Source organism: Vibrio sp. 10N.286.48.F5, from assembly GCF_041469785.1.
Classification (GTDB): Bacteria; Pseudomonadota; Gammaproteobacteria; order Enterobacterales; family Vibrionaceae; genus Vibrio; species Vibrio crassostreae_C.
This window is the reverse complement of the sequence record NZ_JBFRLG010000043.1, coordinates 1-57,671: the sequence shown is the minus strand read 5'-3', so window position 1 is coordinate 57,671 and position 57,671 is coordinate 1. Positions and strand designations below refer to the sequence as shown.

Sequence of the window (57,671 nt, the reverse complement as noted above, 5' to 3'; positions counted from 1 at the left end):
TGGCGACATGCATCAAAGCTATGGTGGAGACACATTAAACGCGGCAATCTACTTGAACCGCAGCGCTGCGGTTAGCAACCCCATGAACTGCAATAACACTGCGAATCCAGCGATGCGAACTAGCTATGTCTCGGCGCTTGGCTCTGACGCTATCAGCCAAGAGATGCTTAACCGATGGCAAGATGAAGGACTATCAACCGAATTCGTGCTTATTGACGAGCAGCGTTCACCCGGGCTCTATCTCATTCAACTCGACGATGTTGGTGAGCGCACCTTCCTATACTGGCGCAACGATTCGGCGGCTCGCTACATGGTACAGCACCCCGATTTCGATAAGATAGCCAACCAACTTCACGATGTTGATATGGTGTTTCTGAGTGGCATTTCCCTGGCGATACTGCCACACAGCGATCAGCTAAAGTTGCTCACTATCATTGAAGGCCTGCGTGAACGTGGCGTTACCATCGCCTTTGATAGTAACTACCGACCAAAACTATGGGAATCAGAAAGCGCGACCAAAGAGTGCTATCGACTGGGTTATCAAACCACTGATATCGCCTTGGTTACCTTTGATGATGAACAGCAACTATGGGGCGACCAAACACCTCAAGACACCATCGACCGACTACACAGGCTTGGCGTGCAGACCATCATTGTAAAACTCGGTGCTGAAGGCTGTTTGGTCAGTGAAACTCCAGCCCAAACACCAAGCCTAATTGAAACCACGCCAGTAGAAACAGTGGTTGATAGCACTTCAGCAGGCGATTCATTCAATGGCGGATTCTTGTCTTGAGATCTATCTGGCGGCTCTGTTCAGCAAGCCTGCCGCAAAGGCAATGCACTGGCGAGACTGGTCATTCAACATCACGGCGCAATCATCCCAAAACCCATCACCGACACTCTTTCAAACTGATATTAAGAAGTAAACCCATGTCTACAATTAACGAACAGCTAAAAGCACTTAAAGTTATCCCTGTTATCGCCATTGATAACGCAGAGGATATTATCCCTCTAGGCAAAGTATTGGCTGAGAATGGGCTTCCCGCCGCTGAAATTACGTTCCGTTCAGACGCCGCTGTTGAAGCTATCCGACTGCTTCGAGAAGCTCAGCCTGACATGCTGATCGGCGCGGGCACCATCTTGAACCGTGAGCAAGCACTCGCAGCAAAAGAAGCGGGCGCAACGTTTGTGGTTTCACCGGGCTTTAATCCGAACACAGTTAAAGCATGCCAAGAGATCGGCATCGATATCATTCCAGGTGTGAACAATCCAAGCACCGTTGAAGCGGCATTAGAGATGGGCCTAACAACCTTGAAGTTCTTCCCAGCAGAAGCATCTGGTGGGATCAGCATGGTTAAATCGCTCGTTGGCCCATACGGCGATATTCGACTCATGCCAACTGGCGGTATCACGCCATCAAACATCGATAACTACTTAGCAGTGCCTCAAGTATTAGCTTGCGGTGGTACATGGATGGTGGACAAGAAGCTGGTTATAAACGGGGAGTGGGACGAGATCGCACGCCTAACACGCGAGATTGTTGAGCAGGTGAATCACTAGTCTATGTCATTCAGGTAAACAGAGCCTGTTTAATTTCTAACAATAAAGCCACAGCACTTTGGTGAGGCTTAATTATATGAACCGCCTCACTCTCAAGCCCTTAAGCTTAGAGTCGGCTCTCAGAGTGAGGTGAACCAAATATCTTCTATCCATACTTTAGGTATCGACCTAGGTAAACATTGCTTCTATGCTATCGCACATAACCGTTGTGAGGTGGAGGCGCTTCGTCGCAACCGACTCTTAACCTTTCTAAGTGAAATAGAACCAGCAACTATTGCTTTTGAAGCCTATAGCGATACTAGTTTGATCTCACACAGAGTTTAACCTCAGCCAGCTGTCCAAAAAGGAGTCATAAAGCAACAGAACTAACACTCACAGAAAGAAGTGACGCTGAGTGGTTATCAAGGCTTACTTCTGCTCTACTGACCTTTATGAGCATTCAACCTTGGATGTCTTAACTGTTCAAAAAATACATTCACACAGACAAGTAATGGGACCCCTACTAGCATTCCCATAGAGCCCCATAGCCAACCCCAAAATACAAGCCATACAAATAAAATCAGCGGATTGAGACTAAACCTTTTCCCCAGTAATGTAGGAGTAACCAATTGGCTTTCTATCAAATTAATCGCCAGGAAGATCGCAGCGACCGTCAATGCGTAGCTAAACGACTCAAACTGTATAAAAGAGACTAAACCAAAGCACGTAACTGAAACCATCGGGCCAAGATAGGGGATAAAATTCATTAAGCCTGCAAAAGCACCCCAAAGGAAAGGGTCTTGCAATCCCATCATATAAAAAGCAAAGCCAACAGTGAGTCCTAAGCAAACATTAATGATGGTGATGGCGCCTATGTAACGAGACAAATCCTTTTGAACAACTTTAACCAATTCAACAGCCCTACGCTTATCTGAAAAGCATTCAAAAAGAGATAAGCTTTGAGAATAAATTTTTCGACCGTAATTCATCATGAAATACGCCATAAGAAACGCAACCAACAACTGAGTAACAATGGTTGGTGTTGTCGTAAGCACTGATTCTATAATGGAAAAAGCCGTGTTATTGGTAAGCCCATCATTGGTAACAGTACTACTCATGGAGAACCCGGTGGCGTCAGTTAAGCGACTGTTTTGAGTAACCTCACTCACTTCATTAGATACATTCTCAACCAACATTGGTAATTTTGACCACCATTGCTGAGCGGGCTCACTCAACATATTCAAACTAATCACAACAAAGCCAATAAAACCAATAAGTACAGCCATTACGTTAATGACTCGAGGGATACCGAAGCGAGTAAGGTAGTTAACTAGAGGGCTACATAGCAAAGAAATAAAAGCACCAAAGATGATTGGCAACAAAAATGGCTTGGCGATATGTAATGTAAAAATAGACATCATGAGAACAGCAAGGAGCATAAAACTAGTTTGCAACACACTTCGTTGTCTAAGAATACTGTATTTTTTTGATGTCATTTTATTCCTATGAGTAGAAGGTTTTGTTTTTGAGGCTTCGTCAATTTGAATCAGGCACTCGATACCGTCAGCCAACACTAACTTGAATCAAAATGATGGTTACTTAAGTAAATTAAGTATTAGCGATAGCTGTTTATAACCAAAAACAGACGATTTAAAACGATGAGTTCGATTCAAAATTACAACACCAAGGCCTGTGATGCCAAGAGCATACAAGGGGTACTTGTGAACAAACTCTTTTCCTTTGTGACGAATAAGTCCCATACAAAGTTCAACTTGACGAGCTCTACTTCTCCCCTCAAGTCTTTTCATTTGAATCTGTCTTTGTCGATTTTTGAGTGCTGACATGTAACCCCTCCTTCAATTGCTCTTTCGTACATTCAAAACCTATAAATTGCTTTAAGTAACTAGAACGAAGTACCAAGCATATTAGAATCAAACCGAGTGTGAATATAAACGCGCCGTAACCCGCTAACAGATTCAAAGTGAAGTAGTAGATCACTACTCCAGCACCGACGGCGATACTAAAAAGAAACAGCGGTAACAACGCAACAAAGAGGAGCTGAAACACAAGACGCTTTTTAAATGCATCAACACTATTGCGAAACTCCAATAAGAAAAGCTCTAAGGTCGATTGAGACCATTGCTGGGTATGTGTCTGTAATATAGCTAAGTCTTTCCACAATCCATTTAACTCAGAAGCAGAACGTTTAAGATCATCCACCTTACGATCGCTCGATTTATCATTGGCAGAGTTTACTGGATCATTTTGACTATTTACCTGCATAACGGTGCTCTCTCAATTGCGATGTTGATATATGGCTATTTGATTAACTTCGAGACAGCCCAACCAGCGAGAAACGCACAGCCAACACTCAATAATGGACGCTCTTTAATGATGTTTTCCGCTTTCTCAGACGTGTTCTTCACACTTTCAGAGCTGGCCTCGAGAGTTTCATGGACCGCCTCTTTCACATTTTCGATAACTTCTACTGCGGCCTCTTCAGCTTTTTCATAAGTTTCTTCAATTTGTTGTTTGGCTTCTGAATTTTTAGCGTTTGACTTTGGCATAAGTTTTCTCCTTATTTGATTATCATAAGCCAGAGAATAATATTAATACTATTAATCTCTAGCTACTTTAATAATCAATGCTAGCATCGTGCCAACTTTCACAAGTACCAGAATAATTGAAGATAAGCTCCCATATCATTAATAAATGGCATTAATCAATGTAATAATTTCACTAGAAAACATCTATTAATGTATTTTTTACAAAAACAAAGTAAAACCTTAGACGAAACAAGCTGAATATAGGGTTATTAATTGGCATAAAAAATGCAATAAACCAAATACAGCTTAGAACCAAATGAGGATTCATGAGAAACCAAAGTATATTATCTATTGTTAACCTGATAAAAAGTGGAAATATTATTTACGAAAAAGCGATATCCAACATAAGAAGTGAAAAGATGGCAAAAAATCTTTTTGATATCTACACGGTAAAGAAATGTGCAGAGTTAAAGTTACAATCTTTAACTTACTACTCAAAAATACATCAAGAACAGATACCCGCTAGTTATACGATAAATGCCAGAGAGCGCTGTATTGAAGCGGAAGATACAAAAGGTAAAAACAATCAAGAGCTCTATTTAAAGCACCTAGAAGGTGTCGAGACAAAGATCATTTCCGACATTGAATCACTGCTAGAAACTAACCCTGATTTAGAAGGGAGAAGAAGATTAAAAGTGGTAAAAAATGAAATGGAATCATGTCGAGACCAAATACACAACATGCGTCAGAATTAGTTATTAGCGAATGATGGTTGGAAATCAGAATCAAAGAAAAGGCTTATTTTAATTATTATAAATCAACTGAAATTATAAATACTACTGAGATAAAAAGGAGTAATGATATGTTGTTTAAAAAGGACAATGATCCCCTTGAGGTAATTCACTATAAAGGCATAGAAAAAATACTATGTACATTGAAAGATCACTACTTCTCATGTGTTGACCTAATTGAACAGAAAGCACATGGGAACATTGCAAGAGCTGCAAATCGATTTATAAAAGTTGAACGTTCATTAATAAACGAAGTAAACACCAAGTTCTGCATTAACAATGAAGTTAATGACAATGACATATTGAGTCAGCCCCCTGCGTTAATTGTTAGTTATAACGATATGTACCAGAGTAATTTAAGCCTAATTTCTTACCTCAAAAACACTATTAGAAAGTTTAACAATCAACATATGTCTGCTTTTTTCTCCTATTGGGTTGCGGCGTTGCAAGTTGAAAATGATGAGATAGCAAAGCATTTGTAACAGATATAACCCATCTAAAATAGATACGATTAATTAACTTGAGAAGAGAATCAAAGCCTACAACACAATCATTAAACAGTGGGAATAATCTAGGTTTAATTCTGATCTAATTCTGACATCACTCAAAATAAAAAGCGTCGAGGCATATTGCCTTGACGCTTTTTTACGAGAGGGACCGCTATGTTATTCTAGGAAGCGTCATCGACAGCCCCAGTCATCATTCTAGACAGACTTTTACCGCCTTTGGGATCAAAATCAAGTGTTCTAATCGGAAACGGTATTGTCATTCCAGCCTCTGATAATGACTCTTTAACCGCTATAATACCGTCGTGCTTTGCGTCCATATAACCAAAACCTCCTGGGTACTCAATCCAAAACCAAACCAATAAGTTAACGCTACTATCAGAAAAGCTTGAAGCGTAAACCGTCGTATCTTCTTTCCGACTAACATAAGACTTTTGGTTTATCGCTTTGGTTATCACCTCAGCGGCTCTTTTGGGACAGTCTGCGTAGGAAATCCCCACAGGGATCTCGACCCTTCTTCGTCCTTTTCGACTGTAGTTCGTCAAAATATTTCGGAAAACCATCTTATTGGGAATCATGACGTGTTGACCAGAGAACGTTTCAACCAGTGTATTTCGTAAGTTTATTTTGACTATGGTACCCATGACATCGTTGGAACCAACAACATCGCCAATTTTAAAAGGTTTACGAATACTCATTGTAATACCTGAAATGAGGTTCTCAGTCATATCTTGAAAAGCAAAACCGATAGCTAAACCTAGAATACCGGCACCGGCAAGCAACGATGTAACCGTACCTTGGAGCCCAACAAAATCTAACGCGACAAAAAATCCAATAGTAACAATGGTAACCTTAACAATAGAAGCCAGTAAGTTAATGACTTCTTGAGAGTCGACAACTCTATTGCTCAATCTTTTAAACAACTTGCCGCTTATGTTGGCAACAAAGATAAAAATAAGAAACGTAACAAAAGCAACAATCAGGTTAGGGATAAGTTTAATTGCTTCAACTAACCAATGCTCTAACTTACCCTCTATCAGATGCTGAAACTTCTCTAAGTTAAAAGAGAGATTCATTTCCATGGTGTCTCCTTCTTATTCAATATGCGGATTATTCAATACATTCATGGAATACAAACCGTTAAGGCTTGCTTATCAATACTTATCTCCAGTGAATCAGCCAAATACGTCTCTCCATCAATCACGTATGAAATAGGTCGGTCAGAATCAATTTTAACGAGCTGTGCCGAAGCATAAGTAAAGTAACTAGCTTGTTCTTTCGCTCCGAGACTCGATAACAACAGATCAGATAGAGCGATAGCTCGTTTACTAAGTGAATTTGTGTTTTCCAAATAGGTAATATGCAGCTTCCCATCATCCGGCCTAGGAGGCTGTCCCCCTTGAGCAAGCACAGTACTAAAAGGGGAAGAGTTCGCCACGACCAAACTTTGTAGTTTCATACTTTGTGATGGTTGGTCATCGATTGAAATTTGAAAGTGTTGATTATCGTCGGTGATTACTGCATTGAAGAACCCAGTCAAATACGCGAATTGCCCTTTTTCATTTTTTTGTTCTCGATGTGCGTAATCGATCATCTGTTCTTCAAACCCAATACCAAGAAGCAGTAATATTGGTTGTTGATTACAGAACGCCAGATCGATTCTTTTTGAGTTGCCAGATAAAATAGCCTCACACGCTTTTTCAACAGGCGATATTTTCGAGGTCAATCCATAAAGCATATGACATAGAGCGTTCGCGGTACCCAAAGGTATAATCCCGAGTTGTGTATCAGTCTTCCTAACTTGCCTTGCGACTTCACTAACCGTCCCATCGCCACCTGCAACGATAATATGCGCAGTATTCCGGTCTTTGGCCTGCTTAGCTAATATTTCTGCTGATACTTCTTGGCTAGTAAGAAAAATATCTAAACTATACTTTCTCGTAAGTTCACGAATAACCTGTTGTTCATTCGCCAACCATTTACCACCACCTGCAACAGGGTTGGCAATAAGGCAAGCTTTATGGCCAAGAGTGAGCAAACCTTTATCACTGATTGCTTGAAGTGTTTTTAGTTGTAGATGGTTCAATTGGGCTGTACTTCGCACGTCGTTAATACTTTTCAAGACCTGCTCTACAGTAAGTGACGGATTTTTTGCTAAAAGATAGGCAGCTACGACAAAGACAGAACGTCCTCGACCGAGAGCACAATGCACAACAACCGATCTAGATTGATGGATTTGGGTATCGATCCAATTTATAGCATGTTTAAGCTTATGCATTTTAGGGACTTTATGATCAAGAACCGGGGTGTTTAAATAGCGAAATTGATCACCGGTCATTGCACTTTCTAAACCAGAAAACTCAGCTGTAACATCTACAATACAATGGATGTTTTGAGATTCTAAGAACGATAAATCTGAAGGGAACAAACGACGAGATACATATAAACCTTTTCCAACCTTCTGTATTGGTTCAACTTTATCTCTTTTAATTGCCCATGCATTGTACAGTCGAACACCTAAGAAGAATGGAATGAAGATCCATCTAATCCACCACACTATTTTCCCATCGCTAGTCTTCCTAAATATTGACGGCATATCGAAGATGTAGGCAACACTAACGATGAACATCGACAAACTACACCAGGCAAAAACACCACGGATTATTAGCTGTGGTATAAGAGCAGCAGCAAAAAAACAAGCTATAGCAAGAAGCATATAATATTTAATAATAAACATGTTACGCCTTAATTTATCCGTGAATTTAAATATATTTATCCGTAAATTTATCTATCTCTAAATTAAATAAAAGAAGGGCTCAAGAATGAGCCCTTAGCTTGATAACAAAGCAGTTTTATACTTATTTAAAGAATTTGATTACTTCGTGATTCAAGCAACCTCTTTTTCATATTTACGAGCTAATGTTTCTTTTTGTTCAGTATCTAAGACTCGACCTGCGGTTTGAAAAAAACGCTGCTCTTCTTCTTCTAAATGATGTTCAACCTTATCTTTTAATGTTTTCATTAAAACAAGCCAAGCTGGTGAAGACATCTCTGTATCATCGAGTTGAGCGAGTATTTTGTCGATTCCATGATGTTCAGCGATTCCATGTCTAGTCATGTCAATGGATTGATCACTCTCGATCAAAGGTGCATAAAAATGGCGCTCTTCTGCAATCGCATGCTTGGTTAACTCATCCTTAAGGTTAACATAGAGTTCTTGCCTAGCTTGTGTGTCTCCCGAAGTTTGGAGTAACGCATCCATCAAAAGTCGTTGCTTTTCATGACTGTCTTTGAGCACATCAAATATATTTTTCATGTCTAATTCCTACTTCATTGGTTTATTTTTATGAGGATTTTGGCATCTCATTGCACTCTAGATGACAGTTCTAGCAATCTTCATCTTTCGCATCTAAATGCTCTTTAATATTTTCACAGCTATCTTCTATTGCGTTTTGAGTATCCTCTACAGCCTCATCTACATTTTCCCCGGCTTGTTCCATCGGACCTTCATCACTACATGCCGCAAGTGCAAATGTAATACCCACAATAGTTAAAAAACGGTAAGCGTTCGATTTGATGTTCATATAAACTCCTAATGTTTGTTTTTATTCAGCAACATAATTACCACTGAAACCAGTAGTGATATTGCAAATATATAAAATATGATCTTTGCTACTGTCGCAGCAGCCCCAGCGATACCACTAAATCCCAATAGGGCGGCAATAATTGCGACAATAAAAAATATTAGCGACCAGCGAATCATCGTTATTCCCCAATTTTTAATAAATTACCAATTGTAGAGAGGTTAAATAATATTTAATTTATCCACCACTCTCTCTACATTCGGGGTATTATTTGCTATAGATAAAGCTAAGTCGTGTTCACTGCTTGATGAAACTGAACCTTTCAAGATAACCACACTGTTTTCGGTTTCAACTTGAATATCGCTACCACTAACATTGGTATTCATTAATAAACGAGTGATTACCAGTGTCTTTATGTGAGCATCAGTCAAAGCTTGTACGGCTGCGGGTGTTTTTTCTTTGTCTTCATCAATCACTGTAAGTTCGTTTTTTACAGACTTAACGTCATCTAGGCTTAGCACTAACTCTTCTGCCAAATCTTTCTCTGTTTCATTTTTAACCGAGCCAGTTAAAGTAACCACTCGATTTTTAACGTAGGTGTTGATGTCAAATGAGTTTAAATTAGTATTCAGTAATAAAGTCGTTTCTGCTTTTCCATCAATCCACGCATCGAAAGTTTCTTTTTCCCACATGCTATTAGCAAAAACAGTTGATGAAGAAGTTGCAATCAAAGTAGCTAATAATATTTTACTTGCAGTATTTCTCATTAATTATCTCCTCTAGTTAACTGACACTTGTACAATTGCAACCAGCATGCCAACTTTTTAACTGACTGAAAATAAAGGATTTACACTTTAATTTTGAAAATTTACCATTGGTAAAATAATCGGAGGTGTATTAATTACACGAGTATTTTGTAAAAATTATCATCAATGGAGATCCTAGAATAATTAATATCAATACTGTTAATTAGCTACTTCTACTATCAGTAATATTGTAACTACATTTAAAAGGTGGCGTATAGTAAATGATAGATTCGTATTTGAAGGACATTATGTTATTATCAAGGTCGTTTTCTGTCGTACAAAAAGAGAGTTAAATCATGTCATTACCGACACTTTTTATAGAGTTAAAAGATGAATTATTGCGGTCTAAAATAAACTCTCTAGATGAATTATCAAGCTTTGAAATAATTCAAAGTACTATGGATGTTCATTGGATTGACAAGCTACAACAACTGCAACCAGATACTGCTATTGTTGAAGTCTCTCGATTTACTAACGATGATTTTAAGTCCTTATCGAGTGCAACAGGGTTGGACGAAATGGACTTGATTATTATCAGTACAGGTACGCCAAACAAAAATTTAGACATGATGATGAACCATGGCGCAATCTTCCATTATAGAAAGCCCGTCGACATGCAAATATTGGAAGATACCCTTGCAGACTTCAGTCAATACTTCCTCCAGAAGCAGGAAGAAGGGCGTAAAGTGTCCACCAGCGATTTAGACCAGTTCGGTATGTTAGTCGGTTCTTCTAAGCCCATGCATAAGCTGTATCGAACTTTAAGAAGAGTCGCGAAGACTGACACCAATGTTTTGATTGTCGGCGAAAGTGGGGCAGGTAAAGAATTAGTCGCACAAACGATTCACCTTGCCAGTGATCGTAAAAACCAACCTTTTATTGCGATCAACTGCGGTGCTATCAGCCCTGAGTTAGTTGATAGTGAATTATTTGGTCATGAAAAAGGCGCTTTTACAGGGGCGAATCGCACACACCAAGGGGTGTTTAGGCAAGCAGAAGGTGGCACATTGTTTCTCGACGAAATCACCGAAATGCCACTTGAACACCAGGTCAAATTACTACGAGTTTTAGAAACAGGTGAATATCGCCCTGTAGGCAGTAATGCAACGAGTATCGCTAATACTCGAGTCATTGCAGCGACAAACCGAGATCCACAAGTCGCTATTGAAGAACAGTTTTTGAGAGAGGATCTCTATTTCAGGTTGGCTCACTTCCCCATACATGTCCCTCCATTGCGTGAAAGAGGCGACGACATCGTCGGCTTAGCAAAACATTTTATTGCTCATCGCAACGCAAATGAAACCACTGCGAAGACCATTTTCACATCAGCGCTTCAAAAAATATCAGCCCATGCATGGCCAGGGAATGTCAGGGAATTAAAACACTGTATTGAAAGAGCTTTTATATTGGCAGATGAGACGATTAAAGATGAACACCTAATTTTTGATACTCCTCCTTTAGAAACAGGGACTACCGTTGAGGATATGGTTCCGGCGGGTGTTTCTCTTGAGAAGATTGAGAAAGCGGCGATTATCAATACGCTCGAAGAAAATGAAGGCAACAAAAAGGAAACAGCACAAGACTTGGGAATCAGCATCAAAACGCTTTATAACAAGCTCGATAAGTATCAAGAGTAGTAATACTCATATCTGATGTTGCTGTGTGATCAAAATAGATACAGGCGATCGTTAATTTGCAGTTGATGTTTTGCTTTTCCATGAAAATTTAACAGTGGAGGGTGAACCCTCCACTGTTAAATTTTATGCTGCATTCACCGATGTCTCGGTTCTTTTATCTTGGTCAAAGAATTCTTCATGCAACGCGCAAATCGCTTGTTGATACTTGTCATCACTCACAACAAATTGCACATTTACGTTTCTCATAGACGAATGTAATGCAATAGGCGTAACACTATGGTTCATCAAAGCCAATACACCATTAGCGAGCGTTTTATTGGTATCAATTTGAGAACCGATCGCTGAGATTATAGCGACCATTCGACCTGAAATAGATGCCTGAGGGTAACGTTTCTCAGCCTTATAAGACACCTTGTTTAAACTCTCGGTGCTACCACCTAGATAATAGGTAATAGAATTGGCGTTCATCTCTTTACCAATAAGGTTCACTCTAGCATCTGCGATAATCTCCATTAACTCATAACTAACATTGTCCGCCTTACCGACCATTCCCTGGTCAAAAACATGTAACGCATATACCTTCTGTTTTCCGGCAATGATCTCAATGTGATTAGTGTCTGGTCGGTAATCAGAAGAAATCAGTGTTCCCTCATGTTCTGGCTCGAAAGTGTTTTTGATTTGCAGTTCTATGCCACTTTCTCGTAACCCAGCAGCCGCATTAGAGTGAATAGCTTCCATACCAAGGTTAGCCAGTTGATCGGCAACATCATAATTGGTTGCCCCAATCGGTTTAACTGAACCTACACCAACGACTTTTGGGTCAGCCGAACTAAAATGATACTCCTTATGGATGATCGCCAATGATGCCTCAGTAATAGTAGCGATACGACTAAACGTCATCTCACTGTAACCACGATCATAAGTATGCATCAAACCTTCTTTGCAATATGCATAACCAGTTACTATGGGAAGCTCCTCAGTAACATCAATGTCAGAGAAAGCCTCTCTAATGGTATCGTCCAAACTTTGAGGGGTTTTGTTGTCCCAACCAGAAAGGTCAACAAAGGTCGAGTTTATACCAATGTTTTTTAATTTAAGAGCCGTGTTGTATGCACTATGAGACTCTCCAATTGAAGAAAGAAACTCTCTAATCTGTGGTAAATAATGTCTCAGTGAAAACTGTCCGTATTGACACGTTTCAAGAATGTTAGTGATACAGTTTTTAGCTTCTGAAATACGAGACCGGATGAACTTATCAGCTCTCATACGATTCATTGGATCCGCAAAAATATGCTCATTGGTCAATAGCATGCGGCGTTCAATATAAGATAGAGCATCCTTCCACGAATCGTCACGCATCGCTATCAATTGATAGATACCAGGCTTACCTGTTTTTTTACATTCCAACAATGCATCCGTCATACCGCTGTATGCGGACACAACAAAGATTCGGTTATACGGATTTTGAGGGCGGAGAATAATATTGTCGAGCACAGCATCAAATGCTGTCATTGATGTACCGCCGATTTTTTCTACGGTAAATGTCATAAAAGACCTTTTGTTCTTGAAGAGATTAAAGACGAAATAATAGGGAGCGGGGTGAGATATCACCCCTGAAGATATGGGTTAATCAACGAGTGGATAAACGCCGTTTTCATCGTGTACTTCAGCGCCAGTAATTGGTGGGTTAAACACACAAGCCATTGTCATTTCTTTGTTTTTATATGCGCGTAAATAATGCTCGTCATTCTTATCTAGGATGTACAGCGTACCGGGTTTGATTGGGTAAGTTTTACCACCAACGACTTCAATCTCTCCTTCACCACTCATACAAAACACAGACTCCAAGTGGTTTTGGTAATGGATATGTGTTTCTGTCGCTTCGTAAATTGTTGTGATATGAAAAGAAAATCCCATATTGTCATCTTTCAATAACATGCGAGTACTTTCCCAGTTATCCGATACAATACGTCTTTCACTATTACGACATTCATCAAGTGTTCTAACAATCATTTTACTCTCCCTATTACGATGCTTTCTTGAAATGCTTGGTTGCTACCACTTCAACTGAGTCTTCGAACATAGTTAAACCTTGCATCAATTCCGATTCTGAAATGGTTAATGGACAAAAGAACTTCAAGATTTCATCGTTTGGACCTGCGGTCTCAATTACCATGCCCTTGTCAAAACACACTTTTGCAATCTCATCAGCTGTGTTCCCATCTTTACATTCAATGCCAATCATCATTCCGCGTCCCTTGCGTTGAACAAATAGCTCAGGGAAACGCTTGAGATTGCGTTGAATGACATCATCGACCATGCTTGAGCTACGTTGAATATGATTTTCAAAATCATCATTTGACCAATACATTTCTAACGCTTTCGCAGCAGTAATGAACGCATGGTTGTTACCACGGAAGGTGCCGTTGTGTTCTCCCGGCTCCCACTTGTCTAGTTCAGGTTTTAATAAAACCACAGCCATCGGTAAGCCATAACCACTTATCGACTTAGATAGCGTAACGATATCTGGTTTTATACCTGAAGGTTCAAAGCTAAAAAACGTTCCTGTTCGACCACAACCGGCTTGAATATCATCCACAATAAGTAGGATATCGTGGGCTTTACAGATTTTGCTTAACTTCTGTAGCCACTCATTTGAAGCGACATTTAACCCACCTTCACCCTGAACCGTTTCCAATAAAACGGCAGCAGGTTTATCCATACCAGCGGAATTATCGGTTAACATCGTTTCAAATAATTTTAAACCATCGATTCCAGCGTAACCTTCAAATGGCAAACGCGTAACGTTGTTGAGATTTGAGCCCGCACCTTGCCTGTGGTGTTGGTTGCCTGTAGCAGCCAATGCACCCGCCGTACAACCATGAAAACCATTGGTAAATGCAACAATACTGCTTCGACTTTTTACTTTTTTCGCCAACTTAATCGCTGCCTCAACCGCATTTGTTCCTGTCGGGCCGGTAAATTGAACTTTGTAATCTAATGCTCGAGGTTCCAAAATAAAGCGACTAAGAGCTTCTAGGAATTCAGCTTTGGCTTCTGAATGCATATCCAAGCCATGTGTAATTCCATCCATTTCAATATACTCAAGTAAAGCTTGCTTAAGTATTGGATTGTTATGACCGTAATTGAGAGATCCTGCTCCAGCAAGAAAATCGAGGTAACGATCACCTTGTTTTGTTTCAAGCCAGCAGCCTTTTGATTTAGCAAAAGTGACTGGAAAACTATTCGAGTATGAACGTACGTTAGATTCCTGCTTTTTAAAAATATCCATGATAAGGCCGTTATTTGATTCCTATAAGTTAATGATTATTTAAGGGGTATTCGATACAAATACTCAGTATCGTGCAGCCCTTTAAAATGAACATTTTCATCTAAGAAAGTGGTCACTTTTCCAGTGCTACTATTTTTTGCGTCTAGCTTTTTAAAGAGTGCCCAAGACGCTTGATTTGACTTAGTAATGGTTGTTTCAATAGCTTCTATACTCTTCAGCCACTCTCGACGAAGTAAGCTGTTCAACATCTTGTAAGCTAAAGAGTGACCTCTAAATCGAGGGGCAACTGCAACTTGCCAAATAAAGAGAACATTAGGCTCACTCGGTTTTTGATAACTCGAGATAAAGCCCGCAAGCTCACCTTTGTTCTCAACCAAAATACAAGTTTTACTAAAGTGAGTGGATTGCAAAAAATTGCAATATGACGAGTTGGTGTCTAGTGGCGGACATTCTGAAATCAGTCGATAAATGTCGTTGCCATCTGAAGCTTTGGGCTCGCGAAAACTCCATTCTTCACTCGTTTTTTCTATCACTTCTGGACACAACACCCAAGGCGCTGATGTAATCATACCGAGAAATTCCTTTGAACTCTAATTAAATTCCTTTTTATTATGAGCATTTACCCCCTACTAAGATCAACACCTTAACTTTAAAAAACAAAAATTAGTGATCAGTATCACATTTAATAGCGGTCAGCATGAATTAAATAATACTTTGAGTTCTAATGTATTTGATCGGTGGAGATCTTAAGAAAATGTCTTTAACCGAATAAGCGTCAAAAGAAGGTTAGAGTCATTAGTAAATTATGTGCTCAGATTGCCAATCAAGCGGCATAAATCACCAACACTCTCAGTGTTGAACATTCTATCGAGTAGATAACAACGCTTCGAATGGCAGTGACTCGCTATCCACTATTAAAATATCGGCCTCAAAAACAAAAAAACCTAGCGAGAGCTCGCTAGGTTTCTTATCTAACATATCGATGAATAATGAACTCAGAGGAAACGAGTCCAGAAATATCAGCTTGGAAAAGGTTTACTTCAAGGGATCATTATCAGGCAAAGCGTTGTGTATCCATAACGCTAGGCGCTTCTTAATATTTGCACCATCCAACTTACTGTCTGGTAACGGAGTGATTTGATTTACTTCAACAAGAAATAGATAAACAGCCTTAACCTTGATTGGTTGAGATGAGTTCGGCAAATCGAAACCTTGCAACTTTGCCATTTTAAAACCGACTTCTAGAGCCTTCTTAACCAGCTTATCTTCATTCATGATCTTCGCGGTTTTCGACATATCATCTCCATCATCTTCGTAGATTGAACCTTGAGTATACCAAACTGAATCTAAGACAAGATTACCGCGCTCTCAATTCGAACACTCTCTTTGATAAATGACATTAAACGAATTTCAGCCCCTAAATAGATACCTGCCTAATTGACATGTACAGGGCGGAAATCAATACGCAAACGGTCTCTTAACAGAACACTCAATAAATGAGATCTTAAGTCAAAAAACAAAAAGTCGAATAATATTTGACTTAGTATTCCAAAGAATACGGAATATTATGATGTTCATTTTGAAAGTTAAAATTCAATAAAAGATCAATAAACTGCTGTTATTTAACTGGTTTAATACTAATTCGACTTAGATCATATTTACAACCAATTGTAACCAATTGTTATTTACAAAATACTCACTAAGAAAATAGAATAAAACCACTAATTTTATACTGGTGTTGAAAATGCGTTACCTCTGGGCTTCATTCTGTCATAAAAATCCAATTCCGGGTCGAATTGTTCATATCCTTGTTATGTTGATAGCGCTAGCTTCTATCACCATTCCATTGATTTCAAAAGACGCCACAACCATCTTAACTTCACTGTGTGCTGCTCTAGTCTGTTTCGTCGTTTTTGTCTTCTTTGCGCTCGCCGACAAAATGCGCTCAGGCATGCATTAATCAACCAATCAGTTCTCTATCACCAAGCATTCTCTTTTTAAAAATTCATTATAAAATGCTGGTTACCAAATACGGAAAAGCCCAAAGTTATTAGCTTTGGGCTTTTCTTCTATAGCGAATTCTTACATATTCCAAATAGCCTGTAGTTAGAAATTACAGCTATCAATCAGGCATTACCACAATACCCATGGTTTCAAGCAGTTGCTCTTGCTGCCAAGCAACGATTTTAATCCCCGATGTGTCTACCTTGCGAGGATCTAACCCTTCTAATTCAGCATGGCATAAATTAGCACCTTGCATACTAAATTGCCCCCATACATCTTCCGAGAACACGCCTCGGCTAAGATCGGACTCTTTTAGTGACGCTCCGCCAAGGTAAGTACCTATCCAGCGGTTTTCAAATAACTCACACTTCTCTAAACAAGCTTGCTCCAAGTTGGCGTATGACAGGTTACAGCCCGTAATATACGCGGAGCAAAAATACATTCTATTGCTTACCTGGTTGGCAAAGTTAGCACGAGTAAAGTTCGCCCCTTTCAGGTCACAATCACGTAACTCAATACCGTAGCAATTCGCGTTGCTAAAATTCGCCATCGCCAACTGACAGTTCTGAAAACTTGCATCACGCAAATCTGCAACATCGAAGTGGCATCCCTCAATATCGCCTTGCTCAATAAACTTACAGTTAATAAACGTTGCATCACGTAAGTTCGAACGTCTGAAATCACAACGGATAAACGTACAGGCTGTAAATGTAAGCTCTGATAAGTCTTGCTGAGCAAAACTGTGGTGATGATAAGTGCTGTTATTGGTGTCCATTTAGCCCCCTAAAGAAATTACGCTAAGACTACCATTGCGATCTCAAGAAAACACCAAATTAAAAACCAACAAAAACAGCAACTTAAAACACCCCGATTTGGTCATTTTAAGGCACCAAACAAGCTCTTTAAGGTTGTTATTTTCGTTTTATAGCATGCGCTTATCTTGAAAAAAGTTTTGTCGCTTAGAAGGGGTCATAGAGAAAAATCACTTTGACGAAACGAGTCAATTATTGACCGTGCCCTAACGCGCTAGACTGGACGGTTGGTATGTTGCTCGTTACACTATTCCTCATTCTCAGCATAAAGAGTAAGAACAATGAAAGACATGCGACAAGCTATGCTCGATGCAGGATTTAGCCTTATTAATGAACACGGGTTTGCTGGTGTTGGCCTGATGAAGATCATCAACCAAGCGGAAGGCACGAAGGGTTCTTTTTACCACTACTTTAAATCCAAAGAGCACTTTGGTGAGATCCTTCTTACTAACTACTTTGATGAGCATCTCGCTAAGCTGGATGACTTTTTAAGTGATGAATCGCTTTCTCGTCGTGATCGCGTTAAAGCCTATTTCGAGTTTTGGTGTGCATCGAAACTGACTGAAGACTTCAATATCCAATGTCTTGTCGTAAAACTGGCGGGAGAAGTAGCTGGATCTGAAAACCCGTTGCAATCGACCATGGCTGAAGGCGCGGAAAAGATCATCTTGCGTATGGCGAAGCTGTTTGAAGAAGGCAATGAGGCCGGTGATTTCACTATCGCAGAGCCAGAATCGCTATCTCGAACGCTTTATGGTTTATGGCTTGGCTCAACGCTCATGGCCGCCATGCAGCGTAACCGTTCGATTCTAAACAATGCCATGGAAGAGACTCTTCTCGCCATGAGCCCAGCCCAAGAATCGGCTGACTAGATACCCGTTACCAAATACCAAATACCAAATACCAAATACCAAAAGGCTCGCACAATTTAGCGAGCCTTTTATCTAACTTTAAATCTAGATTGAATCCATTCACGCTTACTCCGTTACCCCAGACGAGACGGGATATTATTGGCTTTGAATAAGTCCTTAATAACAGGGTCGATATGCTTGAAGAAGCTCAGCCAACCTTCACAGAGATAATTTAACCCCGCCTCACCATCTCGGCTTGTGATGATACGGTTTTTGGGGCATTCGCCATGACATGCAAATTTAAACTCACAGGCTTGGCATTGTTTCGGCAGAGACTTCTGTTTGGCGAACCCAAAACTCTGCTGCTTTGGCGAAAAGGCTAAAGTTGAAAGTGCTTGTTCCTGAATATTATCCAGCTGAAATTCAGGAAATACATAATGGTCACATGAGTACACATCGCCATTGGGCTCAACCGCTAACCCTTTGCCGCAGATCTCACTCAGCGTGCACATGGTGCTTTCTCTGCCCATCCATACACCGACAAAATTTTCAAAGTACGGCACTAACACTCGACCAAAATCGTGTTCAAACCACTCATCAAAAACGGTAGTGAGGAATTGTCCCCATTGCGCAGAGCCGACACTCCACGGTTCAACCTCGCCTGATACGGGAATGATCGCTTGTTGGTTGCTCAACCATTTATTGTTGGTGTGAGCTTCGCGCTTATCGACGACAGGAATAAACTGCAATTGCTTCGAACCCACTTCATCGCGTAGAAAGCGATAGACCTCTAATGGATACTTACCTGTCACATCATTCACGCAGCTTAGAGTCGCGAACTCGACGTTATGTTGTTTCAAGTAGCGAATGCCACGCATTGTTTGAGAAAAAGTGCCTTTGCCTGCACGGTTGGTCCGGTAGTGATTGTGTAAGTGCTCTGGGCCGTCAATGCTCACACCAATGATAAAGTCATTGTTCTTGAAGAACTCACACCACGTATCATTCAGTAACGTGCCGTTGGTTTGAAGGTCATTGCTGATCTTGCTGTAGCTAGGACAATATTTTTTCTGCAGCTCGACGACCTTTTTAAAGTACTCAAGCCCCAACAAGGTCGGCTCTCCACCATGCCAAGAAAAGATGATTTCAGGCGTATTCTGCCCTTCTATATATTGCTTGATATAACGCTCTAACAGGACTTCATCCATCGTATATTGAGAGCCTTTTGGATATTCAAGCAGCTGTTGTTTTTCTAAGTAATAACAGTAGGTGCAACTGATATTACACACCGCCCCAATCGGTTTTGCTAACGCTTGAAGCTTGCTGTGTGCTTTACCATTGAACTGCGGAACTGAACTCAAATTTGATAGCGATAATGTCGTCATGAAGAGTGCCTCGATGTAAAAGTTATTGTATTAGCCAAAACAATTCGTAATTCCTTTACACGGTGTTCATCGGCCAACCAAGCTTGATGGCATTAGGTTGGCCGAGTGGTTTTTCCTCTATTTCACGTTTTCAAACGGGTTCCACGCTTCGTCAACCGGGACGATATTTTGCGCTTTTTCGTATTCTTGATATTCAGCGACCATTTCAAGGAACAGATCTGGCATTTCATTTCTCAAGTCATGTTGCTCAGCTGGATCTTTCTTGGTGTTGTATAAGTGCCACTCACTGTCACCGCCCATTCCCGTAGAAATTCGGATGATCTTATGATCACCTTTAAGCAGAATTCCGCTACCAAACAATTCAAATGGAATCGCATTATCGGCACTGTGCACGTCTGCCGTTTCCCCTTTGAAGTAAGGCAACAAGCTCACATCACTCATCGGCGCTACTTCTCGACCTTGATATTCCGTTCCTGGATGCTCTACCTCTGCAATCTCAAGAATCGTGGCTGCAATGTCTTTCACTTGTGATAAGTCATCTGTTTGAGTTCCCGGCTGTAACGCATCTTCACCTTCTAGAAGCGCTTTGGCTGGCTTAACGATAAACGGCACACGGATACCGCCCTCTGCTGTGTAAGCTTTGTACCAAGATAGGCCACCGGTTGAAGCGCTTGCCCACTCAGGGCCAAGTGACACACTGGAGTTCGCCTTGCCCAAGTTTTCAGTCGAATTATCAAAATGATGAGCAGTCCACGTTCGGATCAAATCACTGATATTTTCACCGGTAATATCCGCCGCTTCTGGGCCGTTATCCGCTAGGTACATGATGTAAGTATTGTCGTATTCCCCGATTTCTTTCAGGTAATCAACTATCTGACCGACTTGTTGGTCCTGCATTTCCATCATGCCCATCGCGACAGCCATTTTCTTTCCGTACCACTTTTGTTCTTTCTCAGAGAGCGAGTCCCAAGGTCGGCTTAATGCGTTACGATCTGAAATATCGGCGTCTTTTGGAATCACACCCATCTCTTTCATGCGTTGGAAACGATCTTCTCGAACCGAGTCCCAACCATGTTCAACGTAGTAATCGACTTTATCTTGATAAGCAGACTCAGGCGCTTGCAGTGGCAGGTGAATACCGGTGAATGGGACGTAAGCGAAGAAAGGCTTACCGTCGTCTTTTTTGCTGTCGATCATCTTGATGATCTCGTTGGTGTAAACTTGGTCTGAGTATTCGCCTTTGTATTTATCCTCAACCACTTCACCGTTGCGGTAAGTTGGCTCAACTTCGACGCCGGGAATATCGCCTTTTTGCAGCGCATCCGCTGTCGCAGCGTTTTTGGCCGGGAACATCATATCTCGGTTAAAGTGATTCGAACCGCCCGCTAAAATACCGTAACTCTCACCAAAACCTCGATCATCAAGTAAGAAGCCATCCTCGTGTCCTAAATGCCATTTACCAGAGAGGTAAGTGTTATAGCCGCTCTCTTCAAGCAGCGTTGCGACCGTAACACCTTTCTTGGTGAGATAACCTTCATAACCCGGCTTACCAATCGCGCCCGGATAGACGGCATAGTCGAAGGTGCCTAGCCCAACCTCATGGCTGTTTGCTCCGGTTAGCATCATAGAGCGCGTTACCGATGAGGTTGGTGACGCGTGAAAGTTAGTAAACTTAACCCCCTCTTCGGCTAACGCCATCAGGTTTGGGGTATCCGCTTCAGAGCCATAAGGCTGTGTATCGGCAAAGCCCACATCATCACCAACAATAACAACAATATTCGGCTTTTCTGATTCAGCCGCAAGAGCTGCACTGCTTACCGCCGCCATTGCCGTGAACACTAAAGATTTCTTGAATGTCTGCATAAGACGTTCTCCAATTTCTGTGATTAACTTGTTTCAGTAATTAACTTTTCTGCGAGTAACTTTTTCTGTGAGTAACCTGAGTTAAGATTTGAATTAATGCGCGGCTTGCGACATCCAATGTAATAAGTCGAGCGCAGGGTCATACTCTTGAGCTGCTGCCATGCCAATCCAGGTGACAGCCTCCGCTTGGCTGGCTTGAACGCCACTTCCAGAGATATACATCAACCCAAGCTGTGTTTGAGCTTCAGGGCTACCGTTATTGGCTGCGGTGACGAACCACTCCGCGGCTTTTTCATCATTCTGTTCTACGCCCTCTCCGCTCAGATATAAGTAAGCGACAGAGAGCTGGGCATCCAATTGCCCTTGGTAAGCCTCATCCAACAATTGCACGACATCTTGATGCTGCTGCACTTGATCCATGGTGGCTTCATTCTCAAAGCTCTCGCTTCCAAAGCTTGCCTTAGCAAAAAACAGAACAACCAAAACACCCGCCAAAATCACGGTAGTTAAACGTTTATTGAGCATTTATTTCCTCCTCGGGAATAAAGGTCACAACGTCCCTGTCGAATGAATTAGGTGAAAAGTAGGAATGGCGCGATGATGCACAAGCTTGATAGCAATACGTTTTCGATTTTCATAATTGGCTCTCGAGTAATAGTTGTGAGTGAATCAGGGACTGAACTAAATGGTCATAAGATTCAGTCGATTAAGACAGAGACTTAAATCGCTTTCTCAATGATGGTTTCAATCGTCTGTTTCGAGATTGGGTAGAACTGAAAACAGATGTCTTTTTCAATCGCTTCTGCAATGTTGCTCTTCTCTTGCTCATCAAAATCCCAGCTGCTGAAACGCTTCATCGCACCCACACTGGTTTGGAAGTTGTTTAAAAAATCCAACACTCTCTGGTAAACCATCTCATCGGTTCCAGTAGTGTCGACAGAGAAAGCTTGAGCTAACTTCGCCGCATTCGGCATATAGAATTCAGGCAGCGCTTCAATCACAACCGACATCAGTACCGTGTTGGCATCGCCATGTGGAATGTGGCTAATCGCACCAAAGGCATGAGCACAGTTGTGAATCGGAATACCGCCCAAAGACGAATAGAAAGCAGAGATCGCCATAGTGCTTGCTTGAAGAAGGTTGCCACGCGCGGTTAGGTTTTCTGGCTCTTTAAGTGCCAAGGGTAAGTTTTCAACAATCAGTTTTGCAGCCTGAATGCCGTAAGCGTCAGTGAATGCATTACTCATTGGCGAGACAATCGCTTCAACAGCGTGTGTTAACGCATCCATGGCTGTAGAACGAGTAAGGTGAGCTGGCAGCTTAGTGGTCACCGTTGGATCAAGGATCGCGATATCGGCTTCCAATCCAGACGCGACTAGACTTGCTTTGATGTTTTCATGTTCATTGTAAAAAACAGCAATCGGAGAGGCTTCTGCGCCCGTACCAGCCGTTGTCGGAACCGCAATGTGGGGCACTCGAATATCTTCATTGTTTGGCCACACATCCATATGACCACCACCCGCAATCACGGTGCGAATGTCATCTATCTGCTTATGAAATGCGTATTTCACACCTTTAGACGCATCAATTACGCTGCCGCCGCCAACAGACAAGATCGCATCAGCATTGACGCTGTTTGCAAACTCAATGGCCGCGTTGATGTTGTCGCAAGTCGCGTCTGGCGCGATATCGGTGTAAACGCCAACAAGCTGAACCGCTTGTTGGTTCGCTTCCTGATTCCCATTCTGGTTTACAAACAACGCCGAGAACTGCTCAACAAAGCCAAGAGACTCCAAACCTTTATCAGAAAAGAGCACGACTCTTTGCGCACCTAAGCGACCAAACAAAGAAGGGATATTTTCAATACCGTTCTCTTGAGCATGAACAATGGTTTTAAGTTGAAAGTCAAAATTATTGGTTGTCATGGTGTTTACCTCATTTCTAGTTGATGACTAAACAATAACCAAAACAAACCGGTCGGTCTAGAGCGTAAATGTCAAAGATATGTCAATTAAGATCTTTATGGATCATTGCCCCAAAACGAAAAAAGCCCGCAAATGCGGGCTGTAATCATAAGTAAGCTATTGATCATTAAAGAAGTGTCATTGACTCACCCTGAGCAACTCACAAACGGTTAACGATTAACGAAGGTGAGCTGGGACCTTACTCTTATCTCTAGTGAGGTAGTAGTACAGATAAACCAAAGAATAAACGGTCACAAATCCATCGAGCGCAAACACGCCGCTCCAGCCATAGAACCACTCATAATCGTTGATACACACGTTGTATAAGAAGATGCCAACAAACATCGACTTCTCAAATGCGCTGTAAATCATGGTTGAGGTACGCAGCGATTTGTACTTCGCCGAGAACATCAACAACACACCAATACAGCCAACCACCACACCCCAGTGTTGATAAGTACCGAGCAAATACTCTTTGTTTTCCATCATGGTATCGTTGTATGAGAACAGCGTCTGCATACTCCAATCAGGTGCGAGGAAAGTGGAAAAAGCCGTCGCCGTTAAGAAACCGGTAACCATCAAATACGATTTGATCATACGTTCAAAAAAACGTTCCAACATAAAAGTAACCTCTTAAAATAATTTCGTGAAAATAACTTTTTGGAAAATAAACAGTGTCATACCAACAATGATTTACTGGCCAAGCATGCCCATCACTGCTGTTTTTAATTCGTTGTCTTCTTTTGAAAACAGATGCTTAACTCGATGATCTAAACCCGTTTCCAAGACTGTTTTGGCGTGGGAGAAAGTAAGGAAACCTTCTTTGCCGTGATAGTTGCCCTGACCTGATTCACCAATGCCACCAAACGGCGCGTCATCAACCGCTAAATGAAAAACACAGTCATTGATACACATGCCACCGGAGTGAACTTGGTGCTTAACCTGAGCCTGTAAGCTCAAATCAAAGCTCATTAGGTAGAGTGCTAACGGCCTTGGTTTGCTATTGATGACTTGAAACGCCTCTTCGACATTGCGATACGTAATCAAGGGTAATAATGGGCCGAAAATCTCTTCGTTCATCATCTTGGATGACAGGCTTGGTTCAACGATCAAATGTGTCACCAAGCGATGAGTATCTAGGTCCATCGCTTCGTCATGGCAAGCCACGATTCGTGTCTCTGCTTGCTGTTCTTCATTCAACAAGCCGACAATACGATCGCATTGACGAGGATTGATTAGGGACGTCAAACTCTCGGAATAGACCCCTTCATCGAACAGCAATTGGTACTGTTTTTTATACTCTTGAATGAAAGGTTCAACTTTTCCTTCAGGCAACAATACATAGTCAGGGGCCACACACACCTGCCCGTTATTGAGGCTCTTACCATAAATGATTCGCTCAACCGCGATATCAATTGGCGACCCACTTGGGTTGACCCTGTAAATAGAAGATGATCAAACGGCAACGCCGAAAATGCGGCTGCGATTTCTACCTCACCTTCAACCAAGCACACCTCATCGGCATGGAAAACTTCCGCCAATAGCGCTGTTAATACTTGGTTCGTCGCTGGGGTAAATTCGCTCATCTTGATCATGGCGCGATTTCCCGCAGCCAGCGCCGAAATAAGTGGGCCGACGGATAACATGATCGGGAAATTCCACGGAGCAATAATCCCGACGACGCCTTTGGGTTGATAAACCACTTCAACACGAGAGGTTGAAAGCAATGGGCCGGAATGACGAATCGAAGATGTCGACCAATGAGGTAAACACTCAATGCTGTGATCAATATTTCCGATACAAGGCAATATGTCAGCCATCAAAGTGTCTTGTCGGCTGCGGTGACCATAGTCCTCACTCACGGCTACACACAAACGATCTGTGTAATCGATTAGCGCAGATTTAAGTGCGAGCAGCTGCTCAATTCTCTCCGATATCGCTGGCATCGGTTTCTGTGCAAAAGCTCCCTGCATGCTGTTCAACGTCATGGTCATTTGTGTTGGCGTCAATTCGTGTTTCATACATCACCTCGTGGTTAAGATGAGCACACAATAATACACAACAGACCGGTCTAGTGTTTTATTGTCAGAGAATAGTCAATGGAGTTTTGATGACAATCCAATGAGGCGGCTACAAACGGGGCAAAAAGTCAGGGGAATTTAAAATAAGAAAGCGTAACTAACACACAGGGTAAATAGAGATTTTAAATGGCAAGATCAAAAATGGCCGCTTAATGCGACCATTTAATAATTACTTAAGTTATTGTTCTAAAAAAACAATTTAAAATTAACGTTAACTCTTGGCTACGTTTGCAATGCCTTCAAGCTGAAGTACTGGAGCGGCGTCGATGTCTTCTGCGTTCATCATTGATGATACTCGCTGCATTGAAGAAAGCAGTAAGCTTTGCTCCCACGGCTCTAGGTTTTGGAATTTTTTAACGAAGTTATCTTGCAGCGGTGGCGGCGCATTGTTTAGCAACTCTTGACCTTTTTCAGTCAGGTTTGCGTGTACTTTGCGTCGGTCTGACGAGCTGCGAACACGTTGTACATAGCCATTCAGTTCCAAGCGATCGATGATCGTGGTTGTGGTGGCTTGGCTTACATTGGTGTGATTAGACAATTCTTTGATCGTCACATTACCCATTTCTTGGATTGCTCTCATTAAGATTAATTGAGGGCCAGTCAAACCATACTCTTTACTCAGCTTTTTCGAGTGTAAATCGATAGCGCGAATAATTTGGCGAATAGCGACCAGGATTTCGTCATGTTTGTCCAAGATGCAGACCTTTGTACTAATATACTGTGAATGGTTTTACAGCGTCGAAGCGATGAAATATCCTGATTATTTACGTCAGGTGAGCTCGAATTACACTGTAAATTGATAAATTACTTCATTGATTTTTCCGCATTGTACTGATGTTCATACTATTCTCAATCTTTTCTACACCACTAAACTTGCGTGGTACGGCACTTTTGCTTAATGAAGGGAAATGAAAGCTTCAATGAAGACAAAAATAATGAACCAGAGAATACAAACTCAAAGAATAATATATTTTAATAATCATAGAGGTAAAGAGACTTAACCCTCTCCACCTAATAAAAAACCAGCCCTAATCGCCAAGCTGGAAAACGAAATTTTACGCGGCTGTATTCATCTGAAAATTACCCGTTAGTGCGTTGTAAAACTCGCTGTTATCCAGAATACCGACCAGTTGATTGTCTTCCACCAGCAAAATCGGGTGGTTACTGATCTGCTTGAGCTTAATCGCATCACGCATGCCAATTTCCGGACTTGCCACGACCACACTCGACGCGCTGATCGCGGTTAGGTCGTCAGACTCGCTCCACTCGACAAGCGCCAAAGCAGATTCACCTTTCACAGATAAAGCACCTTCATTCTGTTCAATCCAGAGATCTTTAGAATCGCAGATCTTCCAGCTTTCATTCTCTTGCGTCAGTGAATCAAGAGGCTGCATCAAAGAGCGACCTTTAAGCACATTCAATGGATTGGTGTGTGCAACGAAGTCTTTTACGTATTCTGTTTTTGGCGTCAATACGATCTCTTCAGGCTTACCGTGTTGAATCAGCTTTCCTGACTCCATGATCGCGATGTTGTTACCAATCTTCAGTGCTTCATCTAGGTCGTGACTCACGAACAGAATCGTTTTGTTGAGTTTGCTTTGCAGTGTGATCAGTTCATCTTGCAACTGAGCACGAATCAGTGGATCAAGCGCCGAAAACGGTTCATCCATCAACAGAATGTCGGTGTCCATTGCAAACGCGCGCGCCAAACCAACACGTTGCTGCATGCCGCCAGAAAGCTCATGTGGAAATTTGGTTTCCCATTCCGCCAGGCCGACCATTTCTAATTGCTCACGCGCTTTTGCACGACGAACATCTTTCGCTACACCCTGCATTTCAAGACCAAACGCTACGTTGTCTAATACATTAAGCCATGGCATCAAAGCAAACTTTTGGAAAACCATGGATACACGGTGAGTACGAAGATGACGCAGAGTCGCTTCATCACACTGTGCTAAATCGACTTGTTGGTCACCGTCTTTGATTGTCAGTGAACCACGGCTGATCTCGTTCAAGCCGTTAACTGCGCGAAGCAAAGATGATTTACCAGAACCAGACAAACCCATCAATACACAGATCTCGCCTTCTTCAACGGTCAGCGACACATTATCTACGCCAACCACTTGGCCAGTCTCATCAATGATCTCTTGGCGAGTTTTACCTTGGTCGAGTAGCTCAAGCGCTTGTTTCGATTTATTACCAAACACAACATCGAGATTCTTAATGGTAATCGCGTCCATTGTCTTTTTTTCCTGAGAGTTAGACATGATTAAGCTTCCTTCTGGTTTGGTGTTTTGCACAAGCGGTCAAGGATGATTGCGACTAATACAATCGCTAATCCAGCTTCAAAACCTTGTGAGATGTTCACTGTGTTCAATGCACGAACAACAGGTTTACCAAGTCCGTCAGCACCGACAAGAGCGGCGATAACCACCATCGAAAGCGACAACATAATACATTGAGTTACACCCGCCATAATGCTTGGTAAGGCAGCCGGTAATTCCACTTTCATCAGCAATTTCATGCGGCTCGCACCAAACGCTTTACCCGCTTCAATCAACTCTTCAGGCACTTTAGTGACGCCTAAGTAGGTTAAACGAATCGGTGCAGCTATCGCGAAAATAATGGTAGAGATTAAGCCAGGAACAATACCCAAGCCGAATAGAACCAGAGTTGGAATCAGATAAACGAAAGTTGGGACTGTCTGCATCAAATCAAGGATTGGACGCAAAACTGTATAGAGCCAAGGACGGTGAGCAGCCATGATGCCAACCGGTACGCCAATTAATACGGAAATCGTTGTCGCTGCAAACACGAGGACAAAGGTTTCCAGCATTTCTTGCCAGTAGCCAAGGTTTAAAATAGTCAGCAAAGCTGCAACCACGAAAATCACAAGCGAGGGTTTACGGTGTAAATACCATGCAATCGCCGCGGTCATCACGATTGGTAAAGCCGGTGGCATCCACTTAAATACATCGACTAAAAACATAATGACGGTTTCTAGAAAAATCGAAATAGCGTCAAAGAATCCTGCTGCATTGATTGTTAGCCAATCAACACCCGCTTCCATCCATTGACCAACAGGGATTTTGTTTTCCGTAATAAAATTCACAATATTGCCTTTTATTATGGGTGGGCTACTTCAAACCAATAGACAATTGGCAAGCCCACCTTTTTTATTTATAGAGCTTTGATAAATAGAACGATAGGTAGGTAAAACTAAGCTTTAACTTGTTTTAGGTATTCAGTAACCGCTTGAGTCGCTGATTCACCTTTATGCGTTTTTACGTTGTCTAACCAAGCTTCAACTTGTTGAGGGTTCTTGTTCAACCATTGTTGAGCTGCTTTTTCTGGCTTCACTTTTTGGTTAAGAATCTCTTCCATCAACTGGTTTTCCATCTCAAGAGTGAATTCTAGGTTTTGTAGAAGTTGACCGACGTTTGCACACTCAGACAGGTAGTTTGAACGAACGTTGGTGTAAACATTCGCGCCACCGTAGTTAGGGCCAAAGAAGTCGTCACCGCCAGAAAGGTATTCCATTTCAACATTGCTGTTCATTGGGTGCGGAGCCCAACCAAGGTAAACAATCCATTGGCTACGACGTGCTGCACGTGATACTTGCGATACCATGCCCGCTTCACTTGATTCCACTAGGCTGAAATCTTTCAAGCCAAACGCGTCAGAATCAATCATTGATTGGATTAAGCGGTTACCGTCGTTACCCGGCTCGATGCCGTAGATGCGATCTTTAAATTTGTCGGCATGTTTTGCTAGGTCTGCGAAGCTTTTCACACCAGAGTCGTACACGTATTTTGGTACAGCTAGTGTGTATTTTGCGCCTTCAAGGTTGGCACGAACGGTTTCAACCGTGCCCGCTTCACGGTACTTAGCAATATCGCCTTCCATGGTTGGCATCCAGTTACCTAGGAATACGTCAATGTCACCGTTCGCCATTGAAGAGTAAGTCACCGGTACTGAAAGTAGGTCGGTTTTGGTTTTGTAACCAAGGCCTTTTAATAGTTCAGAAGTAACGGCGGTTGTTGCGGTAATGTCAGTCCAGCCTACATCAGCGAAGCGAACGTTTTCACATTGCTGTGGTTCAATAGAAGCGTTAGCACCAAATGCAAATGAACTAATGGCTAGTGCTGTTAACGTTTTCGTGGTCATGTTCTGAATATTTAGAGTCGTCATAATGGTTCCTTTTTATCTTTCCTTTTTCTGCTCGATATCAACACCGATAGAGAGCAGTTCTTCTGACTTTTGACTAATTTTTGTTGTTACTTTTTGCTTTTTCTATTTTTTAACTACTTTCTATTTTTGAACTAATAACAGAGGCTTACGCTTCTCTTACTGGTTTATTTATTCTTTGCTTCTCTTGCCACTCAGGTGCAATCCACACTGAAACGCCCTGTTCTTTGAGCATCGGCTTACCTAAAATCAAATCGGAAGCACGCTCAGCAACCATAATGGTCGGGGCGTTCAAATTACCGTTTGGAATGGTTGGGAAAACCGATGAGTCGACAACACGTAAATTATCGACACCGCGAACGCGACACTCTTCATCAAGCACTGCCATTGGATCATCATCAGCGCCCATTTTGCAGCCACATGAAGGGTGGTACGCACTTTCCACGTTCTGCTTAACCCATTCGTCGATTGCTTCATCAGAAGTCACACTTAGACCCGGCTGAATCTCTTTGCCTCGGTACACATCCATCGCAGGTTGAGACAAAATCTCACGTGTCAGACGAATACAATCGCGCCAATCTTGGCGATCTTGTTCAGTCGAGATGTAGTTGAAAATGATCTCTGGCTTGGCATGCGGATCAGCAGAAGTGATCGCAACCGTACCGCGACTCTCTGGTTTGTTAGGCCCAACGTGTACTTGGAAACCGTGACCATCAAAGGCCGCTTGCCCGTCGTAACGCATCGCTGCTGGCAGGAAGTGATATTGAATGTTTGGCCACTTCAATCCTTTGCGAGAACGAATGAACGCGCACGATTCAAAGTGGTTAGTGGCACCAAGGCCTTTACGAGTCAGAATCCATTCCGCGCCAATCATGCCCTTGCTGACCAAGCCAAGCTTGCTGTTGAGCGTGATGGGTTCGTTGCAGTGATATTGGAAGTACACTTCTAAGTGATCTTGAAGGTTTTCACCGACACCGCTCAGTTCGTGTTTCAGCTCAACGCCGGCCTTTTCAAGCACCGCTTTCGGGCCGATACCAGAAAGCTGCAGCAGTTGAACAGAACCGATAGAGCCCGCAGAAGAGATCACTTCTTTGTTCGCCACAGCCACTTGGGTATTGCCTGACTTTTCAAACTCGACACCAACGGCTTTCAGCCTTGATTGACCTTTTGATGACTGGTCTTTTACGACGAGTGCTTCAAGTAAGAAACGACGCGCCACGATACCTTTCTTCAAGGTTAGGTTTGAACGCTTCAATGCTCGACGTAGATAAGCGTTAGAGGTTGAGGCTCTAACACCCTTGTCTACCGTCATATGCATAGTGCCGAAGCCTTCTTGCTGGTAGCCGTTGTAATCGTTGGTTTCTGGGTAACCGGCATCTTTACCTGCATCGATGAACGCTTGGTAAAGCGGGTTAAGCTCCATATCGTTACCATTACAAGTGCCGACAGGGCCATTGTCACCACGGTATTCATCACCGCCTTTGTTCCATGATTCAGCGCGGCGGAAGTAAGGCAAGCATGCTTGATAGTTCCAACCCGCTGCACCCTCTTCTTCCCATTGGTCAAAATCACACGCGTGGCCACGAACATAAACCATGCCGTTGATCGATGAGCTGCCGCCTAACACTTTGCCACGTGGGCAGTGCAGTTCACGTCCATCAAGGCCCGGTTCTTTCTCTGTTTCAAATTGCCAAGCGTACTTTTCAGTATTCATTGGGTAAGAAAGCGCGGTTGGCATTTGGATAAAAATACTCTTATCCGTGCCACCAGCTTCCAGTAATAAAACGCTATGTTCACCGCTTTCCGTTAGCCTATCCGCTAACACACAGCCGGCCGAACCCGCGCCGACGATAATATAATCGTAGCGTTGTTCCATGTTTTGATTTCCCTGAGATGAGTCAGTAGGGCTAGCTCTGTTAAGCTAACCCATAAAATTGAGTGTTACGCGTTAGGCATAAGGGCTGGCGTAGTCGCCAAGTTCAATAAGAATGCTCTTAGTCTGCGTATAGTGAAGTAGAGTTTCTGGTCCATTTTCACGGCCAATACCCGAAAGCTTGTAACCCCCAACTGGCATTTCTGCTGGTGAGTCACCCCACGTATTAACCCAACAAATACCCGCCTGCATTTGGTGAATAACACGGTGCGCACGAGAAAGGTTTTGCGTGAACACACCAGCCGCAAGGCCGTATTTGGTGTCGTTTGCACGGCGAATCACATCGTCTTCGTCCGAAAACTTCAACACTGACATCACAGGGCCGAAGATCTCTTGTTGAACGTGAGGCATGTTGTCTTCGCAATCCACAAACACGGTTGGGATAACAAAATTACCGTTTTCGAGGCCGTTGTCTGTCACTTGATAGCCGCCCGTCAGCAGGGTTGCGCCCGACTGTTTAGCTAGCTCAATGGCTTCAAGGACTTTTGAAAGGTGTTCTTTAGAAATCAACGCGCCGATCTGAGTCTCCATGTCCATTGGGTTACCAATGATGAGCTTTTCAGTGCGTGTTTTAAGTTGGTCGATGAAATCGTTGTAGATATTTTCATGAACGTAAACGCGAGTACCGTTAGTACACACTTCGCCTTGGGTGTAGAAGTTAGCCACCATCGAAGCTGAAACTGCATCATCCAATTTCGCATCATCAAACACGATCATCGGTGACTTGCCGCCAAGTTCCATGGTGACTGATTTCAGCGTCTTAGCGCTGTCTGCCATTACCGCTTTACCGGTACCGGTTTCGCCCGTGAACGATACTTTCGCGATATCTGGGTGCGCCGTTAGCATCTGACCAACACGGTAATCGCCCTGAACCACGTTGAACACGCCATCAGGAAGACCAGCTTCGGTAAATATCTCAGCAAGCTTGAGCGCCGTTAGCGGCGTTTCTTCTGAAGGCTTGAAAATCATCGCGTTACCCGCAGCTAATGCCGGAGCCGATTTCCACATCGCGATTTGGATAGGGTAGTTCCACGCACCAATGCCCACACAGATGCCTAGCGGTTCGCGGCGTGTGTAGAAAAATTGAGATTCACTCAGCGGCTGTTGGTCGCCTTGTAGCGTTGGAGCCAAGCCAGCAAAGTATTCAATAACATCAGCGCCAGACGCCACGTCCACTTCAATTGCTTCTTGCAGCGGCTTGCCCGTATCAACAACCTCAAGGTTTGCAAGGTCATCATTTCGAGCTCTAAGTATTTCCACTGCCTTCAACAGAATGCGGCTGCGTTCCACAGCGGTCATTGCAGACCATACCGCAAACCCGCGTTTCGCAGATTCAATAGCACTGTCGACATCTGCTGAAGATGCTTGGCCTAAGGTCGCGATAGGTTCACCGTTGGCAGGGTTAATGCTATCAAAGGTTTCACCAGAGGTTGCTTTAACCGCTGCGCCATCGATGTATAACGAGTTCATTTCCATTTGAGATTCTGACTTAATTATTGTTATTAGACTCTACTGGTCTATATGTGAGTATTGGGTGCGAATAGTGGTCGTTCTAGCTCTTGCTCTAGGTCTAGCTCAAGGTCTAGCGCTACCACTGCGATCTATTTGCTGTAACACGAGTAGAACGTAAGTTGTTTATCTAGATAATCATTGATGATGGCACGCGCCTTTTGAGCATCGATACCATCTGGGTTTAATGTGCCTCTCAGCCATAAACCATCAATCAGAGACGCAATCCCGTGAGCAACGAGATCCGCTTGTTCATGATTCAAAATACCTTTCAACTCAAGACGTAAGTGTGAAATCAAACGTTTTTCATTCACACGCTGCAGTCTTTTCAGCTGCTCGTCATGCATTGAATATGACCAAAATGCCAACCACGCCTTCGCGACCTTATTTTCTGCTTGGTAACCTTCGAAGTTACCATCGATGATCGCGTTGATTCTCTGTTGGTGAGCATCAACAGGAAGTGCTTTTAGTGACGTGGTGATGGTATTAGAAAGTTGGCGAAGGATTTCACGCATGGTCTCTTCGAGCAGCCCATGCTTCCCGCCAAAATAGTGATTAATAATGCCAGTGGAGACTCCCGCTTCTTTGCTGATCAACGCAATACTCGCGGCATGCAAACCCACTCGATCAATCACCGTCATGGTGGCTTGAACAAGCTGTGGTTTACGTATATCAGGCATCCCAACCTTCGGCATTTCTCAGTCCTTTTATTTTATATTGAACGTTCAGTTAAATATAAAATGACAGAAATTTAGTTAGGGTTCAAATGATTATTTAAAACAAACTCGTAACAATACAGCATTCAAAACAACAAAAATCACTATGGAACAACAGCTTAAATATCATTTAGAGCACTAACGAAAACAATTAAAGATTTGAGGTGTGATAGTTATTGGTCAAATGTTTTTGCTTAGAAAGTTCAAGAATCAATCAGTGAGAGTCCTTGTAGAAACTTTTTGGGGAGGGAGTGGAAAGGAAGTATCAAGGAATTTTCATACTGAAATTTAAGACAAGGAAATCCACAATCAACACAGGTAACGAATCAAAAAATGAACCAAAAAGGTTGGCGACAACAGCGTCATCACCAACCTTCTCAGTCGTTTCTAATGTTATTGCAAGCCTAAACTACTCAATGCGAGTGATGAAGTCGTATTTATCTGACTCAGCCTTAGTCACCCAGTGTTCGCCAGAAGCCGGAGCAGAATCCAACGTGAAGATATAGAAGTCGATTCCTTTGTCTCCCATTACCTTTTTAAAGTAGGTCGCTTGCTTGCGATGGCTTTCGTTCGTGTATGGGAAGTCTTTGGCTGTTTTATCATCCTCAGCCCAACTGTGCACACCAACCTGCTTATTAAGCTCAATGGCTTTAGTGGTATCTGCTCGTTGCAAAACTCGTGGGTTACCCGCAGCGAAAAGATCCGTGCCGCCAGAGAACACCGACCCCGTAGGCGTTACGATCGTCGTCATGTTGTTACTGTGGATCATGCGACCGGTGTACATATTGATATCATCGTCGGCACTTCCACCAATATGGTTGGTAAACTTCAACGTCATCTCACTGCCTTGATACAATTTCACGATATCAAAAAGCTGAGAATAGGTTGATGCGCCTAGAGTGGAAGTAATGCGATCAACAGCGCCAGTCTCGTTGAGCACATCACGGTAAAAAGCGTTGAAAGCAAACGAGGTGGTTATCGTTACCTTGTTCCCACTTTTAGTGTTACTCAGAATGGTAGACCCAAGGCTAGTCACGTATTGAACCAGTTCATTGTGATACTCAAGCTCGACGGGTTTATGAGTATTCGTCGTCGTGTTAATTAACGTGGTGTCATTGCCGATTGAACGTTGAGCAACACCACAATCAAATGAATCAAAAAACTTACCCTCACTGTAAATCGCACAATCGTCAGCCCCTGCATCAGGGAGATACAGATCCACACTCTGACCTAAACTATCCGCAAGCCTAACCACTTTTTGCTTATCACTAATATCTTCCGCAAACAGAACGATTTCATACTGCACACCGTTGTAATCAAGTTTTATGGATTCTTGGACCTCTTGTCGCTCTTTATACAACTCACCCAGTTTCGCTGATGAAAATACGTAATCTGCTTGAGGTTTTGCTTGCACTTTGGTGGCAGCTTTACCTGAGTTCGAGCTTGAATTACAGCCCGCTAACAGAATCAAAGGTAACGCCAGTAATGCATTTCTATAGTCGTTCATACCGTTATTCCCAAAATGTTTGATGAGAAAATTCTATTGTTTAGCGCTGAATTTATCTGTCGTGGAAATGTATGAGAATGTCGAGCCTATTTGAACGATGTTTTTTATTTTCCTATAAATGCCAATTCATCATTGAACTAACTTATAAAGTGTTTAATCATTCGCTTTAGGTATTTGGCGAAGCATCTGAACTTATATGCAATAGCGTATAATCGTAATGGTTCATCACGACGAAGACTCGCTCACCTAATCTCAATAAGTGAAACGAACGACAAGGCTGATAATGGAATGACAAAACCTAAAATGATCATCGTGGAAGACGATTTGAAACTTCAGAAAATGTTGCAGGACTACTTCGTCGCGCAAGATTTTGATGTCACGGTGTTGGACGATGGCAGTGATGCCGCACACACCATCCTCACGGAGCAACCTGACATCGTACTGCTGGATTTGATGCTTCCTGTAACTGATGGACTTACAATCTGCCGACAGACGCGTACGCACTATAAAGGTAAAATCTTGATGCTCACTGCTAGCGATGACGACTTTGACCACGTCGCTGGTTTAGAGACAGGGGCTGATGACTATGTCACCAAGCCAATCAAACCAAGAGTTCTGCTGGCCAGAGTTCGTTCGCTATTACGCCGCCAAGACACCAATACCGCTTCAGTCGATGACTCAGACACCCTTCAGTTCGATCAACTCGTTCTGAAAAACACTTATAAGAAGTGTGAACTTTATGGTGCGGTTTTATCACTCACTGACAGCGAGTTTGACCTACTTTGGTTATTGGCAAGCAACCCAGACACGCCGTTATCTCGTGACTACTTGACGCAAACATTGCGCGGGATTGAGTACGACGGAATAGACCGGACGATTGACAACAAGGTTGTACGTCTAAGGAAGATTTTGGGCGACGACCACACACCAGCAGAGAAAATTCAGACCATTCGCGGGAAGGGTTACTTATTTGTTTCGACCGCCTGGCGTTAACCTCGCTCAATACGAGCGTAATAAAAGAGAGCGATTATGCGACGTATCTTTTTGGAGTCCTTAATAGGGCTGTTAGTTTGCTTTATGGCCGGCCTTGTCGCCTACGAGATTAGCGTCTATCAGCTCAATACCGACTACGAATACGTACTGGAAGATTACGAAGCGGCTGCCCACCAGCAATTGATCGAGAACATCGCTAAAAATCAAGGCCTTGAAGCGGCTCATCAAGCGATAAACCAGTTTGTAGAAACCACACGAAATAAATTGGTTACATTCAGCCCAGACGATGAAATACCCAGCCCCGTTTCAGAGTTCTTCAGCACGAATCCGAATACCTTTGTTTTTCACGATGATGAACGGGACCTATGGTTTCGCTTAGCAAGCAGTGACAATACCTATCACTACCTCCCCAACAGTGAAGCGTTCGTTAGGCAAAAAATAGAGTTGGAGGATGACCTCATTTGGTTGTTCTTTTTAGCGAGCTTTATCTTATATGGGTTATGTCATCTATTTATTATCTTCCGCCGAGTTAAAAAGCTTGAGGTTGCCACTCTGCGTTTTGCGGAGGGCGATCTCTCGACACGAGCCGAGACTTCAAGTGGTATTGCGATTGGTTCACTGAACAAATCCTTCAACCTAATGGCCGACCGAATTCATCGCTTGGTAGAAAGTAATCGCTCACTCACTAATGCTGTCGCTCATGAACTGCGCACGCCAATATTCCGTATTCAGTGGCAAGCTGAAATGTTGAAAGACACCCAGCTAAACGCAGAGCAAGAAAGCACGATTGAGAGTATTGTCGAAGACACGGAAGAGATGGAAAAGATGGTCGATGAACTATTGTATTACGCCAAACTCGATAGCACTGACCTAGAAAACTTAAAAAAGCCATTAGAGATTCGAGACTTTCTCGACCACGCAATGGCGCGTTGGAACAAAGACACTCAGCTCAACATCGACCTATCGCTACCAGAGCAACCTAGCTCAATAATGGCGGATGAAACGCTATTTAACCGAGCACTAGATAACCTAGTGCGTAACGCAATGAAATTCGCACGCTCACAAGTGTCGATTGCAGCGACCGTGCATCAAGATCAGCTACAGATTGCGGTACACGATGACGGTGATGGTGTGGCTCAAGAACATCAAGCTCGCCTGTTCGAACCCTTTTACGTTGGCGACAAAGCGCGTAACAAAGCCAAGAGCGGCCATGGTTTAGGGCTGTCTATCGTCGAGAAGATCTGTGCTCAACACGGCGCTACCGTGGAGGTAGGTCAGAGCCAAGCCTTAAAGGGTGCGGTATTCACCATTACCATTCAGCTGTGTAATGATTCAGCTGACAAACCCATACAGTAACTACAAAACACCTCTGGAATAATGTTCAACATCGGTCGGGAGATGCTGTCTCCCAATGAACCTATTGAATCTAAATTCCAATCTTTCTTAAGGTGTTTGTATGAAAAAGTTATTAGTTGTTTTAGGCATTGTTTCTCTAGCGGGTTGTTCTGGTATCAGCCACAACGAAGAAGTGTACACAGCGCACGCAGAGAGCTTCAACATTGTCGGTTTCCAAGTGCCAGGTAACACTCAAGACCGCGCAATGGAATTAGTACCTGAAGGTGCAACGGTTGATACGATTCGCTCAACAAACTCTGATACGAGCTCTGTTCTGGGTATCATCAACCGTATTATCGGTATCGACTACGTACAAGTTGGCGGTAAAAAGCAGTAATTCGCTATAGTGACGTTAGCCACGTACCATAATTAAGTGTCGCAGTTGCCTACCTATATTCAGTAGCCTGCACAAACTAAGTTAGTCTAAGCCAGTGACCCGTCGCTGGCTTTTTTCATCCAGCAGATTTTGTGCTTTGTGCCAAACAAGTGCCCGATTCCCCTTCCCTCTTTTAACTAACAATTCGAAAAATAAGCCGAAAAGTCTTCGATTTCTTATCAAAATTGCCCCTAAATTCGCTAAATGGCCTTCTGTTTAAAGTGACACTTTCAAATCGTTGATCCTTCTATCAACCCAGAATCCGTTAATTGAGGCACAGATCAATTTACTCGAAAATCTTAATTTCCAAGAGAAATAAACACTTAATAAAAGTGTCACGATTTTATAAATAAACATATAGGTGCGTTCAAAAATAAACAGAAATGATAACTATCTGTAAATACGAGAAATATAAGTTTCATGAATAAAAGAGATCATTGCCATGCTACTAATTAATCAGATCGAATGATGTAAATTCGCTGTGATTAATTTGTTACGTTTTCTTGGATTTTACATGGAAAGAGAAAACAACAATGAAAATAAGAAAACGTTTAGTTGCCGTTGCTATAGCCAGTGCTATGTCTTTGTCAGTGCATGCAAGTGAATCCGTTCAAATCGATCAACCGATCAACTTTACTAGCTTCTCTGGGTTAAACGCTCAGTTAGGAGTCAGTAACGCCTCTAGCTTCAAGATGGTGAAAGAAGTAAACCTGAAAAAGCGTGGTATCTATAAAGTTAAGATCCAGCAGAACATCTGGGGAACACCGGTATGGGGACATTACCTAAATGCCACCCAAAGTGTCCAAGGTGGCGCACTTAAGTCCGTTCAAGGTCGCTACCTTAAAACAACGACCTTAGAGCGATCTTTTGTTAAGCCATCAATCAACAGCGCTCAAGCGGTTGAACTCGCAAGTAAAGATCTAAAGACTCAAGGCTTAACCAGCAAATCTCTAGACAACGTTCAACATCAGCTATTTATCTATCAAGGCTCTGTGAAGCAAGGCATCGGACAGCAAAGCGTAGATAAAACACGACTAGTGTACGTTGTCTCTTACCTAGTAGAAGGCAGTGAACAGCCGACTCGACCGTTCACCATGCTAGACGCGCACACAGGCGAAGTCATCGACCGCTGGGAAGGTATTGCCCATGCTCAGATCGGTACTGGCCCTGGCGGCAACGAAAAAACCGGCATGTACGAATACGGCACCGACTACCACTACCTTGATGTGGTAGAAAATGGCACAGAGTGTGTGATGGAGTCTGAAAATGTCGTTACCGTTGACCTAAATGGTGCGACAGACGGCGACACCACTTACAGCTATGAATGTCCTCGTAACGAATATAAAGCCGTGAACGGCGCATTCTCACCACTCAACGATGCCCATTACTTTGGCAACATCGTGTTCGATATGTATAAAAACTGGTTCGACACAGCGCCACTCTCCTTCAAGCTCATGATGCGTGTTCACTACGGTGAAAACTACGAGAATGCATTTTGGGACGGCAGAGCCATGACCTTTGGTGATGGGGAGAGCTTCTTTTACCCGCTTGTTAGCCTAGATGTATCAGCCCATGAAGTGAGCCACGGTTTCACTGAGCAAAACTCAGGTTTGATCTACGCAAACCAATCGGGCGGTATGAACGAAGCCTTCTCTGACATGGCCGGTGAAGCCGCAGAATACTATATGAAAGGCACCAACGACTGGATGGTCGGCCGTAATATCTTTAAAGGCGACGGAGCTCTACGTTACATGGACGATCCATCACGAGATGGTTCTTCAATCAATAATGCATCCGAGTACTACGATGGCTTGAATGTGCACTACAGTTCGGGCGTGTTCAACAAGGCCTTCTACCACCTTGCAACCACGCAAGGCTGGGATACTAAAAAAGCGTTCGAGCTTTTCGTGCTATCCAACCAAATCTACTGGTCAGAAAACAGTGACTTCTGGCAGGGTGCTTGTGGCGTGAAAAACTCGGCAACAGACCTTGGCTACAATGCCGATGACGTTGTTTCTGCGTTCGGTCTTGTGGGTGTTACCCCATGTGCAGAGCCACCACTGCCACCAGAACCGGAATATCAACGCCTTGAAAATGGTGTTGAAGCCGCAGTTGCTGGTGAAACAGGTTCGAAAACTTACTTTGATATCGAAGTACCATCAGGCCAAGAGAAACTGACGATTGATCTTGCTGTGTCTACGGGTGACCCAGATATTTATGTCGGCCTAGATTATGCGCCAAGCTCTCAGGAGAATATCTGTAAGAGCGAAACCGTGACCGATGAAGTGTGTGTGATTGAAAACCCAACCGCAGGTCGTTACACGGTTAACGTTCTAGGTTACTCAGATTACGCAGGTGCAAATCTGAAAGCGTCGTACGAATCAGGCAGCGCTAACGTGCCGCCCGTCTCTTCTTTCGAACACACGATTGTCGGTAAAGAAGTCGAGCTACGCAGCACAAGTTCAGACAGCGATGGTCAAATCGTTTCTTACCAATGGAACCTTGGCGATGGCAACACACAAACCGGTGAAGTGGCTCGTTATACCTACGCTGAAGCTGGCGACTACGTGGTGACTCTGACCGTGACTGACGATGCAGGCGTTGCAACATCAACAAGCAAGTCGATCACGATTGAAGGTGACTCTGCGGAAGGCTTCCCACTAAAACTGAAGTTTGGTAACAAAAATCCGAACGGTAAGGCGCGCGTTAAGCTGGCATGGGATTACGACACCAATGACTACTTTGTGATTAAGCGTAATGGCAAAAATGTTGGCGCTACAGACTTCAACTCATACGTCGACAAGTTCCGTCACAACGGCACAGTGGATGTGGAGTACCAAGTATGTACCTCAAGCGATATCTGTTCAGAAACCAAGCACTACCGTTTCATTAAAATACAATAATCGTTAGTAAATTCAGGGCTCCGAAAGGAGCCCTTTTCGCTATTTGGCTAATGAGCTATTTAGCGAATGAAACGTCTACATGAAAAACCTACGCATTACACAAAAATCGAACCCATCAACATAACAATACTCACCATAAAAAGGACGACAAATGGCTATTCAAAAAAGCATGCTAGCTTTAGCTGTGCTCGGGGGATCGTTAACCCTAATCAACAGTACTGCGGCTTACGCATCCCTAGGTATCACACCACCAGCGAACGAAGAGGTTTGGATCACCACCGATGCGGACGCACAACATATTATGACTCAACATGGCGCAACGGTTTACCCAGGCGTGACAGGAAACAAGCATTCCATCGTCGCGAAAATCAACCAGAAAGAGCTCGCAAAACTCTCCAGCCACATGCACGAAGAAACTCACCGTTGTGGTGGCTACATGGTGCACGAAGACAAAGCAAGCGCACTCAAAGCCGCAGCGATGCCACTGACGATGAGCAGCTTCGAAAAGCCGGTGATCAGCCATCAAGACACAGTGAACGACCTACTCGCTCAGGTCGAGCCGAACAACATGGTCACGACCATAGAAAATCTAACCAACTTCACCAACCGTTTTTATACTACTTCTACTGGTGTTGCTGCTTCGGATTGGCTTTTAGAGCGTTGGGAAACAGAAATTAAAGACGTGCCGTATGCGTCTGCACGCCAAATCACACATGCTGAATATCCGCAAAAATCTGTTGAAGTGACACTGCTTGGCGCGAAATATCCTGCAGAGATCGTCGTGGTTGGCGGACACCTTGATTCAACGGTTGGTTCTTGGACAAGCGAAGGCACCATCTCACCAGGAGCCGATGATGATGCGTCAGGCATTGCAACGGTAACAGAGTCGCTTCGCCTGATGATCGCCAGTGGTATTCAGCCAGACAAGACCATTAAATTTTATGGTTATGCAGCCGAAGAAGTGGGATTGAGAGGCTCACAAGATGTCGCCAACGCTTTAAAAGATGAGCAAGCCAACGTTGTATCGGTATTGCAATTAGACATGACCAACTACAACGGTTCAGCGCACGATATCACCTTCATCACGGACTACACCGACAGCAACCTCACCGCCTATTTAAGCGAGCTGATCGACACTTACGCGAGCGACATCAGTTACGGTTTCGATGATTGTGGCTATGCCTGTTCTGACCACGCCTCTTGGCACAATGTTGGCTACCCAGCTGCCATGCCATTCGAAAGCATGTTCAATGATTACAACCCAAGTATTCACACTGAGCACGACACGCTTGAGAACTCCGATCCTACGGCGACACACGCGACCAAGTTCGCCAAACTAGCCATTGCTTACCTTGTCGAAACCAGCCTTGATTCACCCGTTGCAGGCCCTAAAGAGCTGCAAAATGGCGTGCCTGTTAAAGGACTTACTGCAGGATATGGTGAAGAGCAGTTCTTCACATTTACGACTCAAAGTGCAGGTCAGTTAACGGTAACATTAACCGGCCCTCGAAGTGGCGATGCCGACTTATATGTGAAACACAACGGCACCGTATCGAAAGCGAACTACGACTGCCGCCCATACCAGAACAGCAGCAACGAACAGTGTGTATTGAACAAGCCAGCGGGTGAATTCAGCATCATGGTGCGCGGTTACCGTAACTTTAGTGGTGTCACCATCGTCGCTAACTTCGTTCCTGATTGGCTTTAAGGTTGGTTAATTGACTAACAATTAAACCTAGCAAACACGGCTAAAACTAAAAATCCGCAAGCCCACGATCATAAATAGATTGGAGCTTGCGGATTTTTTATTGTCTTCGGAGAGCATCTCAACTTAATAACCTTTAGTTATCATCAAGCCGTCTTTTTCATTACCTTGCCACAGATGTACTCGCCAATCGGCATTGCAGAGGTCGCAGCCGGTGATGGCGCGTTACATACATGTAAGCTTCTTGGGCTTTCGGCAAACAGGAAATCATGGACCAAGGTGCCATCCTTCAGTACCGCTTGAGCACGAATCCCAGCAGGATAAGGCTTAAAATCATCAACCGTAATACTCGGGCAGTATTTGTTCACTAGCTTTAGATATCCCGGTTTCCACCACGAGTTCTTAAACTCGACCAAACCCGTTTTCAAGTGATTCGCAGTCACTTTCCAAAAACCCACAAAGCTCAGCATCTGCCAAGTGTCCTTGAAGCTAAAGTTAAGCTTGCCATAACCTTCTCGCTTCCAGCCTTGAACTGCATTTGGCCCTACTGTTACGGAGCCATCAATCATGCGTGTTAAATGCACGCCCAAGAAAGGCAGTTCTGGGTCAGGGATCGGATAGATAAGATGATTCACCACTTGGTTGTGCTTAGCGTCTAACTGATAATACTCACCGCGATAAGGCACGATTTGGAAGTCGGTTTCGATGTCTAACATCTTGGTCATTCTATCGGCCATCAAGCCAGAACACGTGATCAAGAATCGACTGTTCAGTTGAAGAGTCTGACCATCTACTTTGCACGTTAACTGCACTTCATCTTCTTGCTCATCGGCCATGATCACTTCCGTACCAAGGCTAAGCTTACCACCCGCCTCAACAAACTCTTGAGCCATCACTTCGGTGACTTTTTTGTAGTCGACGATACTGGTGGTTTTGACATAAATCGCACCCAAACCCGTGATATTTGGCTCGGCTAGTTTGAGCTGCGCTTGGTCCAACAAATCGACATCAATGTCATTATCATGACAACGTTGATAGAGCGCGTTCATGCGCTCCACTTCCTGCTCATTGGTAGCGACCAACAACTTACCGCAGTTTTCGACGGGGATATCGTGTTGGCTACAAAAGGCGATGGTGCGCTCTACGCCGCGTTTACAAAAATCCGCCTTTAAACTGCCCGGAGCGTAGTAAACACCAGCATGAATCACCCCGCTATTATGGCCAGTTTGGTGCTGCGCGAAACCACGTTCCTTCTCGACTAAAAGGATACTTTTATCAGGGTGAGCTTGCTGTAATTGCCAAGCCGTAGACACGCCAACAATGCCGCCACCAACGATAATATAGTCGTATATTGAGTTCATAATATTCCTACATTCAATCCTTTTAATTATAGGGAAGACGCGACAGTGTTAGACCCGGTTTGAGGTAACTTTTTTTCCTCACTTTCTGATTCCATTTTCACTTGATTAGCATCGTATTTACGACCGCTGTAGATAAAGATGCCAACAAAAATGGCAACACATACCAAACGGATCACGACTGAAACATCAGGCCATACTAGAGCTATACCTACCGCAACCAACACTACTCTAGTAATAATATTAACTTCGCTCTCTAGATAACCTTCAATCGCCGCGATAAACGCGTAAGTACCAATAACAGCAAAGCCACCCGTGACTAACACGGAGATCACATCCCAACTTACCAAGTTAGTGTAGGCAATCAACAATGGTACTAAATACAAGCCTTTGGCTATCTTCCATGCCATTAATCCCGTTCTCATCGGGGGTGTTTTAGCAATGGTTGCAGCCGCAAATGCAGTTAAACAAACAGGCGGAGTCACGTTGCTGTCTTGCGATAGCCAGAAAATGATCAAGTGGGCAGAAAGCAGTGCAAGGCTGATCGCTTCTAAGCCAAGGCTCTGTTCAAGCAGAGTTTCCACAAAATCAGCAGGGACTAACGTAATCATCTCTTTGGCTGTTTCAAGTGCCATTGGCGCGTTCAGAAAATCAAGCTTATCTGGCGCAGCCAACATGAAGATAGCTTTCGCCTGTTCCGGTAACTGTCCCGAAACCAACAGGTCGAGCAACTGACTTTCAGCAATCAGTTTATACAAAGCTGGTGCAGACAGAGTACCCAACACGATATAAGCCGCGGTTACTGGTAACCCCATGCCCAGAATCAAAGACGCCAGTGCAATTAAGGCGATCATCACCAACAAATCGCCGTTCGCCCAGCTGTTGATCATCAACGAGAAGGTGTTACCAATACCAGTCGTGCTGATCACGTTGATCACCAGACCAATGCCCACTAGCAACACAGCCGTGGTCGCCATGTTTTTTGCGCCTTGAGAAAGCGCTTCGATGATCGCCTTTGGACCCATTTTGTGATTTTTAGAGAACCATGAAGCCACCACGACAGACAGAATCGAGATGCCCGCAGCGTAAGTCGGCGTAAAGCCCTTCACCAACAGAGTCACTAACACCGCTAATGGGATCAGGTTGTGCCAACCCGACAGCAATACTTTCAATAGAGGCTCACAGCCAGAAGTCACCTTTTGCACACCACTGCGTTTTGCTTCGATGCGCACGAAGAATGCCACAGACAAAAAGTAGATAAGCGCAGGAACGAAGGAAACCGCAATAATATCGACATAAGGAATTTGCGTGTAAGACGCCATGATGAACGCGCCCGCACCCATCACAGGTGGCATAAGCTGCCCGCCAGTAGATGCAGCCGCTTCAACACCTGCCGCGAAGCGCGAAGGGAAACCTGCCTTTTGCATCAAGGGAATACTGATCACGCCCGTCGATACTGTGTTTGCTACGCTCGACCCGGAGACTGAGCCCATCAAGCCGGAGCCAATCACGGCGATGAAGCCGGGGCCACCAATCACTTTGCCCGCCGCGGCACGAGATACATCAATAATGTAGTCGCCGACACCAGATCGAACTAAAAATGCGCCAAATAAGATGAACATGAACACGAAGGTCCAACTGATTCTTGAGATCGAACCAAACATCCCTTCTGATGAATAAAAGCTTCGATAAAGTAACGTCTCAAGGCTTAAACCCGGAAAATGAAAAATACCGCTGGTCCATTGTCCCCAAAGCACTACATAACTTAAACACACTAAGATAAGCACTGGAATGAACCAGCCCATAGTGCGTCTAATCAGCTCAATGACGATGGCAATCGCCAAGATAGAGAAAAACCAATCACTGGCGATAAATTTTACGCCTCGGTCATACAACGCATCTTCTGCAAAGGGGATGTAGATAAGACAAGCCAGAGCCGCCAAGGCAATTCCGATATCGACCGCCAGAGCTATCTTGCTCTTTTTCAGTGAGATATGAGCGGGATACCAAAGCGCGCAAATGATTGCGAAACCAGCGAAATGCGTCGCCGAAATCCAAAGCTCTGGCAAGGTAGATAAGGTATTAAACCAAATATGTAGGAGGGAGAGTATCACTCCCATTGTCGTTATTGCTTTGCCTACCCAAGGGAAATCTGTTCGGGTAGGCAATTCGAATTTTTTCAGTTCCTGCTGCAGCGAATCGCTCATAGAAAACTCCTGCTCTCCACAGCCAAACGCGCAGAGAAAATCCATAAAGTAAGGTGGTGCGTTTTCACTTCAAATAATCGAACGAGCCGGAGACGGTCAAATCAAACAAAGTAGCCGAAACAGATGAAAACGCACCAAGCAATTAATTAACGCGAATATTCAGTTCACGCCAAATAGCGAGTTAAAGATAAATGGCTAATCGAAGACAAAGGGTTAGTCGACGATCAACTCAGAAGGGATTTCTATACCCACTTCTTTATAGTAACGAGCAGCACCTGGGTGAAGCGGAACAGGAAGGCCTGCGATCCCTTTCTCAAGTGCCATTGCTTTGGTTGCTTTGTGGATACCTTGTAGGAAAGGTAGGTTTTCATAGATAGCTTTGGTCAGTTGATACACATCTTCTTCAGAAATGTCTTCACGAACCGCTAGGAAGTTAGGTTGGGCAATCGTAGTAATTGGTTTATCGACACCTGGATAAGTGTTTGCTGGGATCTCATACTTGGTCCAAATATTGTAATCACCATTCGCTTGTTTGATTTGTGCATCGGTAAACGACAAGATTTGAATATCTTCACCCAAGGCAGCAAAGGCTTGTGTTACCGCACCAACAGGCACACCAGCAGGCGTATTCATGCCATCAATTGTGCCATTTTGTAATGCGCTCGCACTGCCACCATAACCCATAAAGGCGAGTTTAAATTGTTCTGGGTCCACGGATAAGCCTTGCATGATTTGACGACCTGAGTTTTCAGTCCCAGAGTTCTTCTTACCGATAGAGAATTTCTTACCGTTTAGGTTCTCTAGATCGCTTACCGTACCTGTTTTTGCTAGATCTGAACGCACAATAAAGTGTTCTACGTTTTGCCATAACATGGAAACTGAACGCAGTTGAGTTTGTCTGCCAGATTTCTCATATGGCCCTAAACCCTGCCAAGCCCAAGCACCATACAAACCTTGTAGAATAGCGAACTGAGCTTCGTTCTCGTTCAACAACTTTACGTTCTCACCCGAGCCCGCAGAGCTGATAGCCGCTAAAGAAAAGTGCTGCTTAGGCGCAAGCTTAACTTTACTCAATGTCGCTAAGGCCACACCTACCGGATAGTAAGTACCACCCGTTGAGGCCGTCGCTAAAATATAGCTGCGATCTTCTTCAGCTGACGCATGACTGATAAGGCCAAGAGAAGCCATTGCTATCGCTAAAGTTTTAACTAGCTTGTTGTATTTCATTGTTACTCTCCATGTAGGGTTATTCACGTTATATTTTTGTTAACAACAATCACTAGATAGCAAGCACAATGCCAGTTTTTAACCATTTGTTTTAATTTACTTTTATTTTAAAACCTATTTAAAATAAGCCGTTTTTTGCTTATTCCCCTGTTATTAAGTAAGCCATTTTTTGCTTATCGGCTACCGGAATTAACACCTGTAGATCGGGAAGCAAGTCACACCATGTTGCAGTTGTGTGATCAATGTATGTAAATTGATAAATATGCAATGAGCCATTTATTGCTCATTAAAAATCAACAAGCACTGCGATGAAGCCGCTCTCTAAGGGTCAACATAGTCACTTCGATTTAACCCATAACGCACCATCTTTTGGTTCAATGTTCGACGAGGTAAATCCAAGTCTTGCATAACATCATTGATGCGTCCCTGATAACGAACTAGCGCATCATGAATCACTTTCCGTTCAAAGCTCTGCACTTGAACCGCCAACGGGATGCCTGCCGTTGTGGACTCTGTGACAGAATTGGGACGACACGCCAAAATATCACCAACGGTCAGGCTTTCATCCAGCGCAAAACGAATCGCAACATTACGCAGTTCACGCACATTGCCCGGCCACCCATACGAGAGCAGTGCATAGCGATCAGCCTCACTGGCTATACGTGTTTCGGAATTGGCTTCTTGGGTGAAGTGTTCAAACAAAAGTAAGGCATCTTCTTCACGCTCACTGAGTGGAGGCAAATGCAGCTGGGCAACATTCAAACGATAGAATAGATCTTGGCGAAAGTCGGGGTGATTCAGTAGATCGCTTTTCGAGGCAGAGACCACTCGTAGATCAACATGTTGTTGCTGATTCCCCCCCACGCGTTCGACGACATTATCTTGCAAGGTGCGCAGCACTTTTACCTGCATCGACAGCGGCATACTCTCTATTTCATCAAGGAACACTGTGCCTTTGTCGGCAAATTCCAGCTTACCAATGCGTCGTTTGGCCGCACCAGTAAACGCTCCGGCTTCGTGTCCAAACAGCTCGCTTTCAAAGAGATTTTCTGGGATTGCGCCACAGTTGAGCGGAACAAACGGATGGGTTTTACGTTGGCTGAATTCATGTAAGCAAGAGGCGACCAGCTCTTTACCACAACCCGTTTCACCATAGATGATCACGTTGGTGTCTATGGAAGCGACTTTCTGGATTTGCTCGCGCAGTTCACACATCACTTTACTGCGACCGATCAGCACCTGTTCAATGCCCTTAAGGTTATCCAGATAGTTCTGACGACTGTTTCTGTCTTGGCCACTTTGATGTTTATCTACCGCTTCCGATACCGTTTGAGACAGACGCTCTGGGTCGAATGGCTTCTCAATGAAGTCATAGGCACCTTGCTGTAAGGCTTTCACCGCCATATCGACATCACCATGCCCAGTAATCAAAATAACAGGCACATCTGGCACAAGACCTTTGAAACGCCCTAGCAGATCAACACCATCAATATCAGGTAAACGAACATCGGTGATAATGGTTTGAAAATCACCCTGCTCTACGGCGTTTAACGCATCTTGTCCTACTTCAAATGCGGTGACATCGAAGCCCGCCAGCTGCAACCATTGGCTGGTTGCTTGACGCACAATCGCGTCATCTTCAATTAAAGCAATACGCTGCATAGTTTGGTTCCGCCACTCTACATCTGATTAATATCGTCCACGGTATGTAAAAAAACCTCAGACGAAAAGGAGCTAGCTCCCACTTTGAATAACACTCCTTTAACAGTTTAATAATGTTTGTTAGCTTCGATTTGTCTCACTCTCCATTCGCTTAAAAAGCAAACATAAAACCTTGTCAAACCACTAGCTCAAAGAGGCAAGCCACTAATTTTAAAGGGATTTGATCAGAAATGATGAATAACAATCGATATTGGTTATTCCTGTGTACCTGTTTATTGATTGGTTTGGTGCAGGTCACCACCAAGAATGGCATCAGCCAGTGGAAGCTTGAACAAGCCCAACGCTATGCCGAACAGCGCTTCCTTGGCTACATTGCCGAAGCAAGGCGAACCCTTAAGCGTTTCTATTATCTGCCCTACCTAGTAACCAATGATGAAACCAGTGTGCGCTTCATTGATGGTGAAGCCCGCCTAGAAAAACGCATTAAGAAGCAGCTGATTCAATTGGATAAAGCCGCCAACACCAAGGGCTGGTATCTGCTTTCTGGCGAAGGGGACTTGTTGGTATCGAGTGTTGAAAGAAGCAAACTGAGCAATAAGAACGCCAGTACAATTGTTTCGAAGATCCACCAACAAGGTGGTGCGATTTCAGTGGTGACAAAAAACAAAGGCGTGACACCCGATTACTTCATAGCGGCACCCGTATATCGAGCCTCTGATGTGGTTGGCATTGTCGCGGTGCAAATCGATTTGTCATTGTTAACCGATCAATGGTTTGCCGATGGTGAGGCGATACTGTTTCAGAACCCTCGCGATCAGTTCTTTCTCTCCAGTGACAACAGGTTGAGTGCCGATTGGTTCAATGACACCTTCAATTCTCAGCCCACAGCGACAAAACGTGAGCTGTATGACCAAACCCATATTCGCGTGTGGCGATTGCAAGATAAAGATTACCTAATTCAGTCCATCAAGTTAGACGATCTGAATTGGCGTTTAACCTACCTAACGCCATTAACCAGCCTCAACCAGACCACGAACTGGATCAGCTGGAGTGTGGCGGTTGGCTGTCTTTTCATTCTGTTACTGTTGGTTATTCTTTACCAAAGACGCCAGAAAAAGCTCAGCAATCTGAGAATCCAAAAGCTTATCGAAGAGTCTGAGAAACGACTGTCTGGGATGATCAATAAAACCCATGTTGGGTTAATACTGATCGATAAACACGGACGCATTCACGATATCAACCTGATGGCGAAGAACTACTTTTCACTATCTGATTCAATGATCAATAACATCAAGGCGTGGCAGTTATTTGAGGCAGGTAACCCGAATTCAACCACCTTGCAACTGCTCAAAAACTTAGAGCAGCATCAAGAGCTGGCCGAGATAACTAGCGTCGAAACCATGGCAAGACGCAGCGATGGCAGCTACTTCCCTGTTTTATTCTCTATTAGCGCCTTTCCTTGGCATGCGACGACTTACTACCTGTGTACCGTAATCGATATCAGCAAACGTAAGAAAGCCGAAATTGCGGTGCAAAACGCCAATAAAACGCTACAACTGCGGGTCGAAGAGCGAACTCAAGATCTAAAAGATGCGCAGCAAGAACTTGTCGAATCTAGCAAACTGGCTGCACTAGGGCGGATGTCGAGTGCGATTACTCATGAACTCAATCAGCCGCTTACTGGCCTAAAAACCCTACTTTCGAGTAACCAGTTGCTGATGGAAAGAGGCGAGACTAAGATGCTGAAAGCGAACATGGATCTGGTGATGAGCCTAATCGACCGAATGGCTAACATGACTAGCCAGCTGAAGTCATTCGCCTTTCAAAGGCTTGAGAAACCTTATCCTGTTTCCCTAACAGACGCACTGCAAGAAACCTTGCGAATTCATCAAGCCGAACTGGAAAACGTCGATATTCGCGTGCGTGTCGCTTCCAATATTTCGATGGTAATGGGAGAAGAGGCGCGACTTCGTCAAGTGCTTGGTAACCTGCTTAGAAACGCTGTCGATGCCACGCAGAATCAGAAACCAGCAACCATTGTGATCAGCGCTCATACCGAGCAACAACGCGTGATCATCAAGGTTCAAGATAACGGTTGTGGTGTGTCTGAAGATCAACTCGAAACCATTTTCGAACCATTTCATACCAACAAAAAGATGGGCGAAGGCTTGGGGCTCGGGTTGGCTATCACAGCGAACAACGTGCGCGATATGCAAGGCACATTAATAGCGAAGAACAATTCAGACCAAGGCATGACATTTACGTTAACACTAAACAATAGCGATAGTGAGTAGTTACTTACACAGACCTTGAACTCCACATTCTATTGAAGCGCTAGAACTAAAAAACCGCCCACAGAGGGCGATTTTGATTCACTTATTGGCGTGTGACTTATTCACTAATCCGTTAACGACTTACTCAGCTAACTGCTTCAACAACAGTTCTGTTGGGCGCACAATCGCGATGATCGATTCATCGTAGATTTTCGCTGAATCAGACAGTATCGCTTGGTAGGCATTCACGTCAGCTTCTCTTACCTTCTCGCCAGCTTGCGCTTTAGCAATCAAAGTTAATGCTAAATCTGCAACTTCAACGGTTTTCTCTGCAACCACCACAGTCTCTACCGAAGACACGTTACCAGCGAAGACAGTTTCCGCCGCTAGTGCAGCTGATTTTGCTTGCTGATAATGCTCTGCAAGTTGCTCTAGCGCCTGCTGATTGCCTGTCGCCACTTCATTGACCAAGTCTTGCATCTCATACACCGCGTAGCTTTCTACTGGCAAAGCATCCACGAAGCGATTTAGGCGCTCGTATTGGCTGTACAAGGTGCCCTTAGGTTCAGTGGAGTTCCACTTTTCCCAGTTGCGAGCATAGTATTGAGCCGGCTCGGTGTATTTCGCTAGCACGCGCAGGTCGTGAATATCTTGGCCTTTGGCAATGCGCTTCAACAGCATATCAGCATCTGCGTGATGACGTAGCCCTACCGATACTTCCGACCATGTATCCATTGCTTTCATGCGCTTATACATACTGCGTTCGTCTGTCAGTTCTGCATCCGACCAGAAACGTTCTGCAATTGCATAACTGCGAGGCCATAGGTAGTTTTCGACCGTGAGGCTGTCTTTGTTTTCTAGCCACATGGTGATCTCGCCGCCTAAAATCAGCTCTTTTTCTTTGTCGGTTAGCTCCGCGGGGTAGCCTCCGTTTGGCTCAGGGATCACGCTGCCTTCTACATCGCTGCTCGCAATCACTTCGCCTTTGGTTGGCCAGCGCACGTTACCAATTAACTGATAGCTGCCTTCCGCAAACCCATTTGGATTCAAGTTCAGGTTGAATTCGGTATACGACATGAAGTTATCGAAGTGGCCGACAAAGGTTTTACCCGGCACATAATCAAGGATGTAGATCTCTTCACGAGACTTACCGTTGTAATCACTGAACGCGCGGAAAGTACCGTCTTGCGCTTCAATGATAGTCAGTGTTCCCTTACGTGGGCTGCCTTTAGAGCGAGGCTTTTGCCATTGGTAAGTCACAAACTTCTCACCACTGTGCAGCTTATCGTCAACCGTGATGCCACTTGGCATTGGATCATTGCGATAGTGGTAACTGGTTGGCTGAGGTTGGTCTAGGTAGTAACCCGTAGACAGAATACCTGGGTAGCCCTCTTTCGCCGCACGACCGATACTGTCGTGTCCTTGCCAGCTTTGAATCACGATAGAAGTTGGCAGATCTTTATGCCAAATCTCATCCCAACCCGTCATCTTCTTGCCACGCTCTTCCAGCATCTTTTCAACTTTTACGTTGAGGTAAGACTGTAAGCCGCGCTCGCCATCGATATTGTTCTCTTCGATGAACTCTTGGTGCTTTTCGCTGTTTTTCCATTGCGCATAGTTCGGCTCATCGCCACCAATGTGGAAGTACTCGTCTGGGAACAGTTCTGTCACTTCATCAAACACGTCGCCCAGCATTTCATAGAGCTCTGGGTTAAGTGGGTCCATCAATGGCTCAAATACACCCCAGCCACGTTCTTGTTCGTAGCTTTGACCTTCACCACCCGACATCAAGCGTGGGTAAGCGTGCGCCACAGCAGAAGAGTGTCCCGGCAGTGAAACTTCTGGAATAACACGAATACCAAGATTACGAGCGTATTCCACTAAGTAACGGACTTGGTCTTTGGTGTAGTAGTTACCATCAGCGGTTTCAGACCACAAACGTGGCCAAGATTCCGTTTGAATGCGGATACCTTGATCGTCCCAGAAGTGCCAATGGAACACGTTCATTTTCGCAGAAGCCATCGCATCTAGCTGACGAATCAACACATCAAATTCAATGAAGTGACGCGAGGTATCGTAAGAGACTCCACGCCAACGAAAGCGGGGCTCATCAACAATCGTGACAGCAGGAATATGGTAGCCAGTTGCTGTGGTTTCAACGAGCTGTAAAAGGGTTTCGATGCCGTGAATAGCGCCATATGGGCTTGGTGCGCTCAGCGTGATTTGCTCACCCTGAGTCGTAATTTTGTAAGACTCTACAGAGTCGATGTTCTGTACTTCAGACTTTGGCGCCGCGTCGATATCAATGATCAGGTTCGCTTCGTCTGCGCTATCAACCTGCCAGTTTAGAATCGGCACGCCAGTTTGGCGCTCTAGGCGATCGATAAAGCGTTTCGCGGTGTATTCAACGCGATCAGAGTTAAAGCCTTTGATGTAAACCTTGAAGTTACCGTCGACCTTAACTTGCCCAGCTTGCAGCTCGACTGTTTGTGGATACGGCATTAAATTTAGATCGGTATTCGGAGCCATTGCTAACGCCATTGGGGACACTACTGAACTTGAAATCAATAGAGACAATATAGTTTTTTTCATTATTAGTTTTCCTATATAACGGACGTTCTGTTTTGTTTATCGGAGGCGATTCACAAAACAGAACCTTCAGCCACTGCTGTTGTTTATCGTGAGCTCAAAGCCTATCGTCTGTGAAAAACGAATGAGCTCACAAACTTATGATTAGCTAACCAACTCAACCGCTTCACGAACCAACACCGCGATCTCATCCCACTGTTCGTTCTCGATCATCTTTGGAGAAACCATCCACGTGCCACCGCAACATACGACGCGATCAACGGCTAAGTAATCATTCACGTTGTGTTTGCCGATACCGCCCGTTGGCATTAGTGACACATCAACGTAAGGCGCTAGCAAAGATTTCACCATGTTGATGCCGCCAGACGCTTCTGCTGGGAAAAACTTCAAGAAGTTAAGACCAAGCTCTAGCGCTTGCTCTACTTGGCTTGGGTTGTTTACGCCCGGAACGATTGGCATGCCGATCTCTTGGCAGCGTTTTACGGTGTTTGGATTCAGGCCCGGTGCTACGATGAATTCGCTGCCCGCCTCTTTCGCAAGGTCGATCTGCGCTGGCGTTAATACTGTACCAGCACCGATACACATCTCTGGGTAGGCATCACGCATCGCACGAATCGAATCCGCTGCCGCTTCGGTACGGAACGTCACTTCTGCGACTGGCAGGCCATTTTCTACTAACACTTTTGCTAGTGGAATCGCATGTTCCACCTTGTTGATTTGAATAACAGGGATAACTTTGAACTGCTTAAGTGTGTTGATCATTTCTTGAGACATAATAGTTCCGCTTTTTATTTTTTAATCAGTTGGCTCATAGCGCTCATAGGGATTATTGCGCCAGAGTATTGAATAACGATGGAAGCCAGTTGGTGGCCAAATTCGGCTGCGTCGGTGGCGCTCTCGCCAGTAAGACGCGCAGCTAAATAACCCGCAGCGAATGAATCGCCCGCAGCGCAGGTGTCGACCACGTTAGAAACACGAGTCGCGGATACATAACTCTCAACAACATCGCCTTGTTCAACTTGAACAATCTTGCATGGCTCACAGCCACGTTTGATGACGATCTCTTGGCAGCCTAAGCGAAGGCAGCGTTGTTGAACGCTCTCGCCATTGCCCCAAACCAGCAGGTCGTCGTCTTCGGTAATCAGTGCAATGTCGACCAATGGTAGTAACTTGGCGTACCAATGCTGAGCTTGTTCAGTCGTCCAAAGTTGCGGGCGATAGTTGTTATCAAAAATCAGCTTGCCGCCTTGATTTGAGAACACGCTAATAGCTTTGAATAAGCGCTCACGATAGGCGTCATCTAAAATCGCGATACTGATACCGCTGATGTAAACCGCATCGACTTGTTTCTCGGTCAGGGCGATTTCAAGCTTATTCAGATCACTAGCTTGAAAGTAAGATTTGACTGCCGCGTCGTTGCGCCAGTAATGAAAGTGTCGCTCGCCTGTCTCGTCGGTTTCAACCATGTAGAGTCCAGGAAGCTTGTTCGCAATGCGTTCGACGAAATTGGTTTGAATGCCTTCTAGTTGCCAGCTATCAATCATATTTTGAGACAGCTCATCACTGCCAAGCCCTGTCGCATAGTGCACAGAGAAGTTTTGATGTTGAGTTAAGCGAGAAAGGTAAAGTGCGGTATTAAGTGTGTCACCGCCAAACTTTTTGGTTAATGGAGAGCCGCTGATTTCGACCATACATTCGCCAAAGAAAGCAATATTGAAATGAGAAGATGCAGGCATAGCCGATCCTAAAATAGAGAGATATATGTGGGAGAAGGCCCTGCCACTAAGCAGGGCCTGAATTAAGCAAACCAGTTGTGGAGACTAGGTTTAGCTTGTTTGATTTGCAGGACGTTGAGGTGCCGCTTCTTCTTCAAGTACGCCAGTCTCAGACATTTCCATCTCCATCAGAGCACGCTCGTCATCAAGAATCGCTTTTGCCATTTCAGGTGTTACTTGGTTAGCCGGAGTCACTAGGCTCACAACCACACCTGCCGTTAGAGCAAACAGACATGATGGGATAACTGGGTTGCCCCAGAAGGCTGTGTAGTCAGCGTTTAACATTACTACGAATGAAGCTACAGAAGCACCCGCTAGTGTTGCAAGCGCACCTTGCCAGTTGTAGCGTTTCCAGAATTTACCCAACATACCGCACACAAACATGCCCGACATAACCGTTGAAATCATCTTAGTGATGTAGCCAATGATGTCGTTTGACGTCAGTGCGAACAGTAGTGCGAAGCCAATCACCACAACCAAAGCTAGACGAGAGTAGTTCAACATTGATTCTTTGTTTGGTACGCGGCCTGTGAACATCACGTACACGTCACGCAGTAGGATAGATACACCGGCAATCGCATCTGAGCTTGCACTCGACATGGTTGCAGATAGACCTGCGATAAGAACAATCATGCCTACGCCAACTGGAAGAACCGTTGCAGCTACGTATGGGAACGAGTAGTTCGGGTTATCCAGCGTTGGGTCAATAGCGTGTGCCGCCATACCTATGATTGCTGGAATAATAGAGAAGAAAAGGTACAACACACCAGAAGCGACAAATGAGCGACGGATAGTTGAAACATCTTTACCAGAGTAGATACGCTGACGGAATGAAGGTGTTGCAAGTACGCCCACACCGATAACCACAGCCAGAGAAACAGCAGGCAGAATGCCCAGTTTATCGATTGCTAAAAAGCTTGTAGCAGCAGGGTCCATCGCAGCGTAAAGGTTATCCATGCCACCAATGTGATCAACAGACATTACCGCCATTAGGATGAAGCCAGCAAAAAGGATGATTGCTTGAATCGTATCGGTCCATACAACTGCTGTGTAACCACCGATAACAACGTAGATAGTGAAAGCTGCAGCAATAATAATTTTCGCAAGGTTAAGGTCGATGTCTGCAATCCACGCTAGGTACATGCCGCCACCTAGAATGTGCGCACCTAACCAACCGATTGACGCGATAAAGATAAGTAGGCCAACCACGTTTTTTACGATTCGGTTAGCGCCAACGTAATAAGCCAGCTCTTCACTCATGGTCATGAAGTTCAGTTTACGAACCGGAGCAAACCAAAGTGCAAGCAATAGGATGCCGACAGCACCGCCAATTCCGTACAGAGCACCCGCCCAACCATTTGCGTAGCCAAAGCCAACCGCGCCCATACTTGAACCAGTGCCGACCATAGTCGCAACTGTTGTACCAAGTACTAAGAATAATGGCAGGCCACGGCCACCTAATAAGAAATCTTCGCCAGATTTTTGATTACGCGAGACAAACCAGCCTAACCAAATTAAAAAACATACGTACACGCCGAAGCCTGTAAGAAAAAGTGTGCTGTTCATTTGACACCTCTCAGTGAAATATTGAGTTCATTCTTGAACTTTATTTATGATTCATTCATTTTTATATTTCATATAATTACTTTATTGATTTTATCTATTTTAATTAAAGTAATTTTTATAAATGTAGGGTG

General features: G+C 43.9%; 49 protein-coding genes and 2 pseudogenes (1 of these 51 running past the window's edge). 13 read left to right on the top strand and 38 right to left on the bottom strand.

Features of this window, described 5'->3' with window-relative positions:
* A pseudogene (locus AB4185_RS19975) lies at positions 1-913 on the top strand (sugar kinase); it begins 56 nt to the left of the window's first position.
* 17 nt (positions 914-930) lie between these two features.
* The gene (locus AB4185_RS19970) at positions 931-1,560 is read left to right on the top strand and encodes a bifunctional 4-hydroxy-2-oxoglutarate aldolase/2-dehydro-3-deoxy-phosphogluconate aldolase (RefSeq protein ID WP_017065855.1); all 630 of its coding nucleotides are present in this window, start codon (positions 931-933) and stop codon (positions 1,558-1,560) included.
* Between the two features lie 419 nt (positions 1,561-1,979).
* On the opposite strand, the gene AB4185_RS19965 is transcribed toward AB4185_RS19970, so the two are convergent.
* The 4 genes from AB4185_RS19965 to AB4185_RS19950 all read right to left on the bottom strand — a co-directional run bounded on the left by AB4185_RS19965 (position 1,980) and on the right by AB4185_RS19950 (position 4,106).
* Positions 1,980-3,035, bottom strand: coding sequence for an AI-2E family transporter (locus AB4185_RS19965; protein WP_372135834.1), 1,056 nt, complete (start codon positions 3,033-3,035; stop codon positions 1,980-1,982).
* A gap of 99 nt (positions 3,036-3,134) precedes the next feature.
* Complete coding sequence (locus tag AB4185_RS19960; RefSeq protein WP_102333542.1) at positions 3,135-3,347, bottom strand: hypothetical protein; 213 nt, start codon at positions 3,345-3,347, stop codon at positions 3,135-3,137.
* Positions 3,334-3,822 carry a hypothetical protein gene (locus tag AB4185_RS19955; RefSeq protein ID WP_065583857.1) on the bottom strand — a complete coding sequence of 163 codons (489 nt, stop codon included), beginning with the start codon at positions 3,820-3,822 and terminating at the stop codon, positions 3,334-3,336. The genes AB4185_RS19960 and AB4185_RS19955 overlap by 14 nt, the downstream gene beginning before the upstream one ends.
* A gap of 35 nt (positions 3,823-3,857) precedes the next feature.
* On the bottom strand, positions 3,858-4,106 hold the full coding sequence (locus AB4185_RS19950; protein WP_010431939.1) for a hypothetical protein: 249 nt from the start codon (positions 4,104-4,106) through the stop codon (positions 3,858-3,860).
* 305 nt (positions 4,107-4,411) lie between these two features.
* On the opposite strand from AB4185_RS19950, the gene AB4185_RS19945 reads away from it, so the two are divergent.
* Positions 4,412-4,840 carry a DUF2383 domain-containing protein gene (locus tag AB4185_RS19945; RefSeq protein ID WP_010431941.1) on the top strand — a complete coding sequence of 143 codons (429 nt, stop codon included), beginning with the start codon at positions 4,412-4,414 and terminating at the stop codon, positions 4,838-4,840.
* A 107-nt stretch (positions 4,841-4,947) separates the two neighbouring features.
* The gene (locus AB4185_RS19940) at positions 4,948-5,358 is read left to right on the top strand and encodes a hypothetical protein (RefSeq protein WP_010431943.1); all 411 of its coding nucleotides are present in this window, start codon (positions 4,948-4,950) and stop codon (positions 5,356-5,358) included.
* 188 nt (positions 5,359-5,546) lie between these two features.
* Here the strand turns inward: AB4185_RS19940 and AB4185_RS19935 are convergent, their stop codons facing one another.
* The 6 genes from AB4185_RS19935 to AB4185_RS19910 all read right to left on the bottom strand — a co-directional run bounded on the left by AB4185_RS19935 (position 5,547) and on the right by AB4185_RS19910 (position 9,733).
* A complete protein-coding gene (locus AB4185_RS19935) occupies positions 5,547-6,464 on the bottom strand; it encodes a mechanosensitive ion channel family protein (protein ID WP_016797856.1) in 918 nt (305 codons plus the stop codon).
* Positions 6,465-6,505: 41 nt separating this feature from the next.
* A complete protein-coding gene (locus tag AB4185_RS19930; RefSeq protein ID WP_017065852.1) occupies positions 6,506-8,119 on the bottom strand; it encodes a diacylglycerol kinase family protein in 1,614 nt (537 codons plus the stop codon).
* A 150-nt stretch (positions 8,120-8,269) separates the two neighbouring features.
* Positions 8,270-8,698 carry a hemerythrin domain-containing protein gene (locus tag AB4185_RS19925; RefSeq protein WP_010431952.1) on the bottom strand — a complete coding sequence of 143 codons (429 nt, stop codon included), beginning with the start codon at positions 8,696-8,698 and terminating at the stop codon, positions 8,270-8,272.
* A 70-nt stretch (positions 8,699-8,768) separates the two neighbouring features.
* Positions 8,769-8,966 (bottom strand): hypothetical protein, encoded by a 198-nt coding sequence (locus AB4185_RS19920; RefSeq protein ID WP_010431955.1) that lies wholly within the window; start codon positions 8,964-8,966, stop codon positions 8,769-8,771.
* Between the two features lie 8 nt (positions 8,967-8,974).
* Positions 8,975-9,145 carry a DUF1328 domain-containing protein gene (locus tag AB4185_RS19915; RefSeq protein ID WP_010431958.1) on the bottom strand — a complete coding sequence of 57 codons (171 nt, stop codon included), beginning with the start codon at positions 9,143-9,145 and terminating at the stop codon, positions 8,975-8,977.
* A gap of 42 nt (positions 9,146-9,187) precedes the next feature.
* Positions 9,188-9,733, bottom strand: coding sequence for a BON domain-containing protein (locus AB4185_RS19910; protein ID WP_017065851.1), 546 nt, complete (start codon positions 9,731-9,733; stop codon positions 9,188-9,190).
* A 335-nt stretch (positions 9,734-10,068) separates the two neighbouring features.
* Between AB4185_RS19910 and AB4185_RS19905 the strand changes: the two genes are divergently transcribed.
* Positions 10,069-11,409, top strand: coding sequence for a sigma-54-dependent Fis family transcriptional regulator (locus AB4185_RS19905; protein WP_010431963.1), 1,341 nt, complete (start codon positions 10,069-10,071; stop codon positions 11,407-11,409).
* A gap of 123 nt (positions 11,410-11,532) precedes the next feature.
* Here the strand turns inward: AB4185_RS19905 and AB4185_RS19900 are convergent, their stop codons facing one another.
* The 5 genes from AB4185_RS19900 to AB4185_RS19880 all read right to left on the bottom strand — a co-directional run bounded on the left by AB4185_RS19900 (position 11,533) and on the right by AB4185_RS19880 (position 15,997).
* Positions 11,533-12,957 (bottom strand): aspartate kinase, encoded by a 1,425-nt coding sequence (locus AB4185_RS19900; protein WP_017065849.1) that lies wholly within the window; start codon positions 12,955-12,957, stop codon positions 11,533-11,535.
* 78 nt (positions 12,958-13,035) lie between these two features.
* Complete coding sequence (locus AB4185_RS19895; protein WP_010431969.1) at positions 13,036-13,422, bottom strand: ectoine synthase; 387 nt, start codon at positions 13,420-13,422, stop codon at positions 13,036-13,038.
* Positions 13,423-13,435: 13 nt separating this feature from the next.
* Positions 13,436-14,701 (bottom strand): diaminobutyrate--2-oxoglutarate transaminase, encoded by a 1,266-nt coding sequence (gene ectB / locus AB4185_RS19890; protein WP_372110430.1) that lies wholly within the window; start codon positions 14,699-14,701, stop codon positions 13,436-13,438.
* Between the two features lie 35 nt (positions 14,702-14,736).
* Entirely contained in the window at positions 14,737-15,270 is a 534-nt protein-coding gene (ectA, locus tag AB4185_RS19885) for a diaminobutyrate acetyltransferase (RefSeq protein ID WP_010431975.1), read from the bottom strand.
* Between the two features lie 466 nt (positions 15,271-15,736).
* Positions 15,737-15,997 carry a DUF5062 family protein gene (locus AB4185_RS19880; protein WP_017072477.1) on the bottom strand — a complete coding sequence of 87 codons (261 nt, stop codon included), beginning with the start codon at positions 15,995-15,997 and terminating at the stop codon, positions 15,737-15,739.
* Between the two features lie 448 nt (positions 15,998-16,445).
* On the opposite strand from AB4185_RS19880, the gene AB4185_RS19875 reads away from it, so the two are divergent.
* The gene (locus AB4185_RS19875) at positions 16,446-16,661 is read left to right on the top strand and encodes a hypothetical protein (protein WP_029235681.1); all 216 of its coding nucleotides are present in this window, start codon (positions 16,446-16,448) and stop codon (positions 16,659-16,661) included.
* A gap of 162 nt (positions 16,662-16,823) precedes the next feature.
* On the opposite strand, the gene AB4185_RS19870 is transcribed toward AB4185_RS19875, so the two are convergent.
* The gene (locus AB4185_RS19870; protein WP_372135833.1) at positions 16,824-17,480 is read right to left on the bottom strand and encodes a QnrS family quinolone resistance pentapeptide repeat protein; all 657 of its coding nucleotides are present in this window, start codon (positions 17,478-17,480) and stop codon (positions 16,824-16,826) included.
* Positions 17,481-17,798: 318 nt separating this feature from the next.
* On the opposite strand from AB4185_RS19870, the gene AB4185_RS19865 reads away from it, so the two are divergent.
* Entirely contained in the window at positions 17,799-18,389 is a 591-nt protein-coding gene (locus AB4185_RS19865) for a TetR/AcrR family transcriptional regulator (RefSeq protein WP_017061080.1), read from the top strand.
* A 113-nt stretch (positions 18,390-18,502) separates the two neighbouring features.
* Here AB4185_RS19865 and AB4185_RS19860 read toward each other — a convergent pair whose 3' ends face one another.
* From AB4185_RS19860 to AB4185_RS19795, 14 genes and pseudogenes are all read right to left on the bottom strand, one after another.
* Complete coding sequence (locus tag AB4185_RS19860) at positions 18,503-19,750, bottom strand: anaerobic sulfatase maturase (RefSeq protein WP_372135832.1); 1,248 nt, start codon at positions 19,748-19,750, stop codon at positions 18,503-18,505.
* 117 nt (positions 19,751-19,867) lie between these two features.
* Entirely contained in the window at positions 19,868-21,613 is a 1,746-nt protein-coding gene (locus tag AB4185_RS19855) for an arylsulfatase (protein ID WP_372135831.1), read from the bottom strand.
* A 93-nt stretch (positions 21,614-21,706) separates the two neighbouring features.
* Entirely contained in the window at positions 21,707-22,138 is a 432-nt protein-coding gene (locus tag AB4185_RS19850; protein ID WP_372135830.1) for a tetratricopeptide repeat protein, read from the bottom strand.
* A gap of 194 nt (positions 22,139-22,332) precedes the next feature.
* Positions 22,333-23,538: an iron-containing alcohol dehydrogenase gene (locus tag AB4185_RS19845; protein WP_372135829.1), complete on the bottom strand. Its 1,206-nt coding sequence runs from the start codon at positions 23,536-23,538 to the stop codon at positions 22,333-22,335.
* A 216-nt stretch (positions 23,539-23,754) separates the two neighbouring features.
* Positions 23,755-24,198: a hypothetical protein gene (locus AB4185_RS19840; protein WP_372135828.1), complete on the bottom strand. Its 444-nt coding sequence runs from the start codon at positions 24,196-24,198 to the stop codon at positions 23,755-23,757.
* A gap of 72 nt (positions 24,199-24,270) precedes the next feature.
* Positions 24,271-25,598 (bottom strand): annotated as a pseudogene (locus AB4185_RS19835) (aldehyde dehydrogenase family protein).
* Between the two features lie 271 nt (positions 25,599-25,869).
* Positions 25,870-26,352: a MarR family winged helix-turn-helix transcriptional regulator gene (locus AB4185_RS19830; protein WP_017061075.1), complete on the bottom strand. Its 483-nt coding sequence runs from the start codon at positions 26,350-26,352 to the stop codon at positions 25,870-25,872.
* 361 nt (positions 26,353-26,713) lie between these two features.
* On the bottom strand, positions 26,714-27,925 hold the full coding sequence (choV, locus tag AB4185_RS19825; RefSeq protein WP_372135827.1) for a choline ABC transporter ATP-binding protein: 1,212 nt from the start codon (positions 27,923-27,925) through the stop codon (positions 26,714-26,716).
* Between the two features lie 2 nt (positions 27,926-27,927).
* Positions 27,928-28,770, bottom strand: a complete 843-nt coding sequence (gene choW, locus AB4185_RS19820) for a choline ABC transporter permease subunit (protein ID WP_009845976.1) — start codon at positions 28,768-28,770, stop codon at positions 27,928-27,930.
* Positions 28,771-28,877: 107 nt separating this feature from the next.
* Positions 28,878-29,849 (bottom strand): choline ABC transporter substrate-binding protein, encoded by a 972-nt coding sequence (locus tag AB4185_RS19815; RefSeq protein ID WP_004732435.1) that lies wholly within the window; start codon positions 29,847-29,849, stop codon positions 28,878-28,880.
* Positions 29,850-29,994: 145 nt separating this feature from the next.
* A complete protein-coding gene (gene betA / locus AB4185_RS19810) occupies positions 29,995-31,722 on the bottom strand; it encodes a choline dehydrogenase (protein ID WP_102533887.1) in 1,728 nt (575 codons plus the stop codon).
* Between the two features lie 72 nt (positions 31,723-31,794).
* Complete coding sequence (gene betB / locus AB4185_RS19805; RefSeq protein WP_372135826.1) at positions 31,795-33,255, bottom strand: betaine-aldehyde dehydrogenase; 1,461 nt, start codon at positions 33,253-33,255, stop codon at positions 31,795-31,797.
* 125 nt (positions 33,256-33,380) lie between these two features.
* Positions 33,381-33,983, bottom strand: a complete 603-nt coding sequence (betI, locus tag AB4185_RS19800) for a transcriptional regulator BetI (protein WP_017070135.1) — start codon at positions 33,981-33,983, stop codon at positions 33,381-33,383.
* 430 nt (positions 33,984-34,413) lie between these two features.
* Complete coding sequence (locus tag AB4185_RS19795; protein ID WP_229647605.1) at positions 34,414-35,511, bottom strand: alpha/beta hydrolase; 1,098 nt, start codon at positions 35,509-35,511, stop codon at positions 34,414-34,416.
* Positions 35,512-35,799: 288 nt separating this feature from the next.
* Here AB4185_RS19795 and AB4185_RS19790 point away from each other — a divergent pair, with 288 nt between their 5' ends.
* From AB4185_RS19790 to AB4185_RS19770, 5 genes are all read left to right on the top strand, one after another.
* The gene (locus AB4185_RS19790; protein ID WP_017065179.1) at positions 35,800-36,504 is read left to right on the top strand and encodes a response regulator; all 705 of its coding nucleotides are present in this window, start codon (positions 35,800-35,802) and stop codon (positions 36,502-36,504) included.
* Between the two features lie 36 nt (positions 36,505-36,540).
* Complete coding sequence (locus AB4185_RS19785; protein WP_372135825.1) at positions 36,541-37,860, top strand: sensor histidine kinase; 1,320 nt, start codon at positions 36,541-36,543, stop codon at positions 37,858-37,860.
* Between the two features lie 100 nt (positions 37,861-37,960).
* Positions 37,961-38,236, top strand: a complete 276-nt coding sequence (locus AB4185_RS19780) for a hypothetical protein (protein WP_017065177.1) — start codon at positions 37,961-37,963, stop codon at positions 38,234-38,236.
* 572 nt (positions 38,237-38,808) lie between these two features.
* The gene (locus tag AB4185_RS19775; protein ID WP_372135824.1) at positions 38,809-41,178 is read left to right on the top strand and encodes a M4 family metallopeptidase; all 2,370 of its coding nucleotides are present in this window, start codon (positions 38,809-38,811) and stop codon (positions 41,176-41,178) included.
* 151 nt (positions 41,179-41,329) lie between these two features.
* Positions 41,330-42,886 carry a M28 family metallopeptidase gene (locus AB4185_RS19770; RefSeq protein WP_372135823.1) on the top strand — a complete coding sequence of 519 codons (1,557 nt, stop codon included), beginning with the start codon at positions 41,330-41,332 and terminating at the stop codon, positions 42,884-42,886.
* Positions 42,887-43,029: 143 nt separating this feature from the next.
* Here the strand turns inward: AB4185_RS19770 and lhgO are convergent, their stop codons facing one another.
* The 4 genes from lhgO to AB4185_RS19750 form a co-directional block, all read right to left on the bottom strand.
* A complete protein-coding gene (gene lhgO, locus AB4185_RS19765; RefSeq protein WP_065584461.1) occupies positions 43,030-44,244 on the bottom strand; it encodes an L-2-hydroxyglutarate oxidase in 1,215 nt (404 codons plus the stop codon).
* A gap of 26 nt (positions 44,245-44,270) precedes the next feature.
* On the bottom strand, positions 44,271-46,448 hold the full coding sequence (locus tag AB4185_RS19760; protein ID WP_372135822.1) for a TRAP transporter permease: 2,178 nt from the start codon (positions 46,446-46,448) through the stop codon (positions 44,271-44,273).
* A gap of 213 nt (positions 46,449-46,661) precedes the next feature.
* Positions 46,662-47,675, bottom strand: coding sequence for a TAXI family TRAP transporter solute-binding subunit (locus AB4185_RS19755; protein WP_016789976.1), 1,014 nt, complete (start codon positions 47,673-47,675; stop codon positions 46,662-46,664).
* A 321-nt stretch (positions 47,676-47,996) separates the two neighbouring features.
* Positions 47,997-49,337: a sigma-54-dependent transcriptional regulator gene (locus AB4185_RS19750; RefSeq protein ID WP_372103111.1), complete on the bottom strand. Its 1,341-nt coding sequence runs from the start codon at positions 49,335-49,337 to the stop codon at positions 47,997-47,999.
* A 230-nt stretch (positions 49,338-49,567) separates the two neighbouring features.
* Between AB4185_RS19750 and AB4185_RS19745 the strand changes: the two genes are divergently transcribed.
* Positions 49,568-51,631 (top strand): ATP-binding protein, encoded by a 2,064-nt coding sequence (locus AB4185_RS19745; protein ID WP_017065171.1) that lies wholly within the window; start codon positions 49,568-49,570, stop codon positions 51,629-51,631.
* Between the two features lie 120 nt (positions 51,632-51,751).
* Here AB4185_RS19745 and AB4185_RS19740 read toward each other — a convergent pair whose 3' ends face one another.
* The 4 genes from AB4185_RS19740 to AB4185_RS19725 all read right to left on the bottom strand — a co-directional run bounded on the left by AB4185_RS19740 (position 51,752) and on the right by AB4185_RS19725 (position 57,540).
* A complete protein-coding gene (locus AB4185_RS19740) occupies positions 51,752-54,202 on the bottom strand; it encodes a family 20 glycosylhydrolase (RefSeq protein WP_372135821.1) in 2,451 nt (816 codons plus the stop codon).
* 141 nt (positions 54,203-54,343) lie between these two features.
* Positions 54,344-54,973 (bottom strand): bifunctional 4-hydroxy-2-oxoglutarate aldolase/2-dehydro-3-deoxy-phosphogluconate aldolase, encoded by a 630-nt coding sequence (locus AB4185_RS19735; RefSeq protein ID WP_055319259.1) that lies wholly within the window; start codon positions 54,971-54,973, stop codon positions 54,344-54,346.
* A 14-nt stretch (positions 54,974-54,987) separates the two neighbouring features.
* Positions 54,988-55,935 carry a sugar kinase gene (locus AB4185_RS19730; RefSeq protein ID WP_372135820.1) on the bottom strand — a complete coding sequence of 316 codons (948 nt, stop codon included), beginning with the start codon at positions 55,933-55,935 and terminating at the stop codon, positions 54,988-54,990.
* Positions 55,936-56,025: 90 nt separating this feature from the next.
* Complete coding sequence (locus AB4185_RS19725; protein ID WP_372099529.1) at positions 56,026-57,540, bottom strand: sodium:solute symporter family protein; 1,515 nt, start codon at positions 57,538-57,540, stop codon at positions 56,026-56,028.
* Positions 57,541-57,671 lie beyond the last annotated feature (131 nt).

Bases quoted from the DNA above. Each gene is read 5' to 3' on its own strand.
- AB4185_RS19970 (WP_017065855.1), top strand. From the start codon at position 931: ATGTCTACAATTAACGAACAGCTAAAAGCACTTAAAGTTATCCCTGTT.
- AB4185_RS19965 (WP_372135834.1), bottom strand. From the start codon at position 3,035: ATGACATCAAAAAAATACAGTATTCTTAGACAACGAAGTGTGTTGCAA.
- AB4185_RS19960 (WP_102333542.1), bottom strand. From the start codon at position 3,347: ATGAAAAGACTTGAGGGGAGAAGTAGAGCTCGTCAAGTTGAACTTTGT.
- AB4185_RS19955 (WP_065583857.1), bottom strand. From the start codon at position 3,822: ATGCAGGTAAATAGTCAAAATGATCCAGTAAACTCTGCCAATGATAAA.
- AB4185_RS19950 (WP_010431939.1), bottom strand. From the start codon at position 4,106: ATGCCAAAGTCAAACGCTAAAAATTCAGAAGCCAAACAACAAATTGAA.
- AB4185_RS19945 (WP_010431941.1), top strand. From the start codon at position 4,412: ATGAGAAACCAAAGTATATTATCTATTGTTAACCTGATAAAAAGTGGA.
- AB4185_RS19940 (WP_010431943.1), top strand. From the start codon at position 4,948: ATGTTGTTTAAAAAGGACAATGATCCCCTTGAGGTAATTCACTATAAA.
- AB4185_RS19935 (WP_016797856.1), bottom strand. From the start codon at position 6,464: ATGGAAATGAATCTCTCTTTTAACTTAGAGAAGTTTCAGCATCTGATA.
- AB4185_RS19930 (WP_017065852.1), bottom strand. From the start codon at position 8,119: ATGTTTATTATTAAATATTATATGCTTCTTGCTATAGCTTGTTTTTTT.
- AB4185_RS19925 (WP_010431952.1), bottom strand. From the start codon at position 8,698: ATGAAAAATATATTTGATGTGCTCAAAGACAGTCATGAAAAGCAACGA.
- AB4185_RS19920 (WP_010431955.1), bottom strand. From the start codon at position 8,966: ATGAACATCAAATCGAACGCTTACCGTTTTTTAACTATTGTGGGTATT.
- AB4185_RS19915 (WP_010431958.1), bottom strand. From the start codon at position 9,145: ATGATTCGCTGGTCGCTAATATTTTTTATTGTCGCAATTATTGCCGCC.
- AB4185_RS19910 (WP_017065851.1), bottom strand. From the start codon at position 9,733: ATGAGAAATACTGCAAGTAAAATATTATTAGCTACTTTGATTGCAACT.
- AB4185_RS19905 (WP_010431963.1), top strand. From the start codon at position 10,069: ATGTCATTACCGACACTTTTTATAGAGTTAAAAGATGAATTATTGCGG.
- AB4185_RS19900 (WP_017065849.1), bottom strand. From the start codon at position 12,957: ATGACATTTACCGTAGAAAAAATCGGCGGTACATCAATGACAGCATTT.
- AB4185_RS19895 (WP_010431969.1), bottom strand. From the start codon at position 13,422: ATGATTGTTAGAACACTTGATGAATGTCGTAATAGTGAAAGACGTATT.
- ectB (WP_372110430.1), bottom strand. From the start codon at position 14,701: ATGGATATTTTTAAAAAGCAGGAATCTAACGTACGTTCATACTCGAAT.
- ectA (WP_010431975.1), bottom strand. From the start codon at position 15,270: ATGATTACATCAGCGCCTTGGGTGTTGTGTCCAGAAGTGATAGAAAAA.
- AB4185_RS19880 (WP_017072477.1), bottom strand. From the start codon at position 15,997: ATGTCGAAAACCGCGAAGATCATGAATGAAGATAAGCTGGTTAAGAAG.
- AB4185_RS19875 (WP_029235681.1), top strand. From the start codon at position 16,446: ATGCGTTACCTCTGGGCTTCATTCTGTCATAAAAATCCAATTCCGGGT.
- AB4185_RS19870 (WP_372135833.1), bottom strand. From the start codon at position 17,480: ATGGACACCAATAACAGCACTTATCATCACCACAGTTTTGCTCAGCAA.
- AB4185_RS19865 (WP_017061080.1), top strand. From the start codon at position 17,799: ATGAAAGACATGCGACAAGCTATGCTCGATGCAGGATTTAGCCTTATT.
- AB4185_RS19860 (WP_372135832.1), bottom strand. From the start codon at position 19,750: ATGACGACATTATCGCTATCAAATTTGAGTTCAGTTCCGCAGTTCAAT.
- AB4185_RS19855 (WP_372135831.1), bottom strand. From the start codon at position 21,613: ATGCAGACATTCAAGAAATCTTTAGTGTTCACGGCAATGGCGGCGGTA.
- AB4185_RS19850 (WP_372135830.1), bottom strand. From the start codon at position 22,138: ATGCTCAATAAACGTTTAACTACCGTGATTTTGGCGGGTGTTTTGGTT.
- AB4185_RS19845 (WP_372135829.1), bottom strand. From the start codon at position 23,538: ATGACAACCAATAATTTTGACTTTCAACTTAAAACCATTGTTCATGCT.
- AB4185_RS19840 (WP_372135828.1), bottom strand. From the start codon at position 24,198: ATGTTGGAACGTTTTTTTGAACGTATGATCAAATCGTATTTGATGGTT.
- choV (WP_372135827.1), bottom strand. From the start codon at position 27,925: ATGTCTAACTCTCAGGAAAAAAAGACAATGGACGCGATTACCATTAAG.
- AB4185_RS19815 (WP_004732435.1), bottom strand. From the start codon at position 29,849: ATGACGACTCTAAATATTCAGAACATGACCACGAAAACGTTAACAGCA.
- betA (WP_102533887.1), bottom strand. From the start codon at position 31,722: ATGGAACAACGCTACGATTATATTATCGTCGGCGCGGGTTCGGCCGGC.
- betB (WP_372135826.1), bottom strand. From the start codon at position 33,255: ATGGAAATGAACTCGTTATACATCGATGGCGCAGCGGTTAAAGCAACC.
- betI (WP_017070135.1), bottom strand. From the start codon at position 33,983: ATGCCGAAGGTTGGGATGCCTGATATACGTAAACCACAGCTTGTTCAA.
- AB4185_RS19795 (WP_229647605.1), bottom strand. From the start codon at position 35,511: ATGAACGACTATAGAAATGCATTACTGGCGTTACCTTTGATTCTGTTA.
- AB4185_RS19790 (WP_017065179.1), top strand. From the start codon at position 35,800: ATGACAAAACCTAAAATGATCATCGTGGAAGACGATTTGAAACTTCAG.
- AB4185_RS19785 (WP_372135825.1), top strand. From the start codon at position 36,541: ATGCGACGTATCTTTTTGGAGTCCTTAATAGGGCTGTTAGTTTGCTTT.
- AB4185_RS19780 (WP_017065177.1), top strand. From the start codon at position 37,961: ATGAAAAAGTTATTAGTTGTTTTAGGCATTGTTTCTCTAGCGGGTTGT.
- AB4185_RS19775 (WP_372135824.1), top strand. From the start codon at position 38,809: ATGAAAATAAGAAAACGTTTAGTTGCCGTTGCTATAGCCAGTGCTATG.
- AB4185_RS19770 (WP_372135823.1), top strand. From the start codon at position 41,330: ATGGCTATTCAAAAAAGCATGCTAGCTTTAGCTGTGCTCGGGGGATCG.
- lhgO (WP_065584461.1), bottom strand. From the start codon at position 44,244: ATGAACTCAATATACGACTATATTATCGTTGGTGGCGGCATTGTTGGC.
- AB4185_RS19760 (WP_372135822.1), bottom strand. From the start codon at position 46,448: ATGAGCGATTCGCTGCAGCAGGAACTGAAAAAATTCGAATTGCCTACC.
- AB4185_RS19755 (WP_016789976.1), bottom strand. From the start codon at position 47,675: ATGAAATACAACAAGCTAGTTAAAACTTTAGCGATAGCAATGGCTTCT.
- AB4185_RS19750 (WP_372103111.1), bottom strand. From the start codon at position 49,337: ATGCAGCGTATTGCTTTAATTGAAGATGACGCGATTGTGCGTCAAGCA.
- AB4185_RS19745 (WP_017065171.1), top strand. From the start codon at position 49,568: ATGATGAATAACAATCGATATTGGTTATTCCTGTGTACCTGTTTATTG.
- AB4185_RS19740 (WP_372135821.1), bottom strand. From the start codon at position 54,202: ATGAAAAAAACTATATTGTCTCTATTGATTTCAAGTTCAGTAGTGTCC.
- AB4185_RS19735 (WP_055319259.1), bottom strand. From the start codon at position 54,973: ATGTCTCAAGAAATGATCAACACACTTAAGCAGTTCAAAGTTATCCCT.
- AB4185_RS19730 (WP_372135820.1), bottom strand. From the start codon at position 55,935: ATGCCTGCATCTTCTCATTTCAATATTGCTTTCTTTGGCGAATGTATG.
- AB4185_RS19725 (WP_372099529.1), bottom strand. From the start codon at position 57,540: ATGAACAGCACACTTTTTCTTACAGGCTTCGGCGTGTACGTATGTTTT.